The organism is Sphingopyxis sp. (assembly GCF_965279755.1).
Classification (GTDB): Bacteria; Pseudomonadota; Alphaproteobacteria; order Sphingomonadales; family Sphingomonadaceae; genus Sphingopyxis.
Genome location: NZ_OZ257261.1, coordinates 735,231 through 790,044 on the forward strand (window position 1 = coordinate 735,231; position 54,814 = coordinate 790,044).

The window sequence follows — 54,814 nt, forward strand, 5'->3', positions numbered from 1 at the left end:
TTCGAGGTTCGCAAGGCGTCGGTCATCGAAGCCACCGGCCTCGATAAGGACGCACTGCATATCTATTTCGGACTGACGCTGTTCCTTGCCGTGCGATTCGCATGGCGGCGACGGGGCGGCTGGCTGGCCGCCTGGCTGGCGGTGCTCGTCATGGCGTGCGGCGGCGAATGGCTCGACCTCACCGCCGAATATAGCCGGTCGGCGATCCAGCCCGACGCCGCGCACTGGCACGATATCTGGAATACGATGTTCTGGCCGACGGTGCTGCTGCTCATCGGACGCCGGATGCAACCCGACGAAGCGCCGGCGGAGAAGGCCTCAGGCGAGGACGCCGAGCGCCGCCTCGAACAGGCGTAGTCCGTCGGTGCCGCCGTGCGCGCGGTCGATCGCGCGTTCGGGGTGCGGCATCATGCCCAGCACATTGCCCGCGCCATTGAGCACGCCAGCAATATTGCGCGCCGAACCGTTGACGCTGTCGGCGTAGCGGAACGCGACACGCCCCTCCCCCTCGATCCGGTCGAGCGTGTCGGCGTCGGCGAAATAATTGCCGTCGTGATGCGCGACGGGAATGTCGATCGCCTCACCCGCCTTGTAGCCCGCGGTGAACAGCGACTGGCTGTTCTCGACGGTCAGCGGCACGGTGCGGCACACGAAGTTGAGGCCGGCGTTGCGCATCAGCGCGCCGGGCAGCAACTGCGCTTCGGTCAGCACCTGAAAGCCGTTGCACACGCCGAGCACGGGGACACCGCGGCCGGCGGCCTCGGTCACCGCACGCAGGATCGGCGAGCGCGCCGCCATCGCCCCCGAGCGCAGATAGTCGCCATAGGAAAAGCCGCCGGGCAGCGCGATGAAGTCGACGCCATCGGGCAGTTCGCTCTCGCGGTGCCACACCATCGCGGGCGCCTTGCCGGTGACGGTCTCGAGCGCGACGGCCATGTCGCGGTCGCAGTTGGAGCCGGGAAAGACGATGACGGCGGTCTTCATGGGTCTTGGCTCCTTCGCGTCGCTTACGCGCGTTCGATGCGGTAGTTTTCGATCACGGTGTTCGCGAGCAGCTTCGCGCACATCGCGTCGAGGTCGGCATCGCTGGTGCCGTCGGCAACGTCGAGTTCGATGAAGCGACCGGCGCGGACGTCGGCGACGCCGCCGAAGCCCAGCCCTTCGAGCGCATGATGGATCGCCTTGCCCTGCGGGTCGAGAACCCCCGGCTTGAGCGTCACATAGACATTCACTTTCATGGGGCGGACCTTTGCGTTTCGAAGGCTTGGGAAGATGGGCGCGCCTATGCCCGCGAATCAGTTTTCGGGCAAGGGGCGCAGCGACGAAAAATCCCGCTTTTCGGACTGCGAGTCAGTCGCATCTTTCCTGTTGCGAATCCGTCGCACTATCCCTAAATCATCCTTGTTGAGAAGGATTCGCATATGGTTGTCTGTGTCTGCAACGCAATAAGGGAACGCGATCTTCGCGACGTCGCACGCGACGGCCAATTCCGGTGCGCCAAGGCAGCCTATGCGCAACTGGGTCGCAAACCCAAGTGTGGACAGTGCCTGCCATTCGCTCGCAATATCATCAGCGACGTCGCCGCGACAGCCTGATTTTTCTTGGTTTTCTGCCGTTTTTCACCTTGGCCTGAGGGGGTCGGGGCCTGTATGATGCGCGCAACCCAATCCCAAGAAAAACGACAGGACTGACATCATGAAGGGCGACGCCAAAGTCATCGATTTCCTCAACGAGGCGCTGAAGAACGAGTTGACCGCGATCAACCAGTATTGGCTGCACTATCGCATGCTCGACAATTGGGGCGTCGCACGCCTCGCCGCGTTCGAACGCGAAGAGTCGATCGACGAGATGAAGCATGCCGACAAGCTGGCCGATCGCGTCCTGTTCCTCGGCGGCCTCCCCAACTTCCAGCTGCTTGGTCGCCTGCGCGTCGGCGAGACGGTCGAGGAAATCCTGCGCGCCGACCTCGCGGTCGAGGAAGAAGCGATCCCCCTGCTCAAGGACGCGATCGCCCATTGCGAGAGCGTGCGCGACTATGTCAGCCGCGATCTCTTCTCGGACATTCTCGAAAGCGAAGAACATCATGTCGACGAACTCGAAAAGCAGTTCGAGATGATCGAGCGCATGGGAATCGAAAACTACATCCAGCTCCAGTCGAAGCCGGTCAGCGAAGACTGACGCTGGCGCGAAGGCGGAGGGGGGCTTCGTCCACGGGCTAAACCGCTGAATTTAGAGGCGCTTTCGAGCGCCTCTTTTTTCGCTTGTATTTGCGACTAATTCTCAATAGCACAGTCGGGCAGTCCCCTCCTGCCGGCCGCTGCACCTTTCAGGCGCACTCGAGCGGCCGGCATCTTTTTCCACCGGAAGCGGGACGAGCAAGCGGGCCACGAGGGAGATATCATGCAGAGCAGCAGCGACCTGGTCCGGAAATTCACCGAGCAGCCACTGGTCCGCGATCTGCCCGTCGATGCCGCCCAGGCGGTGCTGGCGCTGCGATATTGCATCCTCTGCCGCAAGAGCGAGCGCGATCCGATGCCCGAACTCGAACGCCGCTGGGGCAACATCCTCGCCGCGCGCCGCTACCGGCTGGTGGTCGAGGCGATCGGCCATATCTGGCCCGACCCCTTCGCCGTCGCCCCGCCCTGCTGCCCGCGCCTCAGCTTCGATGAAGTGCTGCTCGGCGATATCGTGATTGCCGCAGGCCATGGCGACCGCGTGCATTTCGACTATCTGACCGGCGAAATGCTGGGCAGCGACGCCCGCGCGATGCTGTTCGCCGCGCTGGAGAATTTCGTGCGCGCGCGGGCTCCGGGGCGGGTTTAGCCCAACGCGTCGAAGGCGTCGACGCCCGCTTTGGGAGCGTCAGCGGACGCCCCTCGTCGTTACCGAAATATGTGCCGACGCTTTGGGTGGCGCGTCTTGTGTCTTGCTGACCAAGCCAATCATTGCGGGGATCAACTTGATTACGGTCGACAAATCGACAAATCGCCACGTCGATGCAGCCACCTGAATTTCGAACAGATCAAAAGTGATCGACATCGGAAAAAGGCAGAGTACCGCCCACCAACGCGAAAACCCCGCATCGTGCAGGCGCCTGACCGTTACCATAGTGTAGATCATTACAAGCAATGCAAGCAGCAAGAATGAGGGCGCGAAGCCAAGCTTATTCCCAATCGCCCATATACCAGCAACGATGCACCCGAGAATTGTCAGCGCGATCCAGTAGTGCTCACGTGAGGTACGCCCCCAAAGCGACAGTATATGGCCGGCACGGATCATGCGTGTATCTTTAAGACCAAACTTCCGTCGCCCGCAACCGGTCCGCCCTACTTCCCTGCCTTGTCGCTCACCGCCTTGATCACCAGCGCGCGATCGTCGAGCAGATAGCGCTTCGCCAGCGTCTGCAGCGTCGCGGGCGTCACGCCCTCGACGACCGCGATGCTCTGGCGACTGCGGTCCAGGCGATCGGCGCGGCTTTGCGCTTCGGACACATAGGGCAGCCAATAGCTATTCTCACGCCGCGCCTTGGTCATCGCCTCCAGCAGCGGCTTGCGCGCGCGCTCGATCAGATCGGCATCGACCGGCTTGTCGCGCAGATCCTTGGCGATCGCGAAGATCGCGGCACGCGTCGTCGCCAGATCCTTGTAATCGACATTGCTGGCCGCGAAGACATGGCCATAGCCCGGAAACTCGTCCGACAGGCTCGACGCGGCGCCGGGGCTGTAGCTTTCGCCGAGCTTCTCGCGCAGTTCCTCGGTCAGCATCAGCTGCATCACGCGCGCCAGCAGATTGAGTCCCATCGCGTCCTTCAGATCGCTGTCGTCGCGCGCGGGCCAATAGACGCGAATCTCCGCCTGCTCGGCAGGGCCCTTGTGGATCAGCGTGCGTTCGCTGCGGTCGGTCGCATAGGTGCGGATTCGCGCATCGGCGCGCGGATCGAAGGCAGCACGGCGCTCCGGCAGCGCGCCCAGCGTCGCCGCGATCGCATCGATCGCCGCCTGCTCGTCGATGTCGCCGACGACGCCGACCTCGATCGCGCCATGCTCCAGACTATCGGCTACCGCAGGCTTCAACTTGTCCCAGTCGAGCGCCATCATCGCTGCGAGCGGCGGCGTCTGCGTCCGCGGGTCGTTGTTCGCGAGAATACCGCCGGCATCGCGGCCGAGCACCGCGGCGGGGGTCGCGTCGTTCGCGGCATATTGCTGCGGCAGCGCGCGGCGCAGCAGCGCCAACCCGTCGGCACGATAGCCCGGATGCGTCAGATAGGCCGCCATCAAGTCGGCCTGCAGCCTGAAATCCTCGGGCGAGGTCAGCGCGGCGCCGCCGAAGGCATCGGTGCTGGAACCGAAGTTCGATCCCACCGTCTTGCCCGCCATGATCGTGCGCAAATCGTCAAAGCTGTGCGCCTGAAGCCCGCCAACGACGAACGAGCCCATCAGCGCGACCTTGGTCGGGTCGTCGCGGGTCGCGAGCAGATTGCCGCCATCGACGCGCAGCGACAGATAGACGCGGTCCTTCTGGAAATCGGTCGTCTTGATGTTGAGCATCACATTGTTCGCAAAGCGGATGCGCCGGATGCCGAGATCGTCGATCCGTTCGTCGCTGACGATCTTTCCGGGGGTACCGAAATTGTCATAGGCGAATTTTGCGCTCGTCGCGGCGGCCGGCGCGGAAATCGCAACCTTTTGCGAGGCATCGAGCGCGGCGAGGATCGCCTTCGTCCCACCCTCGATCGGCGCCTTGGTCGTGACGCGGACCAGCGGCGCGCTGAACCCCTGCATGCGCTTGCGGAAGGCGGCGGTAACGGTGTCGGCATCGAGTCCCGGTGCGACCGCGTCGAACAGCGCCTGGCTGGTTTCGGGGCGCACGAAGACGAAATCGCCATCGGCGGCCTCGATCAGGGCGTCGGCCAGCCCATCGCTGCGCCGCGTCGTCACGCCCGCCACCGATGTCTTCAATGCGGTGCGCCGGATCGCGAGCTGCTCGTCGACCTCGGCCTGCGTGAAGCCGAACTGCACCGCGCGGCGTGTTTCCTGTTCGATAAGCGCCAGCGCCTCCTGCCAGGCGCCTTCCTTGGCGGCCGCGCCGGCGCCGATCTGTTCGAAGACCTTCCAGCCTTCGGAGTCGCCGAAATAACCGCCAAGGATCGGCGAATCCTCGGCGAGCGCGATTTTCGAGAGGCGGCGCCCGATGATCGACTCGCCGACATCCTCGGCGAGCTGGCGTGCGCGCTTCGCCTTGGTGTCGGATTCGATCACCCACGGTTTCAGCGCGACGATGCTGACCGAATCCTGCACCGCGGGATCGACGAAATCGTCGGCAGCCTCTGCGCGCGCATAATCGGGCTTGCCGATGTCGGGGTCGGCGCCGGCAGGGCCGCGCCCCTTCCAGTCGCCGAAGCGCGCCTTGATCTTCGCCTCGACCGCCGCCGGGTCGAAGTCGCCGACCATCACCAGCGTCGCACGTTCGGGACGGTAGTATCGATCGTAGAGATCGCGGATGCGCGACGCGGGGGCGGTCTTGATCACCTCTTCGGTGCCGACGGGTATGCGGCTCGCGACCTTCATTCCCTGCATCTGGAAGTCGAGCTGGTCGACGAGATTGCGCAGCTGGTAAGTGTCGCGCGCGCGCCGTTCGGACAGGATGACCCCGCGCTCGCGGTCCATTGCGCCCTGATCGATCGTCAGTTCACTCGCGGTCTCGCGCATCAGCATCAGCCCGGTGTCGATCAGATCGTCCGAGGCATTGGGCAGGTCGAGCTTGTAGACGGTCTGGTCGAAGCCGGTGGACGCGTTGGTGTCGGCTCCGAAGGCGAGCCCCTTGCGCTCGAGCAGCTTGATCATCTCTCCCTCGGGCACATTCTTCGACCCGTTGAACGCCATATGTTCGAGGAAGTGGGCGAGCCCACGCTGATCGTCGGCCTCGGCAAAGCTGCCGACGTCGAACCGCATGCGCAGCACGACGCTGTCCTTGGGCGTGCTGTTCTTCAGCAGCGCATATTTCATCCCGTTCGGCAAAACGCCGAAGATGATATTCGCATCGACCGGAATGTCGCTGGCGGCAAAGTTCCAGGCCTTCGCCGCATCGCTTTGCGGATTCGTCGTCGCAGTGGCGGCGGACTTCGCAGCCTCCTTGGCCAGGACGGTCGCCGGAGTCAGGGCGAGGAGGACGAGGGGCGACAGCGCGGCGGTAGCACGCCAAAAGGCAGGAAGCTTCATGGCCCGGATGTGACCGCGACGGAGCGCGCGGTCAAGCAGCGCTCATGCGATATGCTTGACGCTTTCGACAGACGGCGTGTCGGTGCGATCAACGGCCTTTGCCGCATAGAGGGCGCGGTCGGCTGTCTCGAACAGCTTGTGCGCCGACGTCCCGCCGTCGGGCCAGGTCGCGACGCCGATGCTGGCGCCGACGCGGATCGACTTGCCGTCAATGCGGTAAGGCGCGGCAAGGGCCGAAAGGATATGGTCCGCCAGCGATGTCGCGAGCAATGGCGATCCGGCGGGCACCAGAATGGCGAATTCGTCGCCGCCCTGCCGCGCCACCATCGCATCCTTGCCGCAGGCGCGGCGCAGGCGCACCGCGATCTCGCACAGCAACAGGTCGCCGACAGCGTGGCCGTGCCTATCGTTCACCGGCTTGAACCCATCGAGATCGAGCAGGGCGATCGCGAAGCGGGCAGTCTTTCCGGCGCGTTCCATCTCTTCGGCGAGACGCAGGTCGAAGGCGCGGCGATTGGGCAACGCGGTCAGCGGATCGCTGTGCGCCAGCTCGCGCATCTGACGCTGAAGCTGAAGCAGATCGACGAGCTGGCCGTGCTGCTGGATCACCATGCGCAGCAGAAAAATCGTCGCGACCACCAGACTGGTTCCCGCCGCGACCTCGGGCGGATTGCCCGACGTCAGCATCAGCGAAGCGACGGGCACCAGCCCGATCGCCAGATTGACGAAGGTCGCGAAGCGGATCGACGACAGGCAATAGGCGGTCGCGAGCGATCCCATCGCCATGATCATCGCGTAATAGCTGTGCGTTGCCGCCGGCGCGGCGAGCCAGTTGGTGACCGTCCACAGGCTGCACATCCCGCCCATGACGCCCGACAGCACGGTCGATTCCAGAATGACGCGGCGCGCACGGCGCGGGCTCATCCGGCGGCGACGATTGCGAAACAGAACAAGCAGTCCGATCAGGCAGACGCTGGCGAGAATGACCGGAAAGCCGATCCGGATGAACGGATGCACCGTCGCGATGCCGGCGTAGATCGCGGTCGGCGTCGTCGCAGCGAGCGTCAGGAACAGCGCGGGCGTCAGCGTCTCGACGCGATGCGCGCGCAGCAAGGCGATATCGTCCCGGATATCGTCCGGCACCAGCGGAAAGATCCGCCGCCGCAACCATTGATAGACCCCCGTCATGGGACGGAGGTAGCAAGTCATGGTAAATCAAGAATTAAGCTTGCGACGGAGCAAAAACCCCGCCGCCGCTCAGCTCTTTTTCTTGCGGTGGCTTTCCAGGTCGAGCACGGCATTGTCGCCGCCCTCGGGCAGCAGGCCAAGCCGGCGTGCGACTTCCTGATAGGCCTCGACTTCGCCGCCGAGGTCGCGGCGGAAGCGGTCCTTGTCGAGCTTTTCGTTCGTCGTCATGTCCCACAGACGGCAGCCGTCGGGGCTGATCTCGTCGGCGAGGATGATGCGGCTGAAGTCGCCTTCATAGAGCCGGCCGAACTCGAGCTTGAAGTCGACGAGGCGGATGCCGACCGCGGCGAACATGCCCGACATGAAGTCGTTGATGCGGATCGCCATGTCCTGAATGTCGTGAAGCTCGTCCTGGCTACACCAGTTGAAGCAGGCGATATGCTCTTCGGCGACGAGCGGATCGCCGAGCGCATCGTCCTTGTAGCAATATTCGATCAGGGTACGGGGAAGCTGCGTCCCCTCCTCGATCCCGAGGCGCTTCGACAGCGTGCCCGCCGCGACGTTGCGCACGATCACCTCGATCGGTACGATCTCGACCTGACGGATCAACTGCTCGCGCATGTTGAGGCGGCGAATGAAGTGCGTCGGAACGCCGATGTTGCCGAGCAGCGTGAAGACATGCTCCGAAATCCGGTTGTTGAGCACGCCCTTGCCGTTGATCGTCCCGCGCTTCTGCGCGTTGAACGCGGTCGCATCATCCTTGAAATACTGGATCAGCGTGCCCGGTTCGGGGCCTTCGTAAAGGATCTTCGCTTTGCCTTCGTAAATCTGGCGGCGACGGGACATAGCGCACACTTTCTGTCGGAACCAAATGAATGGCCCCGGCGATGGCGACTCAGACGAGAGGCGCGGCGCCGGGGCGGTCGGGGGGCCTATAGCGGCAAAGAAACTCCGCGTCATCCCCGGCTATTTTGCACCCGCATATGGCTCCGGGACACTTTCCGGCAAACTCCGGAAAAGCGGCATTACGTAGACCTTCAACCATGGCTCAGTCATCTTTTCGCGACCCCCTATCTTACGTTTACGTAAACTAGAGCTTGCCTTCGCGCACCTCGCTTGCAACGATAACCGTAACGGCAACCGGAACAGGAGAGTGACATGAGCTACAACGAGATTCGCCTCGACAAGCATGAGGGCATCGCGCTCCTGACGCTCTACCGGCCCGAACGGATGAACGCCTTCACCGCCGACATGATGGCCGAGATCATCGCGGCGCTCGACGATTGCGATGCCGACGACAGCGTCCGCGCGGTCATCTTCACCGGCCATGGCGACAAGGCTTATTGCGCGGGCGCCGACCTCAGCGCCGGGGCCTCGACCTTCGACTATGACACGCGCAGCGACAAGCAGCGCCAGCTGCCCGAGGGTCTCGCCGCAAGCCCGGTCGCCGAGGATGGAACGATCGACTGGTCGCACCCGCTGGTCCGCGATGGCGGCGGCCGCGTCTCGATGCGGATCTTCGCAGCGAAAAAGCCGGTGCTCGGCGCAATCAACGGCGCGGCGGTCGGCATCGGGGCGACGATGACGCTGCCGATGGACGCCCGCCTCGCGAGCGACACCGCGCGGTACGGCTTCGTCTTCGCGCGGCGCGGCATCGTGCCCGAAGCGGCATCGAGCTGGTTCCTGCCGCGCCTCGTCGGGATCGCGAACGCGGTCGACCTTTGCTATTCGGGCCGCCTGATTTCGGCCGCCGAGGCGAAAGACAAGGGTCTGGTCCAGTCGGTCCATGCGCCCGGCGAACTGATTGACGCCGCGATTGCCAAGGCACGCGAGATGACCGCAGACAGCGCCCCGGTGTCGGTCGCGCTCACGCGCCACATGCTGTGGCGGATGATGGGGGCGCCGCACCCGATGAGTGCCCACCGCTGGGACAGCCGCGTGATTTTCTCGCGCGGCCGCAGCCCCGATGCGGCGGAGGGCGTCACGAGCTTCCTTGAAAAGCGCCCGCCCAATTTCACCGCGAGCGTCGCGAACGATTATCCCTGGTTCGCCGAGTTCGAGGACGTGCCGCCTTACAGTTGATCCAAATCCTCCCTGTCGCGCAGCGATGGGGAGGTGGCAGCGTGAAGCGCTGACGGAGGGGCCGTGACACGGCCCCTCCACCATCCGCTACGCGGACGGTCCCCCTCCCCACGGCTCGCCGCAGGGAGGATTAAATTGCGTCATATTTCTTTCGGCCTCGCGCCGCCGTCATGCGGTGCGAGCCCGACAGCTGCAGGTCGTGCGTCCGGATCGAGGCGACATTGTGCCAGTCGGCGGTGACCTTGTCGGGACTGAAGGCGACGGTGACATAACCGCGGTCCTGCGTGTTCGCCCATTTGAGTTGCGGCGAAGACGCACGGAGCGCCGCGACGCGCGTGGCGTCCGGAATACCGCGCGTATAGCTTTCAAAACCCGGCGAGGTGACGCTGTGTCCGCCGACCTCGATCCCCGCCGCGCGCTTGTCGTGCGTCAGGTCGAACGCCCAGGCATTATGGCTGTCGCCCGACAGCGTGACGAGATTCGCGTCGGCGCGCTGCGCGGCGGCGAGCAGCCGGTCACGCGCGGCAGGATAGCCGTCCCAGCTGTCCATGTTGAGCGGCAGTCCTGCCTTGGCCGCAAGTTGCGACACTTCGACCCGGCGCTTCACATAGTCGGGCTGATCGGACCCGAACCAGTTTCGCGATTCTGGCGGCGTGAACAACGACCCCATCACGATCTGCTGCGCGCAAACCTGCCAGCGCGTGCCGGCTTTCACCGATTTCGCGAAGCCGCCGAACAGCCAGCTTTCCTGCTCGGCGCCCATCAACTGGCGCCGGGGATCGCGATAGGCGGTCTCGGCAAATTGCTTCAGCGTCTCCGCGACATTGGCCTTCCCTTTCAGAATCGCCCCCAGATCAAAGGGCTCGTCGCGGGCGGTGATGCGTGTTTCAGGAAGGAAGATCGTGGCGAGGTCGCCTACCTGATAATCGCGCCAGCGCGTCTCGGCGACAGGCATCCATTCGTTGTGCGCCCGTTCGGCGGCAGCCATGCGATCGGCCCAGCTTCCCTCGCCCTCATTGTGGTTTTCCGCCCCGCCCTTCCACGTGTCGTTGGCGAATTCATGGTCGTCCCACTGGACGATCATCGGGAACATCTGGTGCAGCCGCTGCAAATCGGGATCGGCACGATAGGCAGCATAGCGAAGGCGATAGTCGGCGAGCGCGACGATTTCGCCGGCGGGCTGGATCAACCGCCCGGGCAAGGCTTCCTTCGCAGACGGATAGTCGCCGACCTTATATTCATAGAGATAGTCGCCAACGTGCGCGACAAGATCGATGTCGCCGCGGGCGGCGGCATGGCCATAGGCGTTGAACCAGCCGAAGGGCATATTCGCGCACGAGAAGAGCGCGATGGTAAAGGCGCTTGTCGGCCCCTGCGGCAAGGTGCGCGTCCGGCCAATCGGCGATTTCGAACCGTCGGGCGCGATAAATCGGTAATAATACCAGCGCCCGGGCTGCAGCCCATCGACGACGATCTTCGCCGTGTGGTCACGTTCGCCCGCGGCGATCACGGTGCCGCCACCAGCGATGCGGTCGAAGTCGGCGCTTTCGGACAGTTCGGCGGTCAGGCTTGTGTCCGACGGCGCGGCGTATCGCGTCCAGAGCAGGATGCTGTTCGCGCCCGGCTCGCCGCTCGCGACGCCGTGGGTAAAGCCCTGCGCCGCCATCGCCAGCGCCGCGCCGGGCAGCGCCATCGCGGCGAGCCCGGTGGTGCCGAGCTTGATGAGCAAGCGGCGATCGATCTCGCCCCAGATATGGTGCATGGCAGTCCTCCTTTTCGCCGGGTCTTTGCCCGGCTTTTGTGACAGCTTTTCGTCAGCCGCTCGCCCCCAGCGCGAGCAGCAGCAGCATGAAGGCGAGCAGCGCAAACAGGCTGAAGAAAAGCAGCAGCGCCGCGCGCACGAACGCCCCGAAGCGCGACGAACGATAGGCGCCGCGAATCTGCCGGTACATATGGAACGGCACATAAAGCAGCGCCAGTGTCGTCGCGGTACCGCCGATGACCGTCAGGTTGAACAATCGCACCGCGACGAACAGCAGCAGCATGAAGCTGATTGAGTAGGTCACGAAGACGAAATGGTCATAGGTGTGAAAGCGGCGACTGAACGGATAGAGCAGCCACATGAACGGCAGCGACAGCGGGATCAGCGCCCACGCGAATTTATAGGCGTTCGCCTGGAATTTGTAGAGAATCAGCGCAGGGTTCGCGAAGGCCTTTTCCAGCCCATGATCGATGAACGGGACGCCGGTATTGACCTTGTTCCGGTTCAGGAAATCGGCGCTGACCTTCACCTGCTCGGCTGGATTGTCCAGAACCGGCGGCCCCGCCGCGCGGTCGGTCTCGCGCTCTTGCCGGCTGCGGCTGCGCGAAACGCCAAGATAATCGGCACTTTTCTGCAGCGTTTCACGCTCGTCGAGCAATTCCTGCCGCCGCGCCGCCGGCAGATCCTTTTTTGCAAGCTCGGCATCGACGCTGTCGACCTCCTCCTGCATGCTGTCCCGCACTGCGGTCGTACGCGTCTGTTCGGCCGCTGCCTCGTTAATCATCGATCCCAGCGTACCGCCGCTGCCGACCATCGCCAGAACGGCGTAGGTCAGGAACACCGCAAACAGGAACAATGCGAGCGGGGAGATGAAGCGTGCGCGCTCGCCATGAATATAGCGGCGCGTCAAATCGCCGGGCCGCCAGGCGAGCAGCGGCAGCGTGTTCCAGATCTTGCCCTCGAAATGGAAGATAGCGTGGACCAGATCGTGCCCGATCGCGCCGAAGCTGCGATGCACATCGACTCGCTGTCCGCAGCGATGGCAGTGCGACCCGACCAGGCTTGTCCCGCAATTGAGGCAGCGCGAACCGCCTTGCCCCTGCGTATCGCCATGTTTCGGCTCGATCGCGGCGCCTGCCAGCCCCGCCGTAATCGCCGCCCCGATGCTTTCGATGTCCCCGCTCATGCGCCCCTGACTAGTGAGGCATCCCTCCCCGCGCAACGGGGGTTTCGGGAGGGACGCGAAACATGATAGTGGCCGCGCCATGAACGCCGAAGCCCCCATCTCTTTCAGCGCCGCGCCGCGCCTCGCCGATGCCGATGCCCTGATCGCCGACATGGGCGCGCGCGCGCGCGCTGCAGCCAAGGCGCTCGCGGTCGCGCCGACCGAGGCAAAGGCTGCGGCGTTGCGCGCGGCGGCGACACAACTGCGTTTGCAGGCAGCGGCCATTCTCGACGCCAACGCGCGCGACATGGAGGCTGGAAAAGCCTCCGGCCTAAGCGCCGCCATGCTCGACCGGCTGCGCCTCGACGAAGGCCGGCTCGCGGCGATCGCAGAGGCGGTCGAAGCGGTTGCGGCGCTGCCCGATCCCGTCGGACAGCAAATCGACCGCGCCGTACGCCCGAACGGCATGGAACTCAGCCGCGTGCGCGTGCCGCTCGGCGTCGTCGGCATCATCTACGAAAGCCGTCCCAACGTGACCGCCGATGCTGCGGCGCTCGGCCTGATGTCGGGCAACGCCGTTATCCTGCGCGGCGGCAGCGAGGCGGTGCTCAGCAACCGCGCGATCCACGCCGCGCTCGCGGCGGGACTGGCCGAGACCGGCCTTCCCGCCGATGCGATCCAGCTTGTCCCCGTTCAGGACCGCTCGGCAGTCGGCGCGCTGCTTCGCGCACAAGGCCTGATCGACATCATCATCCCGCGTGGCGGCAAAAGCCTGGTCGCGCGCGTGCAGGACGAGGCACGCGTGCCCGTGCTGGCGCATCTCGACGGTATCAACCATCTCTATATCGACGGCGCCGCCGATCCCGCGAAGGCGATCGAACTGGCTGTCAACGCCAAGATGCGCCGGACCGGCGTGTGCGGCGCGACCGAGACGATCCTGATCGACCGCGCCTATCCCGCACCGCTCGCCATCGTCGATGCGCTGGTGCTGGCGGGCTGCGAAGTCCGAGGCGACAAGGGAATCGCCGCGCTGAGCCCCCACGTCGACCCGGCTTCGGAGGGCGACTGGGACACCGAATATCTCGACGCGATCGTCTCGATCGCCCTCGTCAACGGCCTCGCCGGCGCGCTCGCCCACATCGACGCGCATTCGAGCCGCCACACCGATGCGATCGTGACCGAGCACAATGCGACCGCCGAACGCTTCCTGGCAAAGGTCGACAGCGCGATCGTGATGCACAACGCCTCGACCCAGTTCGCCGACGGCGGCGAATTCGGTCTCGGCGCCGAAATCGGCATCGCCACCGGCCGCCTCCATGCGCGCGGTCCGGTCGCGCTCGAAGGGCTGACGACATACAAATGGCTGGTGCGCGGCACGGGGCAGGTCCGGCCTTGAGCGCGACAATTCGCTTATGGCGACCCGTCGGCCCCGACGAGCTCGCGCTAATCACGGCGAGCAAGATGCGCGAGTTTCCGCCTCGTTTGCCCGAGCAGCCCATCTTCTATCCGGTTACGACCTATGCCTATGCGGTGAAAATCGCGCGCGACTGGAATGTGCCGGCATCGGGATCGGGCTTTGTGACCGAATTCGATGTGAGCGCCGAATATCTTGCAGGCTACAAAATCGAACAGGCGGGCGGACGCGAGCATGAGGAGTATTGGATTCCGGCCGAAGACCTCCCGAACTTCAATCGGGCGATCATCGGTCATATCAGGGTCGTGAAGTCCTTCCCCGAATGATCCTCACTGGCTCTTTCACGTCAACGACACGCGACATCCTGCCTCGACGCGCGCGACACGGGAAAGGTCCGGCCTTGAATCGCAGCCTCGTAGACCTTTGATGCAGCGATCCATCAAATTCGGCCTGCTGGTGCTCGCCTTCGCCGTTACACCCTTTTGCTGGTCCCTAATTCGAGATCTGGCCCCTCTCCTTTTCCGCAACGGAGATACCGCGAATGTTGAGAAAGCCGTCGCGATGCAACTCTCGTCGGAACATCAGCGAATTCATCTCGGCAAGCCAGAGCCCTTGGCGCAGGTCGAAATACCCGAAAGCTGTTTTTCGATTGCCAAGGATCAGATACGGTCCCGATTCCGGCTGCAGAACAGGAAGATCGACGGAATCGACGAAGAGTTCCGATCCAAACCGTCTATTGTAAGCATGAATGCTCACGGTATCTCCTACGCATATTTAGCCAACGGGCAGGCTATCGAAGACCTGCAGAAGAAGCTCTCGCCATTCGAATTGGCGGCGCTCAACGGCTGCATGAAGGCGAGCCCCTTTGCAAAATGGTGCGACGAGCAGGTCGAGAAGAACATGCGCGTCGCCCCCCGTGCCGTTGAGCAGGATTTGGTTGTGCGCGGACTCATGCGCCACGCGCTTGATGATCAAGGCAATGAAATACATTGCACGACCATTCCCTCGATCAACGAAGAAGCCGAGCACCCGTGATCCTCACCGGCCTCCTCGGCGGCAGCTTCAATCCCGCGCATGGCGGGCACCGTGCGATCAGCCTCAATGCGATCGAGGCACTGGATCTGGACGAATTGTGGTGGCTCGTCTCCCCCGGCAATCCGCTGAAACCCGCGAAGGGGATGGCGCCGCTTTCCGCCCGCCTCGGCTCGGCGCAGCGCGCCGCCCGGCGCTCGCCGATTCGCGCTACCGCGATCGAGGCCGAAACGGGCACCCGCTACACGGTCGACACGCTGCGAAAACTCGTGCGGCGCTACCCCAATCGCCGCTTTATCTGGATCATGGGGGCCGACAATCTCGCCCAATTGCCCCGCTGGCGCGACTGGCGGGGGATCGCACGATTGATGCCGATTGCGGTTGTCGCGCGTCCGGGCTATAATGGCCGCACCCATGCTGCAGAGGCAATGGGTTGGCTGCGGCGCTTTGTCCGGCCCGCGGACCAGAAAAGTCTTTGGACGGACTGGAGACCGCCTGCCCTCGTGTTCCTGCGTTTTTCGCCCGACGTGCGATCCGCAACTGCAATACGGCAGGCCAACCCCCGCTGGTTCGAGAGCTATGCAGGCCGTGCGTTGCGCGACCCTGTCACGCATTCGCGGCTGGCCATGGATGAAAAGGAATGAAACCGCTTGATAGCCGCCAGTAAGGATGCCGCGCCCGGCGCCGCACCTGCGAATGACAGTGTGGAAGCCCTCCACGCGCTGATCCTCCACCAGCTGGACGAGGATCAGGCCCAGGAAACCATCTCCATCCCGCTTGCCGGAAAGAGCAGCATCGCCGATCATATGGTGATCGCGAGCGGCCGCTCGACGCGCCATGTTTCGGCGATCGCCGACAAGCTGGCGCAGCGGATCAAGCAGGAAGCCGGACGCCATGTCCGCGTCGAGGGCCTGCCGAACGCCGACTGGGTGCTGATCGATGCCGGCGACGTCATCATTCACCTGTTCCGTCCGGAGGTTCGCAGCTTCTACAACCTCGAGCGCATGTGGTCGTTCGGCGACGCACCGCCGGTCGTTGCGGTAAATTGACGTCTTTGTTCTGTTCGGCCTAAAGCCCGAACAGAAGCGGCACCAGCCCGCTCCCCTCCGGGCCTCCCCGACGATAATAGCCTATGGGAGGCCGGGAGGGGGAGCGGGCTGGTGCCGCTTTCACCGAAGGTGGACAAAGAATCATGTTGCTGCACATCATCGCGCGCGGGCGTATCGGGCGGGGGCCCGAGGCCGAGCTGGTCGAGCGCTATATGAAGCGCGTGACCTGGGCGCAGAAGATTTCGGAGCTACCCGACACCGGCGGACGCGTTCCTGCCGCGGCAGAGAATAGCCGCACCATCCTGCTCGACGAGGGCGGCGAGCAGCTTTCCTCCCTCGAATTTGCCAAACTGCTGGAAAAATGGCGCGATGGCGGGGTGCGCGAGGCACGCCTTTGCCTTGGCGCCGCCGATGGCTTCACGCCCGAGGAGCGCGAGGGCGCCGACAAGGTCATCGCCTTCGGCCGCGCGACCTGGCCGCACCTGATGGCGCGCGCGATGCTCGCCGAACAATTGTGGCGTGCCACCAGCATCATCGCGAACCACCCCTATCACCGCGAGGGCCGGCAATGAGGCGCTGGGCGGCGGCGCTGGCGCTGGGCCTGGCGGTCGCGGGCGGCGCGCTCGCCGTCGCGCAGAGCGACGTCTTCGATCCCGAAGCGATCGCCGCACGCGAGCGTCAGCAACTGCTGACGGCGAAACAGCAATCGGCCGATGCCATGGCGCGCAGCGCGACGCTTGAGGCGCAGGCGACGGCGGCGCGCGACGAAGCCGACAAGCTCAAGAAGCGCAGCGCGGCGCTCGCCGCGCGCATCCAGTCGGCCGAAGCCGACATCAACGCCGGCGAAGCACGCGTCGCGCTCGTCGCACGGCGGCTGAGCGCGCAGGAAGCGCGGCTAGCCGAGCAGCAGCAGCCGCTGCTCGAACTCACCGCCGCGCTCCAGCAGCTTTCGCGCCAGCCGCCGGTCAGCGTCCTCGCCCAGCCCGGCTCGTTGACCGACATGGTCCACGCCCGCGCGATCCTCGACGCCGCGATGCCGGTGATCGCGCAGCGGACCGCCGGCGTCCGCCGCGAACTCGCCGAGCTGCGCACGGTGCGGCGACAACAGACGATCGCGCTGCAGGCGCTCGCGGCAAGCAGGGCGCAGCTCGCCGAGCGCCGCGACGCGCTCACCCGGCTCGAGAATGAGGGCCGGCTGCGCTCGCGCGAGCTGATGAGCAGCGCCCAGCTCGAATCCGATCGCGCACTCGGGCTGGGAGAAAAGGCGCGCGACATCGTCGAACTGATGGACACGCTCGAGGCTGACAGCGCGGTCCGCAGCGAACTCGCCGAACTCGCGGGCCCGATGCCGCGTCCGCGCGATCCCGCAAGCGCGGCGATCCAGGCCGCCCCGCCCGCGCCCGCCGAGGCCGACCTCGCGCGCGGCGCCTATCGTCTGCCGGTCGTCGGCCGCATCGTCGCGGGGCTAGGCGAAGTGAACGACAGCGGCGTGCGGTCGCGCGGCATCAGCATCGCAGCGCGGCCCGGCGGTCAGGTTGTGTCCCCGGCGCCGGGGCGCGTCAGCTTCGCGGGCGATTATCGCGGCTATGGCAAGATCGTGATCATCGATCATGGCGGGGGCTGGACGACGCTGGTCACCGGAATGATCGCGCTCTCGGCAGGGGTCGGCGACACGCTGGACGCCGGGGCGCCGATCGGTCGCGCGGGATCGGGTGACAGCCGGATCACCGTCGAACTGCGCCGCGCGGGGCGCCCGGTCGATATCGCCCAGATGCTGGGGTAACCCCGCGCTTTCCCATATCGGGAAGCACCGCTTGACGCCCCCACAAAAGCGTAGGACGATGGGGCGACGGGGATTATAAGGCGCGGATTGCCCTCGCCCGATGAAAGACGCAGATGACCGACTCGACCAACACCGCCTCTCCCAAGCGCCGCTTCGCCCTGTGGCAGGGGGCCGCCGCGCTTTCCACGCTGGCGCTCGTCCCGCTTGCGACCGGCGCGATGGCGACCGTCGACGCCTCGACGCAGCAAGAAATCTCGCGCTTCATGGACGTGTTCCTCGAGGTCAAATCCAACTATGTCGAGCCCGTCAGCGACGACAAGCTGATCGAAGGCGCGATCAACGGCATGCTCGCCAGCCTCGACCCCCATTCGGGCTATCTCGACGCGCGCGACTATTCGAACCTCCGCACCCAGACCGACGGTGAATATGGCGGCCTTGGCCTGTCGGTCACGATGGAGGATGGCGTCGTCAAGGTGATCGCCCCCACCGCAGAGACCCCCGCCGATCGCGCCGGCGTGAAGGCCGGCGACTATATCACGCACATCAACAAGGAGCTGATCTTCGGCATGACGCTCGACGAGGCGGTCGACCAGATGCGCGGTCGCCCGGGCACGCAGGTCGAGATCACCGTCGTTCGCGAAGGCCAGGACAAGCCGATCGAAATGACGCTAACCCGCGAGATCATCGACGTGAAGCCGGTGAAGTGGGAAGTGAAGGACGATGTCGGCGTGCTGACGATCGCCAGCTTCTCCGCCGATGCGACCCGCGACCTCAAGGCCGCGATGGTTTCGGTCGAAAAGTCGCTCGGCCACAAACCGCGCGGCTGGGTGCTCGACCTTCGTTCGAACCCCGGCGGGCTGCTCGACGAGGCTGTTGGCGTCAGCGATATCTTCCTCAACCGCGGCGAGATCGTCTCGCAGCGCGGCCGCAAGAAGGGCGATATCGAACGCTTCTTTGCCGAGCCCGGCGATCTGGCCACCGGCGCGCCGATGATCGTGCTGATCGATGCCGGTTCGGCCTCGGCCTCCGAAATCGTCGCGGGCGCGCTGCAGGATCAGCACCGCGCCGTGATCATGGGCGAACGCAGCTTCGGCAAGGGATCGGTGCAGACGGTGCTGCCGCTGACCGACACAACCGCGCTCCGCCTGACCACCGCACGCTATTACACGCCGTCGGGCCGCAGTGTGCAGGAAGGCGGGATCGAACCCGACATCCGCGTGCCGCAGCTGTCCGATCCCGATTACAAGGATCGCCCGCGCTTCCGCGAAAGCGATCTGCGCCGTCACCTGATCAACGAGAAAAAGGTCGACAACAGCCTGCTCGAAAAGGACGAGAAGGACGATCCGCGCTTCACCGCGAGCGCCGACGAGCTGAAGGCGAAGGGCATCAAGGATTATCAGCTCTATTATGCGCTGCAGACGATCGGCCGGATCAACCCGGCCGCGCCGCGCATGGCGGAGGGCAGCAAGCCCGCGGCAAAGCCGGCGGCCAAGCCGACCGCGCGCAACTGATAATCGGCAAGAGGGCCCCATGCTGAAATCGCGTATCGCCGCGCCGGTCGTCGCGCTCGCCGCGCCGCTGCTTCTCTATGGCGGCGCGCTCGTGTCGCAATATGGCTTTGGCCTCCACCCGTGCGAAATGTGCTATTGGCAGCGCTGGCCGCATCAGGCGGCGATCGTCCTTGCCCTGCTCGCGCTGCTGTTGAACCGCAACGACAAGGCGATGCGCTCGCTGACCTGGCTCGCCGCCATCGCCATCGCGATCAGCGGCTTGATCGGCATTTTCCACGCCGGGGTCGAATATGGCCTGTGGGAAGGGCTGACGACGTGCAGCTCGGCGCACGTCGGACCGATCTCGCTCGACGAGATCATGGCGGCACCCATCATCCGCTGCGACGTCGCGCAATGGCGGCTGTTCGGTATCTCGCTGGCCGGGTTCAACGCGATTTTCTCGCTCGGCGCGGCCGCGCTCGTCTTGACCTTGCTGCGCCGCCGGACCACATCGGCGGCATGAGCAAGGATCGCCACGCATCGATGATCCGCGTCGACCAGGCGGGCGAATATGGTGCGACGCGCATCTACGCCGGCCAGCTCGCGGTGATGGGCGACCGGCACCCGATGGCGCGCGAAATCGCGCATATGGCCGAGCAGGAAGAACGGCACCGCAAATTCTTCGACGCCATGATCGCGAAACGCGGCGTGCGTCCGACCGCGCTCCAGCCCTTCTGGAATGTCGCGGGCTTTGCGCTCGGCGCCGTGACCGCCGCGATGGGGCCGCGCGCCGCCATGGCGTGCACCGCCGCCGTCGAGACCGAAATCGACCGGCATTACAGCCACCAGCTCGACGAGCTTGGCGACAGCGATCCCGAACTCAGCGCCGCGGTGGAAGACTTCCGCGCCGAGGAACTGGAGCATAAGGAAGCAGCGCTTGCCGCCGGCGCCGAAAGCGCGCCGGGCTATCCGCTGCTCAGCTTTGCGATCCGCGCGGGATGCCGCGCAGCCATCGCGCTGTCCAAGCGTATCTGATAAGCGTCGATCATTCCTGCCCGTTCAGCACGGATGCAGGCTTCCGGTGCCAAGCCCGCCGAAACAGGATGAAGGATAGACTGATGACCCGCCTGCCGCTTGCCGCGCTTTTCCTCGCCAGCAGCTTCGCTGCGCTGCCCGCCGCCGCGCAGGAGGCCGACACCAGCAACGCCGACAAGATCAACCAGGTCATCGTTTATGGCAACGACCCTTGCCAGCCTTCGAGCTCGGGCGAGATCGTGGTGTGTAATCGCCTCGACGAAAGGGAGCGCTATCGCGTTCCGCAGATTTTCCGCGGCGGCGACCCGCTCGACCCGCGCAATCAGGCCTGGCTCAACCGCGTCACCGCGATGGAACGCGTCGGCCGCTTCGGCACCGACAGCTGTTCGCCGGTCGGGCTAGGTGGCTTCACCGGCTGTACGCAGCAGCTCGTCGCAGGCGCGAAGGCCGAGCAGAAGGCGGCTGACAAGACCGACTGGCAGGCGCTGATCGCCGACGAACGCGCCAAGCGCATCGCGGGTATCGACGCGGCGTCGGATGAGGTCGAAGCTGCGGTCGTCGCCGAAGAAAAAGCGCTCGCCGAACGCCAGAAGGCTGCCGAAGAGCTGGAGCGTCAGGCCAGCGGCCAAGGCCCTGCCCCGGCGACCCCGGATGCGGACGCGGGCGCGCTGCCGGTTCCGCCGAAGAGCTAAGTATCCGACGGAAAGGATCGCCCGCGCCGCAAGGCGCAGGGCGATCCCCTGCCCCTAGTTCAGCAGATACTGCTTCCAGAAAAGCAGCGACGTCCAGAACTGATAGTCGGCATTTTCCTTCTTCGCGAAGCCATGCCCCTCGTTCGTGCCGACGAGGTGCCACGCCGTGCCGCCATTCTTGCGGACCGCCGCGACGATCTGATCGGCCTCCGATGCCGGGACGCGCGGGTCGTTGGCGCCGGTGACCACGAACAGCGGCTTCCTGATGTCGCCGACGCGGGTGAGCGGCGAGATTTCGATCAGCTTCTTGCGCTGCGCGGGCTCGCGCTCGTCGCCATATTCGACGCGGCGCAGGTCGCGGCGATATTCCTGCGTGTTCTCGAGGAAGGTGACGAAGTTCGAGATCGCGACGATGCAGAGGTTCGCGCGCAGCTTGTCGGCGTACTGCGTCGCCGCAGCGTAGCACATATAGCCGCCATAGCTGCCCCCGGTCAGCCCGAAGCGCGAAGCATCCAGCGACTTGTCCTTGGCGAGCAGGTCGAGGAAGGCGCCCATGTCCTTGACGCTGTCCTCGCGCTTGAACGGCCCGTTGTCGAGGCCGACGAAACGCTTGCCATAACCGGTCGAACCGCGGACGTTCGGATAGAAGACTGCGATCCCCATTTCGTTCAGCAGATAGTTGGTGCGGCCCATGAAGCCCGGGCGCGACTGGCTTTCGGGGCCGCCGTGGACGTTCATGATCAGCGGGCGCTTACCGGGGAATTTCGCGGGGTCGGGACGATAGAGAAAGCCCGACACTTCGAGCCCGTCGAAGCTCTTCACCTTCACCAGCTGGGGCTCGACATTCTTCAGCGGATCGAGGCCGCCGGTCTCGCTTTGCGTCCAGCGCGTTACCTTCAGTGTCTTCGCATCGACGCTATAGGCGTCGGTCGCGCTGCGCGCCGAGGTCAGGCTGAAGCCGATGTCGCCCCAAGGCGCGATGCTGACGCCGCCGATCACGCCCGCGGGCAGGTCGACGGTGCGGACCGCCCCGCTCTTCGTGTCGAACAATCGCATCTTCGACATTCCCGCCTCGTTGATCACATAGGCGATGAAGCTGCCGTCATCGGCGACATCGAAGCTCGACACGTCCCATTGTTCGGCCGGACCCTTCGGCGTGAACTTGCCCGTCGCGGGGTCGAGCGTGCCGAGGCGCTGGAAATCCGACCCCTCGTCGCTGGTGATCCAGATCGTGCCATCGGGCGCGAATTCGGCACCGCCGTACGAAATCACCCGCTTGTGATCGCCGATCGGCGTCATCGCACCCGTCGCCATATCGAGGCGAAACAGGTCTGCCTTTTCAACCGACACATATTGCGACACGATCGCCCAGCTCTTGTCCGGCGAAAAATCATTGACCGCCCAGCCGCCGCCTTCGACCTGCGCGATCATCCTGCCCGAGGCGGGATCGCGGGGGTTCATCAGATAGATGTCGCTGTCGCGGCCGTTGCGGCGGGTCGAGGTATAGGCGACGAGCGTGCCGTCCTTGCTCCACGCATTCAGCCCGTTACGGCTCTTGCCGTCGGTCAGCAGCTTGAGCTGCCCGTTCGTGAGCGCATAGATCTGAAAGAATTCGTTGCCGCCGACATCCTTCTGGACAAGCATCAGGTCGGCGCTCTTCGGCGACCAGACGCCGACGGCGACCGGTTCGGCCTCGAACGTCAGCTGCTGGCGCGCGCCCATTGGCATCGCGACGCGGTGAATCTGGTTGGTGTTGCCGAAGCGCGTCGTGATCAGCATCGACTTGTCGGCTTCGTTCCAGCCGGAGAAGCCCGCGCTGCGGTTCTCCATATAGGGCCGCGTTGCGGCGGGAAGGTCCGCCGGCACGTCGGGCACGCCATCGGCGATCAGCGCGGCCGGTTTCGGCTCGACGGCAGACTTGCTGCCTTCCTGTGCGAGCGCCGGCGCGAACGGCAGGGTCAGGGCGGCGAGAGCGGCCATATAACGCATTGATGATTCCCCCGGTTTTCCGAAAAGATGGATGACAGGACTTAGACGCTATCGCCTGTGGCTTTGGATGCAAGGTTTCGATGGAAACCGCTTTGGCGTCGACGAGCCGGCAACGCGCCGCCAAATCGTCACAAAATATGGCCAATCGTGCCGATCTGGCCGCGATTTGGGCACCCCGACGCATTTTCGTTGCGAATCCGCGATGAAACGAATGCAAAAATTAACGAATCACAGGCAGAGTGTCTTGACTTGGGAATTTTTGGGGCAAAACGTGGCGTTTCTGGGAATCGCCGGCCGGAGGGGCTGAAAACATGGCATCAACATTCGGACCGCGCCTCTGGCGCCGATCGACTGCAAGCGTTCCGCCGGCACGTAGCCTCGGGCGCCGGATGACCGTTCATGCCGCTGCCGCGCTCATCGCTTTCGCCGCTCTCCAGATCTGGCTCGTGACCAGCGCGATCGCTGCCGGCGCGCCGTCGATGCTCATCGTCGTCGCGCTTGTCATGCTGCTCGCGCTCGCCCTGCCGATCGCGCGCATGACCGAACGCCGCTGGTATCATCTCAGCCGCCAGGCGCTTGCAAGCTGGGGGCTGCATGCACGCTTCCGCCGCGACGTTCGCCGCCTGTGGGTCGCCGCGCTGACGCTCCCCTTCCTGTGGGTCAGCGGCGCGATGGCCGCGACCGACGCCATCGCCGCGATCGCGCGCTGAACTCCAGCGGATATTGGCAGACTTTAGATTTTGACGCTGGCCCGCGCGCCGTATAGGGCGCGGGAATGCTGACCGTTTCCGAAGCCCTCGACCGCGCGCAAATGCTCTGCAGCGCCGCGACCAAGGCGGGCGCCGACGCCGCCGACGCGCTTTACTATTGCAACGCTGCCACCTCGGTCTCGATGCGCCTCGGCGCGCTCGAGGATGTCGAGCGCTCCGAAGGGCAGGATATCTCGCTCCGTGTTTTCGTCGGTCAGCGCAGCGCCAGCGTGTCGACCGCCGACATGGATGCAGGCGAACTCGCCAAGCTTGTCGAGCGCTGCGTCGCGATGGCGCGCGAGGCGCCCGAGGATCCCTACACCGGACTCGCCCCCGAAGCGCTGCTGTACAAGGGGCCGGCCCCCGACTTCGACCTTGACGATGGCAGCGAAGCCGACCCGCAAGCACTGCGCGAAGCCGCACGCGCGGTCGAAGAGGCCGCGCGCGCCATCGAGGGTGTGACCAACAGCGAAGGCGGTAGCGCCAGCCACAGCCGCACGCGCTTCGCACTCGCGACGAGCCACGGCTTCGCGGGCGGCTACGGATCGAGCGGGCACAGCCTGTCGGCGAGCGTCATCGCGGGCGAAGGCGCGAACATGCAACGCGACTATGGCTGGCACAGCGCGCATCATCTGTCGGATCTGGAGAGCGTCGAGGCGATCGGGTCGCGCGCGGGCACCCGCGCCGTCGCGCGGCTGAATCCAGGCAAGGCGCCCGTCGGCAAGGTGCCGGTTTTGCTCGATCCGCGCGTCAGCGGCGGCATCGTCGGACACCTGCTGAGCGCGATCGCCGGCCCCGCGATCGCGCGTGGCACCAGCTTCCTGCTCGGAAAGGAAGAGCAGATGCTCTTCGACAGCGGTATCGTCATCCACGATGACCCGCACCGTGCACGCGGCCTGCGCAGCCGCGCCTTCGACGGCGAAGGCCTGCCGACCGCGCCGCGCGACATCGTCACCGGCGGCAAGATCACCGGCTGGCTGCTCGATAACGCCTCGGCGAAACAGCTCGGTCTGACGCCAACCGGCCACGCGAGCCGCGGCGGCGGCGCGTCGGGCGTGACCGCAAGCAACCTGCACCTCGCCGCCGGCGCGCAAACGCCCGAGGCGCTGATGGCCGACATCAAGGAGGGCGTCTATCTGACCGAGCTGATCGGTCAGGGGGTCAATCCCGTCACCGGTGATTACAGCCGCGGCGCATCGGGCTTCGTTATCCGCGATGGTCGGATCGCCGGGCCAATCGCCGAATTCACGATTGCCGGCAATCTGGTCGACATGTTCGCCGCCCTGATCCCGGCCAACGACCTGGAATTCCGCCACGCCGTCAACGCACCGACGCTTCGCATCGACGGCATGACCGTCGCGTCGGGTTAAGGGCCAGAACCTGACTATGGGGCGGCTGAGGTTTGAAGCAAATTTGTTCAGTGCAAGGAGGAGCGGCGCAGGCATATGAAAATATTCCAAGGCGCTCCGACGCAGCAATGGACAAATTTGATCAAATCCCGGAGGGACGGCAAAATGGCTTCCATCTCGAACCAAATGTTCCTTGGACGTAGAACCACTATGCCCGGCGGGCCATTTGGTCCGATATGTTCGCCATTTTGCCGTCTCAGCCGTCCCATAGTCAGGTTCTGGCCCTAATGCCGGGTCGCAACCTCGAGGCCGTGATCGCCGCAACCCGCGAGGTCGGCGACATGGCGATGGCGCGCTGGCGCGGCGAAGGGCGCGCGATCGACGTCTGGAACAAGTCGCACGACAATCCGGTCAGCGACGTCGACCTGGCGGTCGATGCGCGGTTGAAAGCCGTGCTCGGCGCGATCGCACCCGAAGCGGGCTGGCTTTCCGAAGAGACCGCAGACAATGATGACCGGCTGTCGTGCAGCGCGATGTGGTGCGTCGATCCGATCGACGGCACCCGCGACTTCATCCGCGGCCGCCCCGGCTGGTGTGTGTCGGTGGCACTTGTGGTCGACGGCCAGCCCGAACTCGGCGTGCTCTATGCCCCCGCGCTCGACGAGCTGTGGGTCGCGCAAAAGGGCAAAGGCGCGACACTGAACGGCGAAGCCCTACGCGCCAGCCGCCGGATGATCTTCGACGGATCGCGTGTTCCCGCCGACAGCCTGCCCAAGATTGACCGGGACCTCATCATGGTCACCAAGCCCAACAGCATCGCGCTCCGCATGGCACTCGTCGCCGACGACCGCGCGGATCTGGTCGCGACGCTGCGCTGGGGTTTTGAGTGGGATGTCGCCGCTGCGGCGCTGATCGCGACCGAAGCCGGCGCGACCGTGACTGACGCCTTTGGCGAACCGCTTGTCTTCAACACCCCACGCGCGCAGGCCTTCGGCGTCATCGCCTGCGCCCCGGGAATCCACCGGGCTGTCGTCGGCCGCTTGCACGACCGCGCGGTCGCGCTTACATCCTGACCCCCACCGCCGGTTGGGGCGTGCGATCCGCCGCACTTCCCTTGACTTCGGGCGCGACTCACCCTAATTGCGCAACCATTCCGACAGCCTGACCGGACGGCGAAGCGCAGCTGCGTATTCGTGGTCCGTTTTTTGCGTTGGAAATCAGACGCTTTGAGATGGGGCCATATGCCAGTGGCCCTGTGGAGCAGGAGAAAGAATACATGGCACGTATTGCGGGCGTCAATCTGCCCACCAACAAGCGCGTTATCATTGCGCTCACCTACATCCACGGCATCGGTCGCAAAACCGCCGTCGACATCGCCGACAAGCTGGGCATCGACCACGCGCGTCGCGTTCAGGACCTTTCGGACGCCGAAATCCTGCAGATCCGCGAAACGCTGGACGCCGACCACACGGTCGAGGGTGATCTTCGCCGTAACACGGCGATGAACATCAAGCGCCTGATGGACCTCGCCTGCTATCGCGGCCTGCGTCATCGCAAGGGCCTCCCGGTCCGCGGCCAGCGCACGCACACCAATGCGCGCACCCGCAAGGGCAAGGCGAAGCCGATCGCCGGCAAGAAGAAGTAAGCCGGTTTTTTGCGCCGGCGGCCGCCTTCTGGCTGCGCCCCGGCCGCTTTACGGATTTAGGTAGGATACAGCACAATGGCTCGTGAACCGCAGCGCCTTCGTCGGCGCGAACGCAAGAACATCTCGTCGGGTGTGGCCCATGTCAACGCGACCTTCAACAACACCATGATCACCATCACCGATGCGCAGGGCAATGCGATTGCCTGGTCGAGCGCCGGCATGATGGGCTTCAAGGGCAGCCGCAAGTCGACCCCGTATGCGGCGCAGGTTTGCGCCGAAGACGCCGGCAAGAAGGCCGCCGAACATGGCGTCCGCACGCTCGAAGTCGAGGTCAAGGGCCCCGGCGCCGGTCGTGAATCGGCTCTCCGCGCCCTGCAGGCGGTCGGTTTCCACATCACGTCGATCCGTGACGTGACGCCGATCCCGCACAATGGTGTCCGCCCGGCCAAGCGCCGCCGCGTCTGACGCCTTTTCGGACCGGCGGCCCCCGTGCCGCCGCGCCGTCGCAAAACCTACCGCTGGACCGGCCCACCGACCCAAAGCCTGTCCCGCCTAAAGCAAAGGGAAGTCTATGACTGTCAATATCCGGAACTGGCAGGAATTGAAGAAGCCCAGCAACCTGGAAATCAAGGCCGGTACCGACGGCAAGCGCAAGGCGACCTTCGTCGCTGAGCCGCTTGAGCGCGGCTTCGGCCTGACGCTTGGCAACGCGCTGCGCCGCGTGCTGCTCTCGTCTCTTCAGGGTGCGGCTATCACGTCGATCAAGATCGAGAACGTGCTGCACGAATTCTCGAGCCTTGCCGGCGTGCGCGAAGATGTCACCGACATCGTCCTCAACGTGAAGCAGATCGCCCTCAAGATGGAAGGCGAAGGCCCGAAGCGGCTTCAGCTTTCGGCGACCGGTCCCGCGACCGTCAAGGCCGGCGACATTATGGTATCGGGCGACATCAAGGTGATGAACCCGAACCACGTCATCTGCCACCTCGACGAAGGCGCGACGCTGAACATGGAACTCGTTGCCGACACCGGCAAGGGCTATGTCCCCGCGACCGCCAACCGTCCGGCCGATGCGCCGATCGGCCTGATCCCGGTCGACTCGCTCTTCTCGCCCGTCCGTCAGGTCGCCTACAAGGTCGACAATGCGCGGATCGGGCAGGAACTGGACTTCGACAAGCTGAGCCTGACCGTCGACACCGACGGCACCGTGACCCCGGAAGACGCCGTCGCTTACGCTGCGCGCATCCTTCAGGACCAGCTGCAGGTCTTCGTCCACTTCGAAGAAGCGATGAACGACAGCGGCATGATCGGCATGGCGGCCTCGCCGACCACCGCCGATGAATCGGATGTCAACCAGCTCAACCGCTTCCTTCTCAAGAAGGTCGACGAGCTTGAACTGTCGGTCCGCTCGGCGAACTGCCTCAAGAACGACAACATCATCTACATCGGTGATCTCGTTCAGAAGACCGAGGCCGAAATGCTTCGCACGCCGAACTTCGGCCGCAAGTCCTTGAACGAAATCAAGGAAGTGCTGTCGTCGATGGGCCTGCGTCTGGGTATGGACATCCCCGGCTGGCCGCCGGAAAACATCGAGGAAATGGCCAAGAAGCTCGAACAGGAGCTGCTGGGTTAAAGATAGCCGTCGCCCCAGCGAAAGCTGGGGCCGCTATCGTGGCATCACGCCGCGAGCGATCCCAGCTTTCGCTGGGATGACGATTTCGGGAATGGGTCGGCCCGCAATCGACCTGGTCTGGGCTACCTCACACGGGCCCTTAACAAACGAAGGAAGAAATCATGCGTCATAAATCTGGTGGTCGTAAGCTTCAGCGCACGAGCGCACACCGCACGGCCCTGTTCCGCAACATGTCGGCCTCGCTCATCAAGCATGAGCAGATCACGACGACCGTCGCCAAGGCGAAGGAACTGCGTCCCTACGTCGAAAAGCTGGTTACGCTCGCCAAGCGCGGCGGCCTTGCCAACCGTCGCCTCGCGAACAGCCGCCTGCTCGACGACACGCAGCTCAAGAAGCTGTTCGACGTCCTTGCCGAACGCTACAAGGACCGCAACGGCGGTTACACCCGCGTGATCAAGGCCGGCATCCGCGCCTCGGACGCGGCGCCGATGGCGATCATCGAATTCGTCGACCGCGACGTCGATGCGAAGGGCCAGGATTCGGGTCCGGTGCTGAACGAAGACGCGTTCGAAGACGCGTAAGCCCGGCTTTTCACGACAAAGATCAAGGGCGGCGTCCGCAAGGACAGCCGCCCTTTTTCTTTGTCGCGAGCACGTCTGCTTTTGGGAAGAACTAGCCTAAGCGGCCGCGACCATTTGTCAGCTGTCGAGGAACGCCGCCACCGCATCCAGCCCATAGGCGTCGGTCACGAAGCTCTGCCCGATGCCGTGCGTCAGGATCAGCGGCAGCTTGCCGCCGCGTACTTTCTTGTCGTGCGCCATATGCGCCGCGAGTGCCGCGCCGCCGCTGTTGATCCCGGCGCTGGAAAGGCTGTGCGGCAGGTCGACGCTGGCCAGATGGTCGCGGACGCGCTCGGCGTCGGCGGCGGGGCAGAGGCCGTTGGCGGCGGAGAATTGATGTGCAAGGACCATGCCCGCCGCGACCGCCTCGCCGTGCAGCAGCCGGTCCGAATAGCCGGTCTCTGCCTCAAGCGCGTGGCCGAAGCTGTGGCCGAGGTTGAGGAGCGCGCGGACGTCCTGAGTCTCGCGCTCGTCGGCCGCGACGATCCGCGCCTTGGTGGACACGCTGTGGGCAATGGCCTTGTGTCGCGCGGCACTGTCACCCGCAAGCAACGCGGCGCCGTTCGCCTCGCACCAGTCGAAGAACTCCGCATCGTCGATCAGGCCATATTTGACGACTTCGGCATAGCCCGCGCCAAGTTCGCGGCGCGGCAGCGTGGCGAGCGTTGTGGGGTCGATCACCACCAGCGCCGGCTGATGAAAGGCGCCGATCAGATTCTTGCCCGCCGCGACATTGATCGCGGTCTTGCCGCCGACGCTGCTGTCGACCTGCGCGAGCAAGGTGGTCGGTACCTGGATGAAGTGGCAGCCGCGCTTGACGATGCTGCATGCGAAACCGACGAGGTCGCCGATCACGCCGCCACCGAGCGCGATGACATGATCGCTGCGCTCGACGCCTTCGCCGATCAGCCATTCGGTGAGCCGCGCAAGCCCCGCCCAGCTTTTCGTGCTCTCGCCTGCGGGGAGGACGAGCGACGAGAAGGAGATATTCTCGGCCCCGAGCGCGGCGCCAAGGCCGACCAGATAATGCGCGGCGACATGTTCGTCGGTGACGATGAAGGCGCGCGGACGTTTCAGGAACGGAGCGACATGACGGCCGATATCGCGGAGCAGCCCGTCGCCGATCAGGATCGGATAGCTGCGGTTGCCGAGGTCGACGGTCAGGCTTTCCACTGCGACAATTCCTCCAATATCGCGCGCACCGTATGTTCGTGCGGGCTCGACGCCGAACTGACGCGGATATGCGCCTCGGCATAGATGGGGTTGCGGACCGCTGCGAGTTCGTGGAGCACTTCGCCCGCGTCGCGATCCTTCAGCAGCGGGCGATGGCTGCGGCGTGCGACGCGCTCGACCAGGGTCGGAATATCGGCATCGAGCCAGATCGAGAGGCTGTCCTGCAGGATAAGCGCGCGGGTCTCGTCATTGATGAAGGCGCCACCGCCGGTTGCCAGCACGTGCGGACGCCCGGCGAGCAGCCGCGCGATGACGCGTCGCTCGCCGTCGCGGAAATGTCCCTCGCCGAACTTCGAGAACATGTCCGAAATTGTCATGCCCGCAGCGCGCTCGATCTCGTCGTCGGCGTCGGCAAAGGCCATGCCCAGCCGCTGCGCGAGACGGCGCCCGATCGTCGATTTTCCTGATCCCATCAGGCCGACGAGCACGATCGAGCGATCGCGGATCGACGCCGGAAGGGCGCCATCGGGGTTCGTGCCCGGGGTTTTCGGGTTTCGCGACATGGTGCGCGGGGCTATACCCGCCCAAGCGCGCGGGACAATCACTTTGCTGCGCGGCCCGGTTTGGCCGGGATGCAACGAGGACCGGCAAAGAGGATTGGTTGTGGACGTGAGCGACAAGATCGCCGAAAGCGGCGCGCGATGACGAAGAAACTGCTGACGCTGACTCTCGCCCTGTCGGGCACCGCCATGGCAGCCGCGCTGGTCCTGCCCGCGCTTGCACAGGAATCGCTGCTTCCCGAAGGGTTCGGCAATCCGTCCGATACCCCGACCCCCAAGGCATCGCCCACGCCCTCGCCAACCGCGACGCCCAAATCATCGACGCCCTCTTCGCCCGCGTCGGCATCGGCGCCTTCGGCCACCGGCGTCCTGCCGCCAGCGGTTACCTCGACCCTTGCCGACGCAACCAGTGCGGAAGGCGATGTCGCCGACGGCGAGGATACGACGGCGGGCGGTCTCAAATATGATCTGCCGCCGGGCGCGCGGCGCCTGCTCACGCGGGTAGGTCCGCTGACCCCCGAAACCGGGGGGCTCGCGCCCGACGCCTTTGGCGTGCGCGGCCAATATGCCGCCGCGATCATGCGCAAGACGAACGGCAATCTGGCGTCGCGCTGGGGCCAGATCCTGCTGCGCCGCGCGCTGTCGTCGGCGATCGACACGCCGGATACCATCAACGGCGCTGATCTGGCCGCCGACCGTGCCGGCCTGCTGCTGCGCATGGGCGAATCGACCGCAGCGCGCTGGATCGTGCAGTCGGTGGACTATGACCGCGCGAGCCCGCGGCTGGTCCAGGTCGCGCAGCAGACCTTCCTCGCCAACGCCGATCCGGCGGGCCTTTGCCCCTATGTTCCCGCCGGCCTCGCGCATGGCGACGAACAATCGTGGCGGCTTTCGGCGGCGATTTGCGCTGGCCTGTCGGGTGAGGCCGGGCCGGCGGGCTGGGCGATCGGCCGTGTCCGGTCGAGCGGCAAGATCAGCAATTTCGACATTTTGCTCGCCGAGCGCGTGCTGGGCGCGACCGGCGCCGGTCGCCGGTCGACGACGATCGAATGGAACAAGATCGACCGACTGACGAGCTGGCGTTTCGGTCTGGCGACCGCGACCGCGATAGACATTCCCGCCGAGCTCCGCACCGGCGAACCCTTTTACATGCGCGGCTGGACCGTGCTTGCGCCGATGACGGCGATGTCCGACCGCGTCGCCGCAGCGCCCGACGCGGCCGCGCGCGGTGTGCTGTCGAGCGAAGCCTATATTTCGCTGCTGAGCGCAGCCTCCAGCGAAGGCGAACCGCCCGAAGCGATCGCGGCGCAGACGAGCGATCTGCGAAACGCCTTCGGTGCAGCGAACGGTGCGGAGCGCTATGCGGCGATGAAAGGGCTATGGGGCGCCGGAAAGGATCCCGCGGGTCGGTATGCCGCGCTGATTTCGACCGCGCGGGCAGCCGCCGGCCTGCCGACCGGCACCGATGTCGGCGACGATCCGTGGCAGCTTGTCGGATCGATGCTCACCGCAGGCTATGACCGCAATGCGATGGCGTGGGTGCAAAAGCTCAACGTCGGCAGCCGCGCCTGGGGCGTGATGGCGGTCGGATCGCCGCGCGCGCTCACTGGCGTGGATGCGGGCAGCATCAGCAATTTTTCGGGTAGCGACGACAGCCCCGACTATCTGCGCTCGAAATTCCTCGTCGCGGGTCTCGCCGGCCTCGGCCGCATCGACGAGGGGCAGGCGGCATCGGCCGCGGGCGATCTCGACATGACGCTGGGCAAGCAGACCCGCTGGTCACGCGCGATCATGGCGGCCGCCGAACGGCGTGAACCAGGCATGGTCGCGCTGATCGCGGCAGCGGGGATGCAGGGCGACTGGTCGAAGATCCCGCCCTATCACCTCTATTATATCGTCCGCGCGCTGCGCGATGTGGGCCTAGAATCGGAGGCGCGGATGATCGCCGCCGAAGCGTTGGTGCGTGTCTGAGATTCTTTTGAGGGATGCGGCACCGGCCCGCTCCCCCACCCGGCTTCCCATAGGCTACTATCGTCAGGGAGGCCAAGTGGGGGAGCGGGCCGGTGCCGCCTTCGTCAATGTCTGACGGCGCTCTGATCGACCGCTTTCTTGAGATGATGGCGGCCGAGCGCGGGGCATCGCGCAACACGCTGGTCGCCTACAAGCGCGATCTGGAACAGGCCGCGGAAACGGTGCGCGGCGCATTGGGTGATGCTTCGCCCGACGATCTCCGCGCGTTGATGGCATCCTACCGTGATCTCGCGGCGAGCAGCGCGGCGCGCAAATTGTCGGCGTTGCGCCAGTTTTTTGCCTTCCTGCTCGACGAAGGCGACCGCCCCGACAACCCCGCCCTCGACATCGCGCGTCCCGCGACGCGGCGGCCGCTGCCGCGGATCCTGACGCACGACGATGTCGAACGGCTGTTCGCGCAGGCGGACGAGGAGGCTGTTGGCAAGACCCCCCCGGCAAATGCCGTTCGCATGCTGTTGCTGCTCGAGCTTCTTTATGGTTCGGGGCTGCGCGCCAGCGAGCTGGTGTCGCTACCGCGCCGCGCGGTCGCGGGTGGCCGCGAGTTTCTGATTATCCGTGGCAAGGGCGACAAGGAGCGGCTGGTGCCCTTGTCGGAACGCGCCCGCGCGGCGCTCGACCGGTGGCTGCCGCTGCTGACCGATGCATCGCCTTGGCTGTTTCCGTCGAGCAAGGCGCATCTGTCGCGCGTACGGTTGTTCCAGATTCTGCGCGAACTGGCGGCGCGTGCGGGGATCGATCCCGCGGCGATCAGCCCGCATGTGCTGCGCCACGCCTTTGCCACCCATTTGCTCGAAGGCGGGGCTGACCTTCGGGCGTTGCAGCTGATGCTCGGGCATGCCGATATCGCGACGACCGAAATTTACACCCATGTCGATAGCCGCCGGCTGGTCGAGCTGGTGAACAAGCGGCATCCGCTGGCACAAATCGATGGCGTTGACCTCAAGGCGCCTTCGGCCTAGCGACTGCGCATGACAGCCTTTCTGGACTTCGAAAAACAGGTCGCGGCGCTTGATCGGCAGATCGCCGAACTGCGCGAAATGGGGGATGATCCCTCGCTCAACATCGACAATGATATCGCACGGCTGGAGGACAAGTCCTCGAAATTGCTGCGCGAAATCTATGCCAAGCTGACGCCTTGGCAGAAGACGCAGGTCGCCCGTCATCCCGACCGACCGCATTTCAAACATTATGTCGCCGACATGTTCGACGACTGGATGCCGCTCGCCGGCGATCGCAATTTCGGCGACGATCAGGCGATCCTCGGCGGATTCGCGCGCTTTCACGGTCGCCGCGTCATGGTGATCGGCCATGAAAAGGGCGACGATATTCCGTCGCGCATGAAGCATAATTTCGGGATGGCGAAGCCCGAGGGGTATCGCAAGGCGATCCGCCTGATGCAGCTCGCCGACCGGTTCGGCTTGCCGGTGGTGACCCTCGTCGACACGTCGGGCGCCTTTCCCGGCATCCAGGCCGAGGAGCGCGGACAGGCCGAAGCCATTGCCCGCTCGACCGAGCAATGCCTCGCACTCGGCGTTCCGATGGTCGCGGCGATCGTCGGCGAAGGCGGCTCGGGCGGCGCGATCGCGCTGGCGGCCGCGAACCGCGTGCTGATGTTCGAACATGCCGTCTATTCGGTGATTTCGCCCGAAGGCTGCGCCTCGATCCTGTGGCGCACGTCGGACAAGGCGGCCGATGCGGCGACCGCGATGAAGATGTCGGCGCAGGATCTGCTCGGCCTCAAGGTCATCGACCGCATTGTGCCCGAACCCGTTGGCGGCGCGCACCGCGCGCCCGAGCAGGCGATCCAGTCGCTGGGCGATGCGATAGCGCAGGAACTCGACGCGCTCGCCGGTCTGCCGCGCGATACGCTGCGGAACGCACGCGAAGAAAAATTCCTCGCGATGGGTCGGGCATAGCCCGGAACCCGTTCCGCGCGATCGGCGTTTCCTTTTCAGATCGGCAAGCCATCGTTGAGGTAGCTTGCCTTGCGGCGTTTCGGGGATATCTCTGAGCGGCGAAGGATAGCGGGAGGACTTTCGATGAAACCGAAAAACGGAAGGCGGCTTGCGGGCGCGCTGCTGGTGAGCAGTCTGGCGTTCACCGGGGTTGCCGACGCGCAACTCAAGGCGATCCGCACCCAGACGAATATCACCCCCGCCGAGCGCAAGCAGGGCGACGAGGCGCATCCGCAGCTTCTCGCCGAATTCGGCGGCGCCTATAATGGTCCGCAGGCTGCGTATGTGAACCGCATCGGACAGAATATCGCAGTGCAGTCGGGCCTGTCGCGTTCTCCGAAGGATTTCACGGTCACGTTGCTCAATTCGCCGGTGAACAACGCCTTCGCGATTCCCGGCGGCTATGTCTATGTAACGCGCCAGCTGATGGCGCTGATGAACGACGAGGCTGAACTCGCCGGCGTGCTGGGGCACGAGGTCGGGCACGTCGCGGCGCAGCATAGCAAGAAGCGCCAGTCGGCGGCGACGCGCAATCAGATCCTCGGCGTGCTCGGCGCGGTGCTGGGCGGCGCGATCGGCGATAACGGCGGGTTGCTTGGAGGACTCGGCGGCCTTCTCCAGAACAATGCCATGCAGGTTGCCCAGATGGCGACGCTGGGCTTCTCGCGCGGGCAGGAGCTGGAGGCCGATCAGCTTGGCGTCCAGTATCTGAAAAAGGCGGGCTATGATCCGCTGGCGCTGTCGACGATGCTCGCGAGCCTCGCCAATCAGACCAATCTGGAAGCGCGGCTGTCGGGCGGCGATGCGCGCTCGATCCCCGAATGGGCGAGCACCCACCCCGATCCCGCCTCGCGCGTCCGCAATGCGGAAAGCCTCGCCGCGCGCGTCGGAGCTGGCGGCGTCCGCAACGCCGACGCCTTTCTCGCTTCGGTCAACGGCGTACTTTACGGCGACGATCCCGCGCAGGGCGTGGTCGAAGGGCGCGACTTCCTGCACCCCGACCTGCGGCTGAAATTCACCGTCCCGAACGGCTATGGCATGCAAAACGGGGCCGACGCGGTGTCGGTCAGCGGCAACGGCGGGCAGGCGCAATTTTCGACGGCCGCCTACAGCGGTAACATGAACGCCTATATCGCCGGGGTTTTCAAGGCAGTAGCAGGCAATGCGTCGATCAGCCCCGGCACGATCCAGCGCACGACGATCAATGGCATTCCGGCTTATTATTCGGTCGCGCGCGCGAATACCCAGTCGGGACAGGTCGATGTCACCGTCTTCGCCTATGAATTTTCGCGGAGCAGCGCGTTCCACTTCGTGGCGCTGACCAAAGCGGGCGGCGCGAGCGTGTTCGACCCGATGTTTACCAGCGTCCGGCGGCTCAACGCCAGCGAGGCGGCGGCGATACGGCCGCGTCGGGTCGATGTCGTCACGGTAGCGCGCGGCGATACGGTCGCAACGCTGGCGCGGCGCATGGCTTACAGCGACTATCAGACCGAGCGGTTTCAGGTGCTCAACCGTCTGACGTCGTCGAGCCGGCTAACACCGGGGCAGAAGGTCAAGATCGTCGTTTATGCCAGCCGCTAGGGTGGTCGCTGCGCTCTGAGCGCAAAGAAAAAAGGGGCGGTGGAAACCACCGCCCCTTTCTCTTTATCGTGTCTGCCGGCCAAAGCCGACCAACAGCCTCTTACTTGAGGTTGTTGCTGACGTCGGTGAAGGTGTTCTTCACGCCGCCGCCAACTGCGGTCATGGCGGTGATGCCGGCAACGGCGATCAGAGCGGCGATCAGGCCGTATTCGATGGCGGTCGCGGCCTTGGTGTCGCGGACGAATTTCTTGATGAACTTCATGACTGGTCTCCTGATGCTTCACTTACCCTGTTGACGGTCTGGTCTGGGTCAACAAATCGGGGTTTAGGTGAAATAGGTTTTGAAAATCTTAATGGCCGGACCCGGTAAAAGGCTTTTGCCGAGTCCCGTTTTCGAACAGTGGCTGCGGGCTACATCGCGTTTACCGACGCATCCGATACTTTGGTCCACATGTTGATTGTCGATGTGCCGACTGCGGTCATTGCGCCGAGCGCGGCAAGGAATATCAAGGCCAGTAGCAGCCCGTATTCGACGGCTGTCGCGGCCCTGGTCGACCGCAGCAGCCCATGAATCTTGTTCATTGTTCCGCCCCTAACTGAAGTTATAGTTCCCGAGGGTTCCGAGCGTCGCACAGGAAGGTTAAGAATTTGTCCGTGTCGGATGGCGGAATCGCCGCAAAAACCATGCTTGTCGTCGTTGCGGCGGCCCTCGTCGATCGCGACGGGCGGCTGCTCGTCCAGCAACGGCCGGAAGGCAAGCCGATGGCGGGATTGTGGGAGTTTCCGGGCGGCAAGGTCGAGCCCGGCGAGACCCCCGAACGCGCGCTGATCCGCGAGCTGGGCGAGGAACTGGCGATCGATGTGGATCATGCCTGCCTGGCCCCCGCCTGCTTCGCGAGCGACACGCTGGGCGACAAGCATCTGTTGCTGCTGCTTTATGTGTGCCGGAAATGGCGCGGCACGCCGGTCGCACAACATGCGACCGCGCTTCGCTGGGTGCGGCCGGTCGAGCTTCACGGCCTCGACATGCCGCCCGCCGACGAGCCGCTGATCGGCCTGCTCGAAGCGCTGATCTAGTCTTTCGGTTTCAGCGCTTCGGCGAGCGACGCGCCCGCACTGCCACGGCGCGCGGGTTGCGGCTGATCGGGGTGCGGCGCCCAGCCGCTGAAATGGATGATCCGGAAAATTTCGGCGACGCGCCCGTCGGGATCCGCCTGCGCGGCGAAAGCGGCAGCGATCCGGGCGGCCTCCTCGTGCGTCAGCGGAGGCGGAGGCGGAGTGAGACGGCTTGAGAGACCGGCCGCCCTGAGGTCGCGGACGAGTGCGAACCAGTCGCCATAGCGCACGGTCAGCGCATCGACGTCGACCACGGGCAAGGTAAAGCCGGTGCGCTGAAGCAGGTTGCCCATCGACGACAGGTCGATCTGCGGATGCAGCCGCGCGATCGGCCGAACGCCCTCGCTCATCACCGCGCGGCGCTGGCGCGCCAAGCTGCCGTCGCCGACGAAGGCGCCGAGCAGCAGGCCGTCGGGCGCCAGCAGTGCGCGCATCCGGACGAGCGCACCCGGAACGTCGTTGACGCTTTCAAGGCCGCCCGGCCAGACAATCAGGTCGAAGCTTGCGAGCGGCAAGTCGATGGCATCCGCTTCGCCGGTCAGCGCGCCGGTCGCGCCGGCCAGCCGCCGTCCGGCCTCGAACAGCGTCAGATTGGTGCCGCTGGCGCGAAGCCGTTCGATAAGGAGGGCGTCATGGGCGCCGATCAGCAGCGTGCGCCGGAATTCGCGCGTCACCATCGACAGCCGGTCAAGCAGGGTTTCGGCGATCAGCGGCGCAAGGAAGTTGGCGCTGGCGGGTGCGCCTGCCATGCGGTCGCGCTGGGCGGCGAGGCGGGCGGAGGAAAAGAGCATCGGGGGCTGCGACATTCGCGCGCTTGTGCCGTCCCGGGCGATGCTTCACAAGTGCGACATGACGACGGCAACAGGGGACGCCGAAATCACGGAGCCTCGCCGTGCGGGAGATAGCATCCTTCGCGCGCTGCGATCGGCCGGGCGAGTTGTGGTCGACTATGCCCTGCCGCCGCGCTGCCCCGCATGCGGGATCATCGTCGGCGAAGACCGGCAATTCTGCGTCGATTGCTGGGCCTCGCTGCACTTTCTCGATGGCCCGGCGTGCGCTCGCTGCTCGATCCCGCTGCCGACAGCGCTTCCCGGCGTCGACATCGAATGCGGCGCGTGCATGGCGGAAGCGCCGCCGTTCGACGGCGCGCCCGCCGCCGTCGCTTATGGCCCGGTTGCGAGCACTGTCGCGCTGCGGCTGAAATATGGGCGGCGCACCGGCCATGCCCGGCTGATGGCGCAATTGATGGCGCGCCGCCTTGCGATGATCGGTCCGGCGGAAAACATGCTGCTCGTGCCCGTGCCGCTGCACCGCTGGCGGCTGTGGTCACGCGGGTTCAATCAGGCGGCGCTCGTTGCCGATGCGCTGTCGCGGCTCTCTGGCATACCCCACGACCCGCATCTGCTCGTCCGCCCGAAAGCCACCGTCGCGCTGCGCGGCAAGACGAGGCGCGAGCGCCAGAAAATCGTCGCGGGCGCCTTCTCGCTCGCCGCCGACGCAAAAGCGAAGGCAGGGGGCCGACATCTGGTGCTGATCGACGATGTCCACGCCAGCGGAGCGACGCTGCGGGCCGCGGCAAAGACGCTGAGGCGCGCCGGCGCCTCGCGCGTTTCGGCGCTGACCTGGGCACGCGTCGTTCCCGACGCGCTGATGACAGGCAACATATTTGACTTTGCGGACGTTGATTCCGATATGATGACCGAAAGAATGACAGGATAGCCACATGGCAAAGATCGAAATCTATACCAAGGCCTTCTGCGGCTATTGCGCGCGCGCCAAGGCGTTGCTCGACCGCAAGGGCGCAGACTATCAGGAACTCGACGTGACGATGGATCGCGCCGGGTTCGAGGCGATGGTCGAGCGCGCGAACGGCGGGCGCACGGTGCCGCAGATCTTCATCGACGGACAGCATGTCGGCGGCAGCGACGATCTTGCCGCGCTGGAAGCCAAGGGCCAGCTTGACGCGCTGCTCGGAGCCGCCTGACCCTTGATCGTTTTCGACCTCCGCTGCACCGGCGACCACCGGTTCGAGGCCTGGTTTGCGAGCGGCGAAAGCTTCGCCGACCAGCAGGCGCGCGGCCTGATCGCGTGCCCGGTCTGCGGCGACATCGATGTCCGCAAAGCCGTTATGGCGCCGCGCATCGGTGCCAAGTCGAACCAGCTCGCATCGGCGACCGCGGCCGCCCCAGCCCCGACGTCCGGCGAACCCACGCCCGAACTCGTGCGGAAAGTGCTCGCGGAGATCGCGGCCAAGCAGGCCGAGATGTTGCCGCATTCGCGCTGGGTGGGCCGGGACTTCGCCGACGCCGCGCGCGCGATGCACGAGGGGCGTGCGGCCGAGGATATGATCCACGGCCAGGCCTCGCCCGACGAAGCACAGGCACTGCGCGACGACGGCATCGCCGCGATGCCGCTGCTGGTGCCGATCGTTCCACCCGAAGCGGCGAATTGATTGACCAGCCGCGCCCCGCGCCGCTACACGGACCCCGCGTGCACCCGTAGCTCAGCAGGATAGAGCATCAGATTCCTAATCTGGGGGCCACAGGTTCGAATCCTGTCGGGTGCACCACATTGCGACATCGCCGCTAGCGGTGCGCTACGACATTCCTCGGCCGGGCCTGTCGTGCGGCGGCATTGGGGCGGGAAGCGCACAACCGCTGATTATCTGGCCACGCGAGCGTTCCTAAGAACATAGGGCTGGCAAACGGTGAGGCAAATCAGCTCATCGCCACAGGGGCCTTTCTCTAAAGTCCCGCTAATCCGCACACCACTGCCGTGGGCGGCTTCGAGGGGCGGATCGACCCCGACACAATGCTTGGGCGCGTCCCGATACCCTCGTTTGCCGAAGTAAATCCCCGTAGCCTCATGCTGCTTCGACCAGAAGCCCGCTAGGGTGACGTCCTGCCCGATCACCCCCTCAAGCTCCGCGTATTCCGAAATGTCATGTGGCTTTGGTAGCGTCGCGCAACTTGCAAGGGATGCGAATAAAAGTGCGAAAGTTAATCGTTTCATCGCACGACCATAACGCAGTGGACACTATCCGCAATCGGTCGATAGCCACCATCCGCGGCCCCGGCTTGACATCTCGCCTCTATTATCTGATATTTCTGTTATGACAGAAATTAACGAACATGATTCGAGACTGCCGCCCTCCGCGACCGAGTTCATTTTGCACTGGGGTAACCTTGGTGGGCAATGGGGCGTCAATCGGTCGGTGGCGCAGATCCATGCGCTGCTCTTCATCAGCGACCGTCCGCTGCATGCCGAGGAGGTTGCCGACCTGCTGGGCCTCGCGCGGTCGAACGTCTCCAACTCGATCAAGGAATTGCTCGGCTGGCGGTTGATCGAACGCGTGCCGCTGCTTGGCGATCGCCGCGACCATTTCACCGCCGAGAAGGACATCTGGGAAATGGTCACGCGGATCGCCGCGGGGCGCAAGGCGCGCGAGGTCGAGCCGGCCGAGGCAGCGCTGAAAGCCTGCGTCGCCCGCGCCGCGAACGATCCGCAGCTGAGCAACGACGCGAAGGAACGCCTCTCGGCGATGCTCGACTTCGTGACGACGATGAGCCGCTGGCACGACGAGATGCTGAGCGTGCCCAAGCCCGCGCTGATGCGGCTGATCAAGCTTGGCGCCGGGGTGACGAAGTTGATCAACTGGCGCCCGGGCAAGAGCAAGGACGCGGGATAGGAGGCGATCATGCGAGGCGAAAGACAGCAGCAAATCGAGATGCCCCGCCGCGATGCGGACGTAAGCGACGACGCGCTCTATGACACTCGCTTCCGTCGCCTCGTCCCCGCGCACGATTGGGACGCCCTCCCGGGCGATGTCCGTCGCCGCTTTTCCAAGCGCCTCTCCGGCCAGCGGGTCGCGGCCTATAGCGGCGAGATCGTCTGGACGCGTCTCTCCCGCGCCGGCCGGTTGCTGGCCCAATTCTGCCGCCTGATCGGCGCCCCGCTGCCGCTCGGTCCCAGCGGCCCCGCGCCTGCCGCAGTGGCAGTATCGGAGGACCGAACAAGCGGCGGCCAGATCTGGACGCGCATTTATGGCCGCGTGCGGGGTTTCCCGCAGGTGATCCACAGCGCCAAACGCTTCGCCGGGCCGACCGGACTAGAGGAGCATATCGGCGGTGGCTTCGGCATGGCTCTGACGGTGCGCGCCGAGGCCGACGCCCTGATCTTCGCGTCGGACCATTATTTCTGGCAGGCGGGCCGGATCCGCCTCCGCCTGCCCCGCTGGCTCGCGCCCGGCGCAACACTGGTGACGCACCAGCATCTCGGCAGCGGCCGCTTCGCCTTCGATCTCAAGGTCACGCATGCATTGCTCGGCGAGATATTGAGCCAGCACGGACTGTTTCGCGATGGCTGATGGCCCGATCATCCTGTTCGATGCCGAGTGCATCCTCTGCTCGGCCAATGCGCAATTTATTCTGCGCCACGACCGCGCCGGGCGCTTCCGCCTCGCCTCGATCCAGAGCGCGGTCGGCGCCGATCTCTGCCGCCGCCACGGGGTCGACCCCGCCGACCCGGTCAGCATGCTCGTCGTCGAAAGCGATCGCGTGCGCCGCGACAGCGACGCCGTCCTCGCCATTTATCAGGGGTTAGGTCCGCCCTGGGCACTCGCCGGGATCGCTCGCCTTATCCCCGCCGTGCTGCGCGACCCCGTCTACCGCTGGGTCGCGCGCAATCGCTATCGCCTGTTCGGGCGGCGGGCGAGTTGCTGGGTGGCGCCGGCCGAATATAAGGACCGCATGATGTGACGATGAAGATTTTGATCCTCGGCGGATACGGCGTCTTCGGCGGGCGCCTCGCCGAATTGCTCGCCGACCTGCCCGGCCTCGAGCTGCTGATCTGCGGCCGCGACCGGCAGCGCGCCGAGGCCTTCTGCGCTGGCTATCGCGGTGCTCCTGCGGTGACTCCGGTCGCGCTGGACCGCCGCGACATCGCCGACGCGCTTGCACGCCTCGCGCCCGATCTCGTGGTCGACGCCTCGGGCCCGTTTCAGGACTATGGTGCCGACTGTTACCGCGTTGTCGAGGCCTGTATCGCGGCGAAGACCGACTATCTCGATTTCGCCGACGGCGCCGACTTCGTCTTCGGCATCGACCGCTTCGACGCGGCCGCCCGAGCTGCCGGCATCACGATCCTGTCGGGCGTCAGCAGCTTCCCCGCCCTCACCGCCGCCGTGCTCGACGAGATGGCCAAGACGATGGATATCCGCTCGGTCGAAGGCGGCATCGCTCCCTCGCCTTTTGCCGGCATCGGTCTCAACGTGATGCGCGCGGTCGTCGGCTACGCCGGCGCGCCGGTCAGGCTGCGGCGCAGCGGGCGCGACACGCACGGCGTAGGGCTCGCCGAGACTATGCGCTTCACCGTCGCGGTGCCGGGCCGCCTGCCGCTGCGCAGCATCCACTTTTCGCTGGTCGACGTCCCCGACCTGCAATTGCTGCCACGCGCCTTGCCGGGCCTGACCGACATCTGGATGGGCGCGGGTCCGGTGCCCGAGATATTGCACCGCATCCTGAACCTGCTTGCCAAGGCACGCCACGCCTTTCGCCTGCCCTCGCTCGAACCCTTTTCGGGTCTCTTTTACGCCGTGCTCAACCGGATGAAGTTCGGCGAGCATCGCGGCGGCATGTTTGTCCGCGCGCGCGGGTTGGCTGATGGCAAGCCGGTCGAGCGTAGCTGGCATCTGCTCGCCGAGGCCGACGACGGGCCCTATATCCCCTCGATGGCGATCGAGGCGATCGTCCGGAAATGGCTGGCGGGAACGCGCCCCGTCCCCGGCGCGCGGTCCAGTGTCGGCGCTCTCGATCTTGCCGATTATGACGCATTGTTCGCGAACCGCGACATCCATACGGGCTTTCGCGACCATGACTCCGCGGCGCCGCTCTACCGCCGCCTGCTCGGCGACGCGTTCGACACGCTCCCCGGGCCAGTCCGCGCGCTCCACGCCAGCGCCGTCGCGCGCGAATGGCGGGGAGAGGCAGAGGTTCGGCGCGGTCGCGGCCTGCTTGCGCGTCTCGCCGCGGCGATCGTCGGCTTTCCGAAGGCCGCGACCGCGACCCCGGTCACCGTCGCCTTCACCCCCGAAGGCGATGGCGAGCGCTGGACCCGGAATTTCGGGGGACGCCGGTTTTCGTCGCTGCAAAGCGAAGGACGCGGGCGGAACGCCTGCCTGCTCGTCGAACGCTTCGGCCCCGCCGCCTTTGCGATGGCGCTTGTCGTCGACGGCGATCGTCTGCGGCTGGTCCCGCGGCGCTGGACGTTGCTGGGGATACCGATGCCGCATTTCCTGATGCCCGACGGCCCGAGTTTCGAAACGGGCGCCGACGGTAAATTCCGCTTCGACGTCGAAATCAGGGCGCCGGTCATCGGATTGATCGTCGGCTATCGAGGCACGCTCGAACCGGTAGCGATCGACTGATCGCGCGGCACCGAATCCCCTTGCTCCACCCTGTCCCATCCTTACAGTGCGGCGCACGAATATTACCCTGACGATGAGGATTGCCTTGCCATGCCCCGTATCCCCCTTCGCGCGCCACTGGCGCTGGCACTGCTCGTGACCGCGCCGTCCGTAGCGCAAGCCGCTGATACCGCATCGGCAGCCACGCCCGCCGCGAAGATCGCCTATCCGGAGACCGAGCGCGGGAACACCGTCGATCGGCAGTTCGGCGTCGATGTCGCCGACCCCTATCGCTGGCTGGAAGACGATGTCCGCGTCAATCCGAAGGTCGCCGCGTGGGTCGCCGACCAGAACAAGGTCACCGATGCCTATCTCGCGACGCTGCCCGGCCGCGACACGTTCAAGAAGCGGATGACCGAGCTCTATAATTACGAGCGCTTCGGCCTGCCGCGCAAAGCAGGCACGCGTTATTTCTATACCCGCAACGACGGGTTGCAGCCGCAGTCGGTGCTTTATGTGCGCGACGGACTGAAGGGCGAAGGACGTCAGCTGATCGATCCCAACAGCTGGGCCAAGGACGGCGCCACCGCGCTCGGCGAATGGGATCCGTCCGAAGACGGCAAATATCTGCTCTATTCGGTGCAAGACGGCGGCACCGACTGGCGCATCGTGCGCGTCAAAGACGTCGCGACCGGCAACGATACCGGGGACGAGATCCGCTGGGTCAAATTCTCGGGCCTCGCCTGGGCCAAGGACGGCAGCGGCTTTTTCTATTCGCGCTTTCCCGAACCCAAGGAAGGTCAAGCCTTTCAGTCGCTGAACGAGAACCACGCGGTCTATTTTCACAAGCTCGGCACGCCGCAGAGCGCCGATACGTTGATCCACGCCACGCCCGCCAAGCCGAAGCTCAACCACGCGGCGATGGTCACCGACGACGGCCAGTATCTGCTCGTCGTCTCGTCCGAGGGGACTGACGAGCGCTTCGGCCTGACGCTCTATCCGGTGAAGGGTGGCAAGCCTGTCACGCTGGTCGACGATTATGCGAACAACTGGGAATATGTCGCGAACGAGGGCACGCGCTTCACCTTCCTCACCAACAAGGATGCGCCGCGCGCTCGGCTCGTGTCGTTCGATATCCGAAAGCCCGGCGTGCTGACGCAGCTGGTCGCAGAGAATGAGGCGACGCTGGTCGGCGCCTCGCGCGTCGGCAACCGCATCATCCTCTCCTATCTTGGCGACGCAAAGTCGGAGGCCGAGTTGATCGGGCTGGACGGCAAGCCGATCTCGACCATCCGCCTCGCCGACATCGGGTCGGCGAAGGGGTTCGGCGGCAATCCCAAAGACTCCGAAACCTTCTATGAATTTTCAAGCTATGCGACGCCGACGACGATCTACCGGCTCGACACGGTGACCGGGAAGAGCGAGGTTTTCGCCGCGCCGAAACTGACCTTCGATCCCAAGCAATATTCGGTCGAACAGCGATTCTACAAATCGAAGGACGGTACCCAAGTGCCGATGTTCGTCATCATGAAAAAAGGCCTCGACCGGTCGAAGGGCTCGCCGACGCTGTTGTATGGCTATGGCGGCTTCAACGTGTCGATGACTCCCGGATTTTCGCCGACCAAGCTGGCGTGGATGGAGGCCGGCGGTGTGTTCGCGGTCGCGAATCTGCGCGGCGGCGGCGAATATGGCAAGGCGTGGCACGACGGCGGCCGCCTCGACAAGAAACAGAATGTCTTCGACGACTTCATCGCCGCGGGCGAATATCTGATCGCGCAGGGCATTGCCGGCGAGGGTCAGCTTGCGATCGAAGGCGGGTCGAACGGCGGACTGCTGGTCGGCGCGGTGGCCAACCAACGCCCCGACCTGTTCGGCGCCGCGCTGCCTGCGGTCGGCGTGATGGACATGCTGCGTTTCGACCGCTTCACGGCGGGGCGTTATTGGGTCGACGATTATGGCTATCCGTCAAAGGAAGCCGATTTCCGGAACCTCCTCGCCTATTCGCCCTATCATAATGTCAGGAGCGGCAAGGCCTATCCGGCGATCCTCGTCACCACCGCAGATACCGACGACCGTGTCGTGCCGGGCCACAGCTTCAAATATACCGCCGAACTTCAGCATGAGGATATCGGACCCAAGCCGCATCTGATCCGGATCGAAACGCGCGCCGGCCACGGATCTGGCAAGCCGACCGACAAGGTCATCGCGGAAGCGGCCGACAAATATGCGTTCGCGGCGAAATGGACCGGCCTGACCGTCGAATAGGCCGCCGGCTCGCGATCGCCGCCATCGCCTTGCTCGGGCTGGCGGTGATCGGCTGGTCGCTGCTGCCGAACGGCAAGCTGGCGCGCGTTGAGCGGCGCTCCGATTGCCATGATCCGGCCGCGCTTCCCAAGGTCGAAACGCTGGCCGACGGTCGCAAGGCGATGCGGCTGCGCGTCCTGCTTTGGAACGTCGAAGGCCTGCCTTGGCCGATCCGCCGCGAGCGCGGACCAAAACTTGCCGCCATCGCCAACTGGATCGCCGCGCGGCGCAAGGCGGGGCTTGGTCCCGACATCTTGATCCTGCACAAGGCCTTCATTCCCGAAGCCTCGCGAATCCCGATCGCGGCGGGTTTCGCATCGGTGGTCCCCGGCCCCGCGCTCGGCGCAAAGCGCAGCCTTCCTTCCGCTACGCCGCCCGCAGACTATGCCGATGGTGCGCATGGGTGGAAGGGCGAGGGCATCGGCAAATGGCTTGACGGCGGCCTCTATGTGGCGACCGACCTGCCCGTCGCTTCCGCGGCCAGAGAAGCGTTCGGTGCCGACAGCTGCGCAGGCTATGACTGCCTGTCGAACAAGGGCGCCGAATGGCTGGCGCTCCAGCTACCCGGCGCGCCCGAGCCACTCTATCTCTTCAACACGCACCGCAATTCGCGCGAACCCTCCAAGGTCGCGATCGCGCGCGCCGAGGCGTCGCACATTCTGCAGACGCGCGAGAACGACGCCTTTCTTGCCGGGCTTCCCGTATCCGCAGCGATGATCGCGGCGGGCGATTTCAATAACTACCGCGCCGGCGACAAGAGCGGCCGCTTCGCCGCCGACACCGCGTTCCGCCTCGCGGCCAAGGGCGCGGGTTTCGCAGCCCGCCCCGCCCCGATGACCGATGCTGCGGCATGGACGCAGGCCTATGACCTGCTTGGCTTCAGCAGTTCGGATGGCCTGACCGTGGAGCCGCTCGCGGTCGCGACGCTGTTCGATGGCAAAAATGGCCCTCGCCTTTCCGACCATGCCGCCCAATATGTAATCTTCCGGATCGGCTGGCGCGGTGATGCAAAGCCGATGCCCACGACCCTCAAGACTTGCCCTGCCTGAAAGTATCCCATGTCCTATACTCTCGCCTTCTCCGCCACCGAACCCGCCCAGCTCTGGGCCGAGGCCGCCGACGCCGCCGAGGCGCTCGTCGCAGGGGAACCCGACGGGATCGCGAACATGGCGAACCTTGCGGCGCTGATCTGGCAAGCAATACCCGATCTCAATTGGGCGGGCTTCTACCGCTTCGACGGGACCGAACTCGTGCTCGGGCCGTTCCAGGGCAAGGCCGCCTGCATCCGCATTCCGCTCGACAAGGGCGTCTGCGGCGGCGCCGCGCGCCTTCGCGAGACGCAGCGTGTCGAGGATGTTCACGCCTTCCCCGGCCATATCGCCTGCGACGCCGACAGTCGCAGCGAGCTGGTCGTACCGATCGTCGCGGACGGCCGGCTGATCGGCGTCCTCGACCTCGACAGCCCGACGCTCGCGCGTTTCACCGCCGACGATCAGGCTGGCGCCGAGGCGCTGGTCGCACGCATCGCCTCTGCGCTCGCTGCCTGACCCAAATTGGGACGCGAATCTCAGGGTTAACGGATTCGCGAGAATCGCTTCAGTTTGCTAACAGGCTGTTAACCAATCGCTAGTCGCTGCCTTCGCGCGGCGGCTGCGGCCGGGGTAACAGGGAGTTTGGCATGCGTACGATTTTGCTTCTGGGTGTGGCTGCGGGATCGCTGCTGCTGGCCGGCCATGCGAACAGCGCCGAGCCCAACGCATCGGCGCCGAAGCTCGATTATGGTGCGCCCGCCGCACCCGACGCGCGCGTCTACACCGGCGCCCCCGACCGTGTGCCGAGCGAAGTCGAATATCGTGAAGTGCGCGGCACCTATGATGCCCAGGGGCGCTGGACCGGCACCTGGAACGGAACCTATGAGGCACCCGACGGTCGCCGTTACGACGGCACCTATGAGGGCACGGTCGAAGGCCATCCCGGCGCCGGCTATCCGCCGCCGCCCGAATATGATCCCAATTATGGCGGCCCCTATGCGGGCGGCTACGATCCGCGTGATGCGGATATGGCGCGGCGTTGTGGCCGGGGGGGCACAGCGACCGGAGCGGTTGTCGGGGGCGTCGTGGGTGGCGTCATCGGCAACCGCGTCGCCGGCCGCGGCGATCGCACCGCCGGCACGCTGATCGGCGGCGGCGTCGGCGCCCTTGCCGGCGCAGCGATCGGCAACGAAGCCGACAAGAAGAAATGCGACGAATGGTGGGAAGGCCGTGGCCGCCAGCACCATGGCAGTGGCTATTATCCCGGTGGCTACTATCAGGGCGGCTATTCGCAAGGCTACAGCTATAGCTCGGGCTATGGTTATGGCTATTACACGCCGGGCGTCGTCGTCACGACGATCATCAACGGCCCGCCGGTCGTGACCGAGACGGTCGAGACCACCACGCGCACCTATTATGAGAATGTCCCGGTGCGGAAGCGCTATGTCGCCAAGAAAAAGTGGAAGCCCCGGCCGAAGCCGCGCTGCGCCTGCTGATACCCGAATAGGTCTGGTCACCTGTATCTGGTCCCGAAGGCCCGTCATCCCAGCGGATGGCGGGCCTTTCGCTTCGTCGCGCCCGAAAACCGGTTCAGCGCTGCGAAAGCATGGTGCGCCTAACAGCGCAGCATTGCGGGCCGGACCATCCTTGGCCCCGCGGGTGGGAGTGCCCCGTTGATGCGTAAGTTCACCAGCCTTGCGACCGCAACCGCGATCGTCCTGACCTCGTTCGCCGCCGTGCCGGCCGAAGCCCGCGGGCGTTATGGCCATGGCGGCTGGGGCTATCGCGACCGCGACCATATCAGCACCGGCGAAGTCGTCGGCGGCCTGCTCATCCTCGGCACGATCGCCGCAGTCATCGGCGCTGCAAGCAAGGACAAGGTCCAGCGCCGCGATCGCGACGACCGCTACGACCCGCCCTATCGCGAGCAGCGCCAGGATGTTCCCAATTACGAACCGCAGGCCGACGATCAGGCCGCGCCCGCCGGAACCGAGCCCTATGGCAAGGGCGAAGCCGAAGCGCGCGCGTCCGATGCCTGCAGCTGGGCGGTCGAGGCCGAGATGGGCGACGACGCCCGCGTCGACAGCATCATCGGGACCGAGCCGAACAATGGCGGCTGGTACGTCACCGGCACCGCCTCGCGCCTCGGCGGCGAAGTGCAGAGCTTTGGCTGCAGCTACCGGAACGGCCGCGTCGTCGACGTCCGTTTCAGCTAATATCCGCCCCCTTCAAGACAAAGGCCTCTCGCCCCGCGGCGAGGGGCCTTTTCTTTATGAACGCCAGCAAAACCAAGGCTGAACCCCAGATAAGCGACGGGTTCAGGACCATGTCACCCGCGAATCGGTAAAAGGGTTTCAACAGGCCGCAAAGGGTGCCGCCTGCGTGTTTCAGGAGACCGAACCATGGCTATGAACAAGCTCGGCAAGGCCGCAATTGGTGCGGCCACCGCTGGCGCGATGCTGATGAGCGCCGCCCCCGCCACCGCCCGCGATCGCGGCGACCGTGACGGGATCGGCGCGGGTGAAATCATCGCTGGTGCCGTCGTGCTCGGCGGCCTCGCCGCCATCCTCTCGGCCGACAATGACCGCGACCGTTATGATAATCGCTATCGCGGTCGCTACGACAATGACCCGCGCTACGGCTACGGCTATGACTATAACCGGTATGGCAATAGCCGCAGCGCCGTCAGCCAGTGCGTCAACGCAGTCGAGCGCGGCACCAGCCGCTATGGCCGGACCGACGTCACCGACGTGACGAGCATCGACCGCAAGCGCGATGGGTATCGCATCAAGGGCCGCGTGCTCGTCCGCGACGGCTACGGTGGTCGCTGGGGCCGCGGCGGGTCTTACGACAAGGGCAAGTTCAGCTGCGACGTCCGCTACGGCCGTGTTTATGACATCGACTATTCGGGCCTGCGCTAAGCGTCAGCCCAACTGAGTAAAGAGAGGCCCGCCCGTGGAAACCCCGCGCGACGGGCCTCTTGCATCCGCGCTGCCCGCGCCGCATGAAGCGGCATGCTCAGATACAGCCTGCTCGCCGTGCTGCTCTTCGCCGCGCCTGTCGCCGCTCAAGCGAAAGACGAAACGCCGGCCGCCGATCCGGCGCGATTGAAAGCAATCGTCGAAACGCTCGTCTCCTTCGGCACCCGCCATACGCTGTCGTCGGCGACCGACCCCAAGCGTGGTATCGGCGCCGCGCGCAACTGGGGCGCCTCAGAATTCGCGCGGCTGTCGAAAGCATGCGGCGGGTGCCTGACCGTCGAACGGATCAGCGACCGGTTCGAAGGTCCGCGCGCGCCGGACGGTGTAATCGTCGAAAATGTCCTTGCGATTCAGAAGGGCAGCGATCCGGACGAGGTTGTCATCATTGCCGGCCACATCGACAGCCGCGTCACCGACGTCATGAACTTCACCGCGGATGCGCCCGGTGCGAACGACGACGGGTCGGGCACCGCGCTGGTGCTGGAGGCGGCACAGCTGCTGTCGAAGCAGAAGCATCGCGCGACGATCGTCTATGCCCTGCTCTCGGGCGAAGAGCAGGGACTGTGGGGTGGCAAGCTGATCGCCTCGCACGCCAAGGCCAAGGGATGGCGGGTCATCGCAATGCTCAACAACGACATCGTCGGCGGCGTTCACGGCACCGACGGCACGATCGTCGACAACCGGGTCCGTGTCTTCAGCGAGGGCATTCGCGCGTCGGAGGATCTGGCGGCGCAACTGGCGCGGCGCGGAATCGGCGGCGAGGACGACGGCCCGTCGCGTGCGCTCGCCAAGGCCGCGATCCGTGCGTCGGAACGCAATCCGGCGATCGGCCTCGAAGTGCTTGCAGTGCGTCGTCCCGACCGGTTCCGCCGCGGCGGTGACCATCTCCCCTCGCTCGAACTTGGCTATCCGGCGATCCGCTTCACTGTGGGGATCGAGGATTATGACCATCAGCATCAGGATCTGCGCACCGAAAACGGTCGCAAATACGGCGACACCGTCGACGAGATGGACTTTCCCTATCTGGCGCGGGTCACCGCGCTCAACGTCGCGCTCGCGGCCGAGCTGGCCGATGCGCCATCCGCGCCCGAAAGCGTCAGTATCGACGGCGCGGTGAGTTCGGATACGACGGTGCGCTGGACACCGGTTAACGGCGCTGCCGGATATCGCGTCTACTGGCGCCGCGCCGACCGTAGCGGCTGGTCCGATTCCCGCCTCGTCCCGGCGACGACGCCTGCCGAGCTGATTTTGCCCGGCGTCATCGTGGACGATAATTTCTTCGGTGTTTCAGCTATTTCCGGCGACGGTCACGAAAGCATCGTCACATTCGGCGGGCTTCCGCCGCCGCGATAATTGATAAAGTCGGCAAACGAAAATTTACCTTCGCGCGTTATGGCAGTGATGGGACCAAAATAACCGCCTGGCGTGGGTGACAGGCGGAACGAAATGATGGTCGCCCATGTCGAGTCCCGAGGCCGTTGCCTCACCCGCCCCTGCCGAAAAGCGTCAGCCGCGCCAGTCGCGGCTGGTCAAGGCCGCGCTCGGCTGCCAGCGGCTCGGCCAGTTCGACGTCACGATCCGCAATGTCTCCGAGACCGGCATCGGCGGTCAGGGCCCGCACATCCTCCAGATCGGCGAACGCATGACGGTGTTGTTGCCGGGGCACGAGCCGATGGTGGGCACGGTGCGCTGGGTCGCGGGCAAACGCTTTGGCGTCGAAACCGACAAGCCGGTCGAAACCGCCCGCCTGCGCGCCGCGCACGGCGACGAATTGCGCACGACCGATAGCGTTGCCGAATTCCAGATCATCCCCGCGCCCAAGATGGACACCTGGCGTCCAGGCCTGACGCTCGCGACCAACTTGCCGGGGCATTTCGGTCGAAAACGTTAGAGGGACGTCTCGCTAGCCGAAGTCAGCAACATCGGCCGGATGAAGCGCCGCAAAGCGGCTTGGCTCGATCCCTCGCGCCAACAACCCGGCGGCAAGGCGCCGCTCGGGGTCGTCGCGCGCCTCATCGGTCAGCTTGAACGTGCCCCAGTGCATGCCGACGGCGGCTTTCGCGCCGACATCGAGCATGATCCGGATCGCTTCCTCGGGGTCGCAATGCTGGGCGGCCATGAACCAGCGCGGATCATAAGCGCCGATGGGCAGGATCGCGAGGTCGACCGGCCCGAAGCGAGCACCGATGTCGCGAAAGATAGCACCGGTGCCATAGCCCGTGTCGCCCGCGAAATAGACCCGCTTCCCGGCGGCCTCCAGAACGAAGCCGCCCCACAAAGCCATGCGGCGATCGCGCGGCCCGCGCGACGACCAGTGCAGCGCGGGCACGATATGCACCGTCGCGCCCGGCGCAACGTCGAAATGATCGCCCCAGTCGCCCGCCACGATCCGCGCCTTCGGCACCCGCCGATGAATGATCCGGTCGTTGCCGAGCGGCGTCACGATCAACGGATCGTGGCGGGCGACGAGCTTTGCGAGCGTCGCCATATCGAGATGGTCATAATGATTGTGCGAAAGCAGGATCGCATCGATCGGCGGCAGCGCGTCCAGTTCCACGCCCGGCGCCGTCACGCGCTTCGGGCCTGCAAACGCCAATGGGCTCGCACGATCCGACCAGACAGGATCGGTAAGGAGATTGAGCCCGCCGATCTGGATCAGCAGCGTCGCATGGCCCACCATGGTGAGCCGCAGGCCATCGACCCGTGCATCGGGAACGACGGGCGCAACGCCAACCGCGGAAGGCCAGGCATTATCGACGGCGTCACGCCGCCATCTCAGCAGGTCTCCGAACGACCGGTCGGTCTCGGGCTCGCCCGCAGGGTTCAAGAACCGGGTACCGTCGAAATGATCCGAGACCGGACCGTGATAATATCGATTGCGTGCGGCCATGTCTGGCGGGCCTTTGCGGATGGGCAATGGCGAAGGATATGGCCATCCGTCGTCCACCGACAAGTGCCAAGCACCGCGCCGCCAACGAAAAACCGGCGCGGATCGCTCCGCGCCGGCTCTCGGGTATAACTCTTGATCGGAGTTAAAGACTGGTGCGTCAGGCGACCCGGCGCACTTCATTTCCTTCGTCGTCGATATCACGCAGCACATAGCCGCGCCCCCAGACCGTCTCGATGTAATTTTCGCCGCCGCAGGCGAGCGCCAGTTTCTTGCGCAGCTTGCAGATGAAGACGTCGATGATCTTCAGTTCGGGCTCGTCCATGCCGCCATACAGGTGGTTCAGGAACATTTCCTTGGTGAGCGTCGTGCCCTTACGGAGCGAGAGCAGCTCGAGCATCTGATATTCCTTGCCAGTCAGGTGCACGCGGGTACTGTCGACCTCGACCGTCTTGGTATCCAGGTTGACCGCCAGCTTGCCCGTCTTGATGACGCTCTGGCTGTGGCCCTTCGAACGACGGACGACCGCGTGGATGCGGGCGACCAGTTCGTCGCGGTGGAACGGCTTGGTGACATAATCGTCGGCACCGAAGCCGAAAGAGCGCACCTTCGAATCCATTTCCGAAATACCAGACAGGATCAGCACCGGCGTCTGCACCTTGGCGGTGCGGAGCTTTTTCAGCACGTCATAGCCGTGCATGTCCGGCAGGTTCAGGTCGAGCAGGATGATATCGTAATCATACAGCTTGCCCAGATCCAGGCCTTCCTCACCGAGGTCGGTGGTGTAGACGTTGAAGCCTTCGGTGGTGAGCATCGTGTCGATCGCCTTGGCGGTCGTCGGCTCGTCCTCGATCAGCAGTACGCGCATTAGGCACCCCTTAATCCATCCCGAAGACCGGGACTGTTTCCCACGATGGACCCGCAACCCGTCTGCGGCTCTCTCGTGTGCCACCGAACACCCCCGTTGCAGGACTGCCGGAACATTAACCATGAAAGCAATGAAGGGAAAAGGTTAATTTTGATTTAACCCGCAGGAATCCACGAGTCGCGGCTTATCTGCAACAGTAAGATGAGGGCGATCACCGGTTACCGAGCGCGGCGAGTTGCTCGTGGGCGCCGGTGCAGGACAGCTTCAGATTGTCGACCAGATAGTCGGAAAGCGCGCGGACACGGGCTGGCCGCAGGCGCGATGGTGGCGATAACAAGTGCAGATGCGCCTGCGGCATCGACCAGTCGGTCAGGATGCGGACGAGCGCTCCCGATGCGAGTTCGTCGGCGGCGATGAAGTCGGGCAGGACTGCGATCCCGCCTCCCGCGACGAGCAGCGGCACGACGATGTCGCCATTATTGGTGAACAGTGGCCCCGATGGCAGCACCGTCGCCTCTTCGCCCTTGCGCTGAAAATGGAGGGGCATCGCGCGCTGGCGATGACCATAGCCGACAAGGCGGTGACCGGCGAGGTCGAGCGGATGCTTCGGCGTGCCGCGCTGCGCCAGATAGGTGGGGCTCGCAAGCACCGACGCCGCAACCGGCGCGATCGTCCTCGCCAGCAAGCTCGAGTCTGCGAGCGGTGCGATACGCAGCGTCAGGTCGATCCCCTCAGCGACTGGGTCGTGTCGCGCATCGCTTAGCAACACTTCGATCTCTACCGCCGGATGCTTGTCCAGAAAGGCAGCGAGCGGCGGGCCGAGCACCTTGATCCCGAAACTCATCGGTGCCGCAAGACGGATCGGCCCCGCCAGGTCGACGCGGTCAACGCGCGCCGCCTCGGTCGCAGCGGTCGCCGCCGCAACCATCGCACGCGCTTCGTCGAGCAACCCCGCGCCCGCCGTCGATACCGCGACGACGCGCGAGCTGCGGTGCAGCAGGGTGATGCCCAGCGACGCCTCGAGCCGTGTTA

Annotated in this window: 60 protein-coding genes and 1 tRNA gene (2 of these 61 only partly in view); 44 read left to right on the forward strand and 17 right to left on the reverse strand. The window is 65.2% G+C overall.

Annotated elements, in window-relative coordinates:
* A protein-coding gene (locus ACQY80_RS03485) for a hypothetical protein (RefSeq protein ID WP_428683674.1) crosses the window boundary here: on the forward strand, positions 1-357 show its 3' portion. Its footprint begins 27 nt before the window's first position; 357 of the gene's 384 nt are visible here — the last part of the coding sequence; the start codon falls outside the window, past its left edge; the stop codon is at positions 355-357.
* On the opposite strand, the gene purQ is transcribed toward ACQY80_RS03485, so the two are convergent.
* Positions 319-984: a phosphoribosylformylglycinamidine synthase subunit PurQ gene (gene purQ, locus ACQY80_RS03490; protein WP_428683676.1), complete on the reverse strand. Its 666-nt coding sequence runs from the start codon at positions 982-984 to the stop codon at positions 319-321. The two genes, ACQY80_RS03485 and purQ, sit on opposite strands and share 39 nt — an antisense overlap.
* Positions 985-1,007: 23 nt before the next feature.
* Entirely contained in the window at positions 1,008-1,238 is a 231-nt protein-coding gene (purS, locus tag ACQY80_RS03495; protein WP_058812514.1) for a phosphoribosylformylglycinamidine synthase subunit PurS, read from the reverse strand.
* A 183-nt stretch (positions 1,239-1,421) separates the two neighbouring features.
* Here purS and ACQY80_RS03500 point away from each other — a divergent pair, with 183 nt between their 5' ends.
* The 3 genes from ACQY80_RS03500 to ACQY80_RS03510 all read left to right on the forward strand — a co-directional run bounded on the left by ACQY80_RS03500 (position 1,422) and on the right by ACQY80_RS03510 (position 2,823).
* The gene (locus ACQY80_RS03500) at positions 1,422-1,595 is read left to right on the forward strand and encodes a (2Fe-2S)-binding protein (RefSeq protein ID WP_428683678.1); all 174 of its coding nucleotides are present in this window, start codon (positions 1,422-1,424) and stop codon (positions 1,593-1,595) included.
* Positions 1,596-1,695: 100 nt separating this feature from the next.
* Positions 1,696-2,178 (forward strand): bacterioferritin, encoded by a 483-nt coding sequence (bfr, locus tag ACQY80_RS03505; protein ID WP_428683680.1) that lies wholly within the window; start codon positions 1,696-1,698, stop codon positions 2,176-2,178.
* A gap of 222 nt (positions 2,179-2,400) precedes the next feature.
* Complete coding sequence (locus ACQY80_RS03510; protein ID WP_428683682.1) at positions 2,401-2,823, forward strand: addiction module antidote protein; 423 nt, start codon at positions 2,401-2,403, stop codon at positions 2,821-2,823.
* Positions 2,824-2,862: 39 nt separating this feature from the next.
* On the opposite strand, the gene ACQY80_RS03515 is transcribed toward ACQY80_RS03510, so the two are convergent.
* The 4 genes from ACQY80_RS03515 to purC form a co-directional block, all read right to left on the reverse strand.
* Positions 2,863-3,279: a DUF805 domain-containing protein gene (locus ACQY80_RS03515; RefSeq protein ID WP_428683684.1), complete on the reverse strand. Its 417-nt coding sequence runs from the start codon at positions 3,277-3,279 to the stop codon at positions 2,863-2,865.
* Between the two features lie 47 nt (positions 3,280-3,326).
* A complete protein-coding gene (locus ACQY80_RS03520) occupies positions 3,327-6,218 on the reverse strand; it encodes a M16 family metallopeptidase (protein ID WP_428683686.1) in 2,892 nt (963 codons plus the stop codon).
* 42 nt (positions 6,219-6,260) lie between these two features.
* Positions 6,261-7,361, reverse strand: coding sequence for a diguanylate cyclase domain-containing protein (locus ACQY80_RS03525; RefSeq protein ID WP_428683688.1), 1,101 nt, complete (start codon positions 7,359-7,361; stop codon positions 6,261-6,263).
* Positions 7,362-7,475: 114 nt separating this feature from the next.
* Positions 7,476-8,252 (reverse strand): phosphoribosylaminoimidazolesuccinocarboxamide synthase, encoded by a 777-nt coding sequence (gene purC / locus ACQY80_RS03530; RefSeq protein ID WP_428683690.1) that lies wholly within the window; start codon positions 8,250-8,252, stop codon positions 7,476-7,478.
* A 312-nt stretch (positions 8,253-8,564) separates the two neighbouring features.
* On the opposite strand from purC, the gene ACQY80_RS03535 reads away from it, so the two are divergent.
* On the forward strand, positions 8,565-9,488 hold the full coding sequence (locus ACQY80_RS03535) for a crotonase/enoyl-CoA hydratase family protein (RefSeq protein WP_428683692.1): 924 nt from the start codon (positions 8,565-8,567) through the stop codon (positions 9,486-9,488).
* Between the two features lie 130 nt (positions 9,489-9,618).
* On the opposite strand, the gene ACQY80_RS03540 is transcribed toward ACQY80_RS03535, so the two are convergent.
* Together ACQY80_RS03540 and ACQY80_RS03545 are read right to left on the reverse strand one after the other, a co-directional pair.
* The gene (locus ACQY80_RS03540; protein WP_428683694.1) at positions 9,619-11,250 is read right to left on the reverse strand and encodes an alkaline phosphatase D family protein; all 1,632 of its coding nucleotides are present in this window, start codon (positions 11,248-11,250) and stop codon (positions 9,619-9,621) included.
* Between the two features lie 52 nt (positions 11,251-11,302).
* On the reverse strand, positions 11,303-12,436 hold the full coding sequence (locus ACQY80_RS03545; RefSeq protein ID WP_428683696.1) for a DUF3667 domain-containing protein: 1,134 nt from the start codon (positions 12,434-12,436) through the stop codon (positions 11,303-11,305).
* Between the two features lie 79 nt (positions 12,437-12,515).
* On the opposite strand from ACQY80_RS03545, the gene ACQY80_RS03550 reads away from it, so the two are divergent.
* The 11 genes from ACQY80_RS03550 to ACQY80_RS03600 all read left to right on the forward strand — a co-directional run bounded on the left by ACQY80_RS03550 (position 12,516) and on the right by ACQY80_RS03600 (position 20,910).
* Complete coding sequence (locus tag ACQY80_RS03550; protein ID WP_428683698.1) at positions 12,516-13,811, forward strand: glutamate-5-semialdehyde dehydrogenase; 1,296 nt, start codon at positions 12,516-12,518, stop codon at positions 13,809-13,811.
* A 65-nt stretch (positions 13,812-13,876) separates the two neighbouring features.
* Positions 13,877-14,155 (forward strand): hypothetical protein, encoded by a 279-nt coding sequence (locus tag ACQY80_RS03555; protein WP_428683700.1) that lies wholly within the window; start codon positions 13,877-13,879, stop codon positions 14,153-14,155.
* A gap of 100 nt (positions 14,156-14,255) precedes the next feature.
* Positions 14,256-14,864, forward strand: a complete 609-nt coding sequence (locus ACQY80_RS03560) for a hypothetical protein (protein ID WP_428683701.1) — start codon at positions 14,256-14,258, stop codon at positions 14,862-14,864.
* Positions 14,861-15,505, forward strand: coding sequence for a nicotinate-nucleotide adenylyltransferase (locus tag ACQY80_RS03565; RefSeq protein WP_428683703.1), 645 nt, complete (start codon positions 14,861-14,863; stop codon positions 15,503-15,505). The genes ACQY80_RS03560 and ACQY80_RS03565 overlap by 4 nt, the downstream gene beginning before the upstream one ends.
* A 6-nt stretch (positions 15,506-15,511) precedes the next feature.
* Positions 15,512-15,910, forward strand: coding sequence for a ribosome silencing factor (gene rsfS / locus ACQY80_RS03570; RefSeq protein WP_428683705.1), 399 nt, complete (start codon positions 15,512-15,514; stop codon positions 15,908-15,910).
* Positions 15,911-16,053: 143 nt separating this feature from the next.
* Positions 16,054-16,482, forward strand: coding sequence for a 23S rRNA (pseudouridine(1915)-N(3))-methyltransferase RlmH (locus ACQY80_RS03575; protein ID WP_428683707.1), 429 nt, complete (start codon positions 16,054-16,056; stop codon positions 16,480-16,482).
* A complete protein-coding gene (locus ACQY80_RS03580; protein WP_428683709.1) occupies positions 16,479-17,693 on the forward strand; it encodes a murein hydrolase activator EnvC family protein in 1,215 nt (404 codons plus the stop codon). Before ACQY80_RS03575 ends, ACQY80_RS03580 begins: the two co-directional genes overlap by 4 nt.
* A 113-nt stretch (positions 17,694-17,806) precedes the next feature.
* A complete protein-coding gene (locus ACQY80_RS03585; RefSeq protein WP_428683711.1) occupies positions 17,807-19,204 on the forward strand; it encodes a S41 family peptidase in 1,398 nt (465 codons plus the stop codon).
* A 19-nt stretch (positions 19,205-19,223) separates the two neighbouring features.
* Positions 19,224-19,706, forward strand: a complete 483-nt coding sequence (locus ACQY80_RS03590; RefSeq protein ID WP_428683713.1) for a disulfide bond formation protein B — start codon at positions 19,224-19,226, stop codon at positions 19,704-19,706.
* Positions 19,703-20,218, forward strand: coding sequence for a demethoxyubiquinone hydroxylase family protein (locus ACQY80_RS03595; RefSeq protein WP_428683715.1), 516 nt, complete (start codon positions 19,703-19,705; stop codon positions 20,216-20,218). Before ACQY80_RS03590 ends, ACQY80_RS03595 begins: the two co-directional genes overlap by 4 nt.
* Positions 20,219-20,301: 83 nt before the next feature.
* Positions 20,302-20,910: a hypothetical protein gene (locus ACQY80_RS03600; protein ID WP_428683717.1), complete on the forward strand. Its 609-nt coding sequence runs from the start codon at positions 20,302-20,304 to the stop codon at positions 20,908-20,910.
* 54 nt (positions 20,911-20,964) lie between these two features.
* Here the strand turns inward: ACQY80_RS03600 and ACQY80_RS03605 are convergent, their stop codons facing one another.
* Positions 20,965-22,899 carry a prolyl oligopeptidase family serine peptidase gene (locus tag ACQY80_RS03605; RefSeq protein ID WP_428683719.1) on the reverse strand — a complete coding sequence of 645 codons (1,935 nt, stop codon included), beginning with the start codon at positions 22,897-22,899 and terminating at the stop codon, positions 20,965-20,967.
* Positions 22,900-23,288: 389 nt separating this feature from the next.
* Here ACQY80_RS03605 and ACQY80_RS03610 point away from each other — a divergent pair, with 389 nt between their 5' ends.
* From ACQY80_RS03610 to rplQ, 7 genes are all read left to right on the forward strand, one after another.
* Complete coding sequence (locus ACQY80_RS03610) at positions 23,289-23,609, forward strand: hypothetical protein (RefSeq protein ID WP_428683721.1); 321 nt, start codon at positions 23,289-23,291, stop codon at positions 23,607-23,609.
* A gap of 65 nt (positions 23,610-23,674) precedes the next feature.
* Positions 23,675-25,018 carry a TldD/PmbA family protein gene (locus ACQY80_RS03615; RefSeq protein ID WP_428683723.1) on the forward strand — a complete coding sequence of 448 codons (1,344 nt, stop codon included), beginning with the start codon at positions 23,675-23,677 and terminating at the stop codon, positions 25,016-25,018.
* Positions 25,019-25,284: 266 nt separating this feature from the next.
* Positions 25,285-26,070 (forward strand): inositol monophosphatase family protein, encoded by a 786-nt coding sequence (locus ACQY80_RS03620; protein WP_428683725.1) that lies wholly within the window; start codon positions 25,285-25,287, stop codon positions 26,068-26,070.
* A 203-nt stretch (positions 26,071-26,273) separates the two neighbouring features.
* Positions 26,274-26,642, forward strand: a complete 369-nt coding sequence (rpsM, locus tag ACQY80_RS03625; RefSeq protein WP_428683727.1) for a 30S ribosomal protein S13 — start codon at positions 26,274-26,276, stop codon at positions 26,640-26,642.
* Positions 26,643-26,717: 75 nt separating this feature from the next.
* The gene (gene rpsK, locus ACQY80_RS03630) at positions 26,718-27,107 is read left to right on the forward strand and encodes a 30S ribosomal protein S11 (RefSeq protein ID WP_003040416.1); all 390 of its coding nucleotides are present in this window, start codon (positions 26,718-26,720) and stop codon (positions 27,105-27,107) included.
* 106 nt (positions 27,108-27,213) lie between these two features.
* Entirely contained in the window at positions 27,214-28,272 is a 1,059-nt protein-coding gene (locus ACQY80_RS03635) for a DNA-directed RNA polymerase subunit alpha (protein ID WP_428683729.1), read from the forward strand.
* Positions 28,273-28,433: 161 nt separating this feature from the next.
* Positions 28,434-28,853 carry a 50S ribosomal protein L17 gene (gene rplQ / locus ACQY80_RS03640; RefSeq protein WP_428683731.1) on the forward strand — a complete coding sequence of 140 codons (420 nt, stop codon included), beginning with the start codon at positions 28,434-28,436 and terminating at the stop codon, positions 28,851-28,853.
* Between the two features lie 117 nt (positions 28,854-28,970).
* Here rplQ and aroB read toward each other — a convergent pair whose 3' ends face one another.
* The gene (gene aroB, locus ACQY80_RS03645) at positions 28,971-30,065 is read right to left on the reverse strand and encodes a 3-dehydroquinate synthase (protein WP_428683733.1); all 1,095 of its coding nucleotides are present in this window, start codon (positions 30,063-30,065) and stop codon (positions 28,971-28,973) included.
* A complete protein-coding gene (locus ACQY80_RS03650; protein WP_428683735.1) occupies positions 30,053-30,628 on the reverse strand; it encodes a shikimate kinase in 576 nt (191 codons plus the stop codon). The genes aroB and ACQY80_RS03650 overlap by 13 nt, the downstream gene beginning before the upstream one ends.
* Positions 30,629-30,766: 138 nt before the next feature.
* Here ACQY80_RS03650 and ACQY80_RS03655 point away from each other — a divergent pair, with 138 nt between their 5' ends.
* The 4 genes from ACQY80_RS03655 to ACQY80_RS03670 all read left to right on the forward strand — a co-directional run bounded on the left by ACQY80_RS03655 (position 30,767) and on the right by ACQY80_RS03670 (position 36,192).
* Complete coding sequence (locus tag ACQY80_RS03655) at positions 30,767-32,596, forward strand: hypothetical protein (RefSeq protein WP_428683737.1); 1,830 nt, start codon at positions 30,767-30,769, stop codon at positions 32,594-32,596.
* 107 nt (positions 32,597-32,703) lie between these two features.
* On the forward strand, positions 32,704-33,615 hold the full coding sequence (locus ACQY80_RS03660; protein WP_428683739.1) for a tyrosine recombinase: 912 nt from the start codon (positions 32,704-32,706) through the stop codon (positions 33,613-33,615).
* A gap of 9 nt (positions 33,616-33,624) precedes the next feature.
* Entirely contained in the window at positions 33,625-34,572 is a 948-nt protein-coding gene (locus tag ACQY80_RS03665; RefSeq protein ID WP_428683741.1) for an acetyl-CoA carboxylase carboxyltransferase subunit alpha, read from the forward strand.
* Positions 34,573-34,695: 123 nt separating this feature from the next.
* Entirely contained in the window at positions 34,696-36,192 is a 1,497-nt protein-coding gene (locus ACQY80_RS03670) for a M48 family metalloprotease (RefSeq protein WP_428683742.1), read from the forward strand.
* Positions 36,193-36,292: 100 nt separating this feature from the next.
* On the opposite strand, the gene ACQY80_RS03675 is transcribed toward ACQY80_RS03670, so the two are convergent.
* Together ACQY80_RS03675 and ACQY80_RS03680 are read right to left on the reverse strand one after the other, a co-directional pair.
* Complete coding sequence (locus ACQY80_RS03675) at positions 36,293-36,454, reverse strand: Flp family type IVb pilin (RefSeq protein WP_428683744.1); 162 nt, start codon at positions 36,452-36,454, stop codon at positions 36,293-36,295.
* A gap of 149 nt (positions 36,455-36,603) precedes the next feature.
* The gene (locus tag ACQY80_RS03680) at positions 36,604-36,774 is read right to left on the reverse strand and encodes a Flp family type IVb pilin (RefSeq protein WP_428683746.1); all 171 of its coding nucleotides are present in this window, start codon (positions 36,772-36,774) and stop codon (positions 36,604-36,606) included.
* Between the two features lie 102 nt (positions 36,775-36,876).
* Between ACQY80_RS03680 and ACQY80_RS03685 the strand changes: the two genes are divergently transcribed.
* Positions 36,877-37,269 carry a (deoxy)nucleoside triphosphate pyrophosphohydrolase gene (locus ACQY80_RS03685; protein ID WP_428685736.1) on the forward strand — a complete coding sequence of 131 codons (393 nt, stop codon included), beginning with the start codon at positions 36,877-36,879 and terminating at the stop codon, positions 37,267-37,269.
* Here the strand turns inward: ACQY80_RS03685 and ACQY80_RS03690 are convergent.
* Positions 37,266-38,114 carry a methyltransferase domain-containing protein gene (locus tag ACQY80_RS03690; protein ID WP_428683748.1) on the reverse strand — a complete coding sequence of 283 codons (849 nt, stop codon included), beginning with the start codon at positions 38,112-38,114 and terminating at the stop codon, positions 37,266-37,268. The two genes, ACQY80_RS03685 and ACQY80_RS03690, sit on opposite strands and share 4 nt — an antisense overlap.
* Positions 38,115-38,247: 133 nt before the next feature.
* Here ACQY80_RS03690 and ACQY80_RS03695 point away from each other — a divergent pair, with 133 nt between their 5' ends.
* The 16 genes from ACQY80_RS03695 (at position 38,248) to ACQY80_RS03770 (ending at position 51,918) form a co-directional block, all read left to right on the forward strand.
* Entirely contained in the window at positions 38,248-39,027 is a 780-nt protein-coding gene (locus ACQY80_RS03695; RefSeq protein WP_428683750.1) for a double zinc ribbon domain-containing protein, read from the forward strand.
* A 4-nt stretch (positions 39,028-39,031) separates the two neighbouring features.
* A complete protein-coding gene (grxC, locus tag ACQY80_RS03700) occupies positions 39,032-39,292 on the forward strand; it encodes a glutaredoxin 3 (RefSeq protein WP_428683752.1) in 261 nt (86 codons plus the stop codon).
* 3 nt (positions 39,293-39,295) lie between these two features.
* Positions 39,296-39,760, forward strand: a complete 465-nt coding sequence (locus ACQY80_RS03705) for a DUF1178 family protein (RefSeq protein WP_428683754.1) — start codon at positions 39,296-39,298, stop codon at positions 39,758-39,760.
* 40 nt (positions 39,761-39,800) lie between these two features.
* Positions 39,801-39,877 (forward strand) — tRNA-Arg (locus ACQY80_RS03710).
* Between the two features lie 645 nt (positions 39,878-40,522).
* The gene (locus ACQY80_RS03715; RefSeq protein ID WP_428683756.1) at positions 40,523-40,996 is read left to right on the forward strand and encodes a GbsR/MarR family transcriptional regulator; all 474 of its coding nucleotides are present in this window, start codon (positions 40,523-40,525) and stop codon (positions 40,994-40,996) included.
* 9 nt (positions 40,997-41,005) lie between these two features.
* The gene (locus ACQY80_RS03720; protein WP_428683758.1) at positions 41,006-41,674 is read left to right on the forward strand and encodes a DUF4166 domain-containing protein; all 669 of its coding nucleotides are present in this window, start codon (positions 41,006-41,008) and stop codon (positions 41,672-41,674) included.
* Positions 41,667-42,065, forward strand: coding sequence for a thiol-disulfide oxidoreductase DCC family protein (locus ACQY80_RS03725; protein WP_428683760.1), 399 nt, complete (start codon positions 41,667-41,669; stop codon positions 42,063-42,065). Before ACQY80_RS03720 ends, ACQY80_RS03725 begins: the two co-directional genes overlap by 8 nt.
* 2 nt (positions 42,066-42,067) lie before the next feature.
* Complete coding sequence (locus tag ACQY80_RS03730) at positions 42,068-43,732, forward strand: DUF4166 domain-containing protein (protein WP_428683762.1); 1,665 nt, start codon at positions 42,068-42,070, stop codon at positions 43,730-43,732.
* 90 nt (positions 43,733-43,822) lie between these two features.
* Entirely contained in the window at positions 43,823-45,976 is a 2,154-nt protein-coding gene (locus ACQY80_RS03735) for a prolyl oligopeptidase family serine peptidase (protein ID WP_428683764.1), read from the forward strand.
* The gene (locus ACQY80_RS03740; RefSeq protein ID WP_428683766.1) at positions 45,952-47,064 is read left to right on the forward strand and encodes a hypothetical protein; all 1,113 of its coding nucleotides are present in this window, start codon (positions 45,952-45,954) and stop codon (positions 47,062-47,064) included. Before ACQY80_RS03735 ends, ACQY80_RS03740 begins: the two co-directional genes overlap by 25 nt.
* Before the next feature lie 9 nt (positions 47,065-47,073).
* On the forward strand, positions 47,074-47,562 hold the full coding sequence (locus ACQY80_RS03745; RefSeq protein WP_428683768.1) for a GAF domain-containing protein: 489 nt from the start codon (positions 47,074-47,076) through the stop codon (positions 47,560-47,562).
* 131 nt (positions 47,563-47,693) lie between these two features.
* Positions 47,694-48,542 carry a glycine zipper 2TM domain-containing protein gene (locus ACQY80_RS03750; RefSeq protein WP_428683770.1) on the forward strand — a complete coding sequence of 283 codons (849 nt, stop codon included), beginning with the start codon at positions 47,694-47,696 and terminating at the stop codon, positions 48,540-48,542.
* Positions 48,543-48,722: 180 nt separating this feature from the next.
* Positions 48,723-49,262, forward strand: coding sequence for a hypothetical protein (locus tag ACQY80_RS03755; protein WP_428683772.1), 540 nt, complete (start codon positions 48,723-48,725; stop codon positions 49,260-49,262).
* 186 nt (positions 49,263-49,448) lie between these two features.
* Entirely contained in the window at positions 49,449-49,967 is a 519-nt protein-coding gene (locus tag ACQY80_RS03760) for a hypothetical protein (RefSeq protein ID WP_428683774.1), read from the forward strand.
* A 93-nt stretch (positions 49,968-50,060) separates the two neighbouring features.
* Positions 50,061-51,380, forward strand: coding sequence for a M28 family metallopeptidase (locus ACQY80_RS03765; protein ID WP_428683776.1), 1,320 nt, complete (start codon positions 50,061-50,063; stop codon positions 51,378-51,380).
* 106 nt (positions 51,381-51,486) lie between these two features.
* Complete coding sequence (locus tag ACQY80_RS03770) at positions 51,487-51,918, forward strand: PilZ domain-containing protein (protein ID WP_428683778.1); 432 nt, start codon at positions 51,487-51,489, stop codon at positions 51,916-51,918.
* A 12-nt stretch (positions 51,919-51,930) separates the two neighbouring features.
* Here the strand turns inward: ACQY80_RS03770 and ACQY80_RS03775 are convergent, their stop codons facing one another.
* The 3 genes from ACQY80_RS03775 to ACQY80_RS03785 all read right to left on the reverse strand — a co-directional run.
* Positions 51,931-52,917 (reverse strand): MBL fold metallo-hydrolase, encoded by a 987-nt coding sequence (locus tag ACQY80_RS03775; RefSeq protein WP_428683780.1) that lies wholly within the window; start codon positions 52,915-52,917, stop codon positions 51,931-51,933.
* A 157-nt stretch (positions 52,918-53,074) separates the two neighbouring features.
* Positions 53,075-53,782 (reverse strand): response regulator transcription factor CtrA, encoded by a 708-nt coding sequence (ctrA, locus tag ACQY80_RS03780; protein ID WP_260580901.1) that lies wholly within the window; start codon positions 53,780-53,782, stop codon positions 53,075-53,077.
* A gap of 211 nt (positions 53,783-53,993) precedes the next feature.
* Positions 53,994-54,814 carry the 3' portion of a LysR family transcriptional regulator gene (locus ACQY80_RS03785; protein WP_428683783.1) on the reverse strand. It continues 115 nt past the right edge of the window, so only the last 821 of its 936 coding nucleotides appear in the window; its start codon lies off the right edge, out of view; its stop codon occupies positions 53,994-53,996.

Bases quoted from the DNA above. Each gene is read 5' to 3' on its own strand.
- purQ (WP_428683676.1), bottom strand. From the start codon at position 984: ATGAAGACCGCCGTCATCGTCTTTCCCGGCTCCAACTGCGACCGCGAC.
- purS (WP_058812514.1), bottom strand. From the start codon at position 1,238: ATGAAAGTGAATGTCTATGTGACGCTCAAGCCGGGGGTTCTCGACCCG.
- ACQY80_RS03500 (WP_428683678.1), top strand. From the start codon at position 1,422: ATGGTTGTCTGTGTCTGCAACGCAATAAGGGAACGCGATCTTCGCGAC.
- bfr (WP_428683680.1), top strand. From the start codon at position 1,696: ATGAAGGGCGACGCCAAAGTCATCGATTTCCTCAACGAGGCGCTGAAG.
- ACQY80_RS03510 (WP_428683682.1), top strand. From the start codon at position 2,401: ATGCAGAGCAGCAGCGACCTGGTCCGGAAATTCACCGAGCAGCCACTG.
- ACQY80_RS03515 (WP_428683684.1), bottom strand. From the start codon at position 3,279: ATGATCCGTGCCGGCCATATACTGTCGCTTTGGGGGCGTACCTCACGT.
- ACQY80_RS03520 (WP_428683686.1), bottom strand. From the start codon at position 6,218: ATGAAGCTTCCTGCCTTTTGGCGTGCTACCGCCGCGCTGTCGCCCCTC.
- purC (WP_428683690.1), bottom strand. From the start codon at position 8,252: ATGTCCCGTCGCCGCCAGATTTACGAAGGCAAAGCGAAGATCCTTTAC.
- ACQY80_RS03535 (WP_428683692.1), top strand. From the start codon at position 8,565: ATGAGCTACAACGAGATTCGCCTCGACAAGCATGAGGGCATCGCGCTC.
- ACQY80_RS03540 (WP_428683694.1), bottom strand. From the start codon at position 11,250: ATGCACCATATCTGGGGCGAGATCGATCGCCGCTTGCTCATCAAGCTC.
- ACQY80_RS03545 (WP_428683696.1), bottom strand. From the start codon at position 12,436: ATGAGCGGGGACATCGAAAGCATCGGGGCGGCGATTACGGCGGGGCTG.
- ACQY80_RS03550 (WP_428683698.1), top strand. From the start codon at position 12,516: ATGAACGCCGAAGCCCCCATCTCTTTCAGCGCCGCGCCGCGCCTCGCC.
- ACQY80_RS03555 (WP_428683700.1), top strand. From the start codon at position 13,877: ATGCGCGAGTTTCCGCCTCGTTTGCCCGAGCAGCCCATCTTCTATCCG.
- ACQY80_RS03560 (WP_428683701.1), top strand. From the start codon at position 14,256: ATGCAGCGATCCATCAAATTCGGCCTGCTGGTGCTCGCCTTCGCCGTT.
- ACQY80_RS03575 (WP_428683707.1), top strand. From the start codon at position 16,054: ATGTTGCTGCACATCATCGCGCGCGGGCGTATCGGGCGGGGGCCCGAG.
- ACQY80_RS03580 (WP_428683709.1), top strand. From the start codon at position 16,479: ATGAGGCGCTGGGCGGCGGCGCTGGCGCTGGGCCTGGCGGTCGCGGGC.
- ACQY80_RS03585 (WP_428683711.1), top strand. From the start codon at position 17,807: ATGACCGACTCGACCAACACCGCCTCTCCCAAGCGCCGCTTCGCCCTG.
- ACQY80_RS03590 (WP_428683713.1), top strand. From the start codon at position 19,224: ATGCTGAAATCGCGTATCGCCGCGCCGGTCGTCGCGCTCGCCGCGCCG.
- ACQY80_RS03595 (WP_428683715.1), top strand. From the start codon at position 19,703: ATGAGCAAGGATCGCCACGCATCGATGATCCGCGTCGACCAGGCGGGC.
- ACQY80_RS03600 (WP_428683717.1), top strand. From the start codon at position 20,302: ATGACCCGCCTGCCGCTTGCCGCGCTTTTCCTCGCCAGCAGCTTCGCT.
- ACQY80_RS03605 (WP_428683719.1), bottom strand. From the start codon at position 22,899: ATGCGTTATATGGCCGCTCTCGCCGCCCTGACCCTGCCGTTCGCGCCG.
- ACQY80_RS03610 (WP_428683721.1), top strand. From the start codon at position 23,289: ATGACCGTTCATGCCGCTGCCGCGCTCATCGCTTTCGCCGCTCTCCAG.
- ACQY80_RS03615 (WP_428683723.1), top strand. From the start codon at position 23,675: ATGCTGACCGTTTCCGAAGCCCTCGACCGCGCGCAAATGCTCTGCAGC.
- ACQY80_RS03620 (WP_428683725.1), top strand. From the start codon at position 25,285: ATGCCGGGTCGCAACCTCGAGGCCGTGATCGCCGCAACCCGCGAGGTC.
- rpsM (WP_428683727.1), top strand. From the start codon at position 26,274: ATGGCACGTATTGCGGGCGTCAATCTGCCCACCAACAAGCGCGTTATC.
- rpsK (WP_003040416.1), top strand. From the start codon at position 26,718: ATGGCTCGTGAACCGCAGCGCCTTCGTCGGCGCGAACGCAAGAACATC.
- ACQY80_RS03635 (WP_428683729.1), top strand. From the start codon at position 27,214: ATGACTGTCAATATCCGGAACTGGCAGGAATTGAAGAAGCCCAGCAAC.
- rplQ (WP_428683731.1), top strand. From the start codon at position 28,434: ATGCGTCATAAATCTGGTGGTCGTAAGCTTCAGCGCACGAGCGCACAC.
- ACQY80_RS03650 (WP_428683735.1), bottom strand. From the start codon at position 30,628: ATGTCGCGAAACCCGAAAACCCCGGGCACGAACCCCGATGGCGCCCTT.
- ACQY80_RS03655 (WP_428683737.1), top strand. From the start codon at position 30,767: ATGACGAAGAAACTGCTGACGCTGACTCTCGCCCTGTCGGGCACCGCC.
- ACQY80_RS03660 (WP_428683739.1), top strand. From the start codon at position 32,704: ATGTCTGACGGCGCTCTGATCGACCGCTTTCTTGAGATGATGGCGGCC.
- ACQY80_RS03665 (WP_428683741.1), top strand. From the start codon at position 33,625: ATGACAGCCTTTCTGGACTTCGAAAAACAGGTCGCGGCGCTTGATCGG.
- ACQY80_RS03670 (WP_428683742.1), top strand. From the start codon at position 34,696: ATGAAACCGAAAAACGGAAGGCGGCTTGCGGGCGCGCTGCTGGTGAGC.
- ACQY80_RS03675 (WP_428683744.1), bottom strand. From the start codon at position 36,454: ATGAAGTTCATCAAGAAATTCGTCCGCGACACCAAGGCCGCGACCGCC.
- ACQY80_RS03680 (WP_428683746.1), bottom strand. From the start codon at position 36,774: ATGAACAAGATTCATGGGCTGCTGCGGTCGACCAGGGCCGCGACAGCC.
- ACQY80_RS03685 (WP_428685736.1), top strand. From the start codon at position 36,877: ATGCTTGTCGTCGTTGCGGCGGCCCTCGTCGATCGCGACGGGCGGCTG.
- ACQY80_RS03690 (WP_428683748.1), bottom strand. From the start codon at position 38,114: ATGTCGCAGCCCCCGATGCTCTTTTCCTCCGCCCGCCTCGCCGCCCAG.
- grxC (WP_428683752.1), top strand. From the start codon at position 39,032: ATGGCAAAGATCGAAATCTATACCAAGGCCTTCTGCGGCTATTGCGCG.
- ACQY80_RS03720 (WP_428683758.1), top strand. From the start codon at position 41,006: ATGCGAGGCGAAAGACAGCAGCAAATCGAGATGCCCCGCCGCGATGCG.
- ACQY80_RS03725 (WP_428683760.1), top strand. From the start codon at position 41,667: ATGGCTGATGGCCCGATCATCCTGTTCGATGCCGAGTGCATCCTCTGC.
- ACQY80_RS03730 (WP_428683762.1), top strand. From the start codon at position 42,068: ATGAAGATTTTGATCCTCGGCGGATACGGCGTCTTCGGCGGGCGCCTC.
- ACQY80_RS03735 (WP_428683764.1), top strand. From the start codon at position 43,823: ATGCCCCGTATCCCCCTTCGCGCGCCACTGGCGCTGGCACTGCTCGTG.
- ACQY80_RS03740 (WP_428683766.1), top strand. From the start codon at position 45,952: ATGGACCGGCCTGACCGTCGAATAGGCCGCCGGCTCGCGATCGCCGCC.
- ACQY80_RS03745 (WP_428683768.1), top strand. From the start codon at position 47,074: ATGTCCTATACTCTCGCCTTCTCCGCCACCGAACCCGCCCAGCTCTGG.
- ACQY80_RS03750 (WP_428683770.1), top strand. From the start codon at position 47,694: ATGCGTACGATTTTGCTTCTGGGTGTGGCTGCGGGATCGCTGCTGCTG.
- ACQY80_RS03755 (WP_428683772.1), top strand. From the start codon at position 48,723: ATGCGTAAGTTCACCAGCCTTGCGACCGCAACCGCGATCGTCCTGACC.
- ACQY80_RS03760 (WP_428683774.1), top strand. From the start codon at position 49,449: ATGGCTATGAACAAGCTCGGCAAGGCCGCAATTGGTGCGGCCACCGCT.
- ACQY80_RS03765 (WP_428683776.1), top strand. From the start codon at position 50,061: ATGCTCAGATACAGCCTGCTCGCCGTGCTGCTCTTCGCCGCGCCTGTC.
- ACQY80_RS03770 (WP_428683778.1), top strand. From the start codon at position 51,487: ATGTCGAGTCCCGAGGCCGTTGCCTCACCCGCCCCTGCCGAAAAGCGT.
- ACQY80_RS03775 (WP_428683780.1), bottom strand. From the start codon at position 52,917: ATGGCCGCACGCAATCGATATTATCACGGTCCGGTCTCGGATCATTTC.
- ctrA (WP_260580901.1), bottom strand. From the start codon at position 53,782: ATGCGCGTACTGCTGATCGAGGACGAGCCGACGACCGCCAAGGCGATC.